The following is a 43,036-nucleotide window of genomic DNA, read 5'->3' on the forward strand; positions in this document are numbered from 1 at the left end:
TTTTCGGGACATTATCCCAAGTTATTGACAGCCCTTTTGACAAAAAAGTTTTCTTCTCTACACTTTTTCCAAAAAGTCTTACAATAAAGCTATGAAAGGAGCTGATTCCCATGTTTTCCCTCCCTATCCAGCTGAACCTCTTAGGCCGCTTGCTCTTGTCTGGCCTCTTAGGCGCCGGCATCGGCTATGAGCGGTCTAGCCAGCGCAAGAGTGCGGGTCTCAAGACCCACGTCATGGTCGCCATCGCCTCGGCCCTCTTTACCATTGTTTCCAAATACGGCTTCAGCGACGGCCTCCACTCCTCCTACGACCCGTCCCGGATCGCCTCACTCGTCGTAACCGGCATTTCCTTTATCGGGGCCGGCACCATCATCGTCCATAAGGAGCAGATCTCCGGCTTAAACACGGCCGCTGGCCTTTGGGCAACGGCAGCCGTGGGCGTGGCCATGGGCAGTGGGCTCGTTTACCTGGGGATCAGCGGAGCGGTCTTGATCCTGCTCATCCAGTATATTTTTCGCGACGACCGCCTGGAGCGCTGGATCAAGAACGTCAGCTTAAACCTGCAGATTGAGGCCAACAACCAGCCCGAGATCCTCTCCCTGATCAAGAGTGAGCTCAACCGCAATCAGGTCCGCAATATTTCTGTTAAAATCATAGATGTAACCGATGAAAAAATCGTTGTTGCCTGCGAGGGTGTCATCGACAGCGCCATTGATGAAAATACCATCATCATGAACCTGCGCAAGTATCCTGACCTCAAGAAGATCACCTACTCCCCCGGCAGCAAGTAGCATACAATGGAGGTTTAGATGGCAAACACAATCGACTACCTGCGTTGGCGCGGGGACTTAACTTTTAAGGAAAGAAAATTCAACAGCTTAGACGCATCCCTTTTTTCATCTTTCGCTTACCTGCCCTTTGACCAGAGCACGATCGGCCACTCCCTGGCCGAGGTCTGCCAGTCCATCTTGAAGCAGAAGGAGATTATGGACGATTCCTATGAAAAAAGTGAGCTCCTCTTAATCCCCAAATCTCCCCGCTACCGGGACATCCAAGTTCTGGACTGGGTCGACAAGATGGAAAGCGACCCTGAGCCCGTCCAGTTCAGCGCTGGTGCCTTCCGCCTAGATGATCGCACCATCCTGGTTGCCTACCGAGGCACCGACCGTAGCATGATCGGCTGGAGCGAGGACATGGTCATGAACTACACGCCCCAGATCACTGGGCAAAAAATCGCTGCTAAGTATTTAAATAAGGTAGGAAAAGCATTTCCTAACGACCAGATTTTGATCACCGGCCACTCCAAGGGCGGCAACTACGCCCACTACGCCCTGGCCTTTGCTGACCCTAGCATCCAAGCCCGGATCATCCGCTCTTACAGCTTTGACGGGCCGGGCTACCGCCACCAGATCTACGGCACCGAGGGCTTTCAGGCTAACCAGCAGAAGATGAAGACCTACATGCCCGAGAGCTCGATCGTCGGCTGCATGCTAGACCACCCTGAGCGAGTCCTGGTCGTTAAGTGCACTTCCCCCGCCACCAGCCAGCACGACCCCCGGGTCTGGAGCGTAGGCCGGGACAGCTATGTCTTGGCCAAGGGCTTAACGGCCACAGCCCGGATCATTCGGCACTCCCTAATCCAGTTCAACCACACCATTCCCGCGGAAAAAAGAGGTGAGATGTGGTCCGCCCTCTTTGATGCCTTTGGCAGCCTGGACATCACCAAGGTCCAGCAGATCAGCGGGATCGCGGGCACCTACCGCTTTGGCCGAGCCTACTTTGCCATGGAGCCGGAAATGCGGGCTATTTTCCGGCAGATTTTTAACAAGATCATTGAAACGGCCAGCCAGAGCTTGTCCTTAACCCTCAGCAACCGGGCCGCTCCTTACCAGGACTTGCCAGAATACAACGACTCTAAGCGCGGCCCCATCTTCTTTGACGCCTATGACATCGTCCAGGAGGGGCAAGAGGATCAGGGGAAAACTGAAAGTACTAAAAATAAAGAAAGCAAAACTAATACCAATGATGCAAATTTAGGCAAAATAAAAGAGTGAAATCTTGCGATTTCGTTCTTTTTTGTTTGTCATGAATTTTCTTTATTTCGGGGCAACATACTACCTGGAAGAGAGCCCCAAAAAAGCCACCGCACGCGCGGTGGCTTTACTGTTAACCTTGATTGTTATCGTGGGCCTTATCCAGGTTGGAGAAGCGGTTATATGGCTTAGAGAACATCAAATTAGCTGTCCCCCGCCGACCGGATCTGTTCTTTTCGATAATAACTTCAACTTCAACGTTTTCTGGGTCTTCCTTGGGTTCGCTGTCGTCTTCGTCCTCATCCCGGTAGTAGTCATCCCGGTACAAAAAGCCAACGATATCGGCGTCCTGTTCGATTGAGCCTGATTCTCTCAGGTCAGACAGGATCGGCCGCTTGTCTTGTCTTTGTTCAACTGACCGGGACAGCTGGGACAGGGAAATGACCGGCACGTGCAATTCCTTAGCCATCTTTTTCAGCTGCCGGGAGATCGCGGAGACTTCTTGCTGACGGGATTCTGTCTTCGGCCCTTCAATCAGCTGCAAGTAGTCGATCACGACTAAGCCCAGGCCATGCTGCTCTTTTTGCAAGGCGAGACATTCTGACCGGATTTCGCTGATCTTGATGCCGGGCGTGTCGTCGATAAAAATCGGTGCCTGACTTAGGACGTTGGCTGCCATTTCCAGCTGCCCCCATTCCTTTTCTTCCAAAACCCCGGTTCTGAGGTGCTGGGAGTCAATTAGCCCCGTCGAGGCCAGCATTCTCTGCACCAGCTGCTCGCCGGACATTTCTAGAGAGAAGACCGCTACCGGCAGCTTCTCGGTCACACCGACGTTTTTAGCGATGTTCATGGCAAAAGAAGTCTTACCAACGCCGGGCCGGGCCGCCAGGATGATCAATTCGTCTTCATGCAGCCCCGTCGTCATTTCGTCCAGGGTCTTAAAGCCGGTCCGGACCCCCGTAACTACGTCCTGGTTTTGGGCATTTTGGGAGATCTGGTCCACGGCCCCCTTGACCAAGTCAGCGATGTTGTGGAAGCCGCTGCTGCCGTTTTCGTTAGAGACATTCATGATCTCGCTTTCGGCATTGGTCAGGATGTCTTCTACGCTGTCTGCGCCTTGGACAGCGCTAGAAATGATCTTTTGGCTGGCATTGATCAAGTTGCGCAGGATCGCCTTTTGGTGGACGATTCTGGCATAGTCTTTAGCGTGAAAAGAAGTCGGCGTCGCTGCCAGGATTTCTGACACATAGGCCATGTCGCCCAATTCTTCCAGCTGATTGCGCCGCTTCAGCTCCTCTTGCAGGGTCACCAGGTCAATGGACTTGTTCTCATCGTACAAAGCCAGCAGCGCGTTATAGATCAGCCGGTTAGCATGTTCATAGAAATCATTGGGCTCTAAGACCGAGTTAACGTCATTAATGACTTCTGGGTCAATAAAAATGGCCCCTAAAACTGCTTTTTCAGCAGCAGAATCATGAGGAATCTGCTGTGCAACAAGATTATCCATTAATCACGACTTCTTTGCTAATTTTCTTGAGTAACGTGTACCCGGACCTTGGCCTCAATGCCCTTGAAGAGCTTAACAGGCACGTTGGTGTAGCCCAAAACCTTGATTGGCTCGCGCAGTTCCAGCTTATGCTTGTCCAGCTTGATGCCGTATTGCTTGTCCAGCCCTTCGATGATCTTCTTGCTAGAGATGGAGCCAAAGAGACGGGAGTCGCTGCCAGCCTTGGACTTGAGTTCAACGACCGTGCCATCAGCTTCCAGTTGCTTCTTGATTTCAGCAGCTGCTGCCTTTTGAGCTTCGTATTCAGCCTTTTCGTTGGCTTCTACCCGCTTCAGGGTGTTCAGGTTGCCCTTGTTGGCTTCCTTAGCCAGACCGCGCTTGATCAGGTAGTTTTGGGCGTAGCCGTCTGGCACGTCCTTAACTTGACCGCGCTTGCCTCTACCCTTTACGTCTTGCATAAAAATAACTTTCATATTCGTACTCCTTTTCCGTGTTAAGTCTATTACTAGTATTTTAGCTGTTTTCCGCTAAATACTCATCGATGGCGCTCAATAATTTTTGGCAGGCTTCATCGACGCTAATGTCCTTCAGCTGGGTAGCCGCATTTGACAGGTGGCCGCCCCCGCCCAGTTTTTCCATGATGACTTGGACGTTGATCTTGCCCATGGAGCGGGCGGAAATGCCAATGCTCTCGTTGCTTCGTCTGGTGATGGCAAATGAGGCTGCCACCCCTTCTAAGTCCAGGGCAGTGTCAGCGGCCTGAGCCGTGATGATCGGATCAATGATCTTGTTTTCTGGTCCCTGCATGATGGCCATCTTTGGCCGCAGCATCTGCAGGCTGGATACCAGGTGGGTTCTGACCAAGAAACTGGAGATGTCCTCTTTCAGGATCTCGCTGACCAAAGATGAGTCGGCCCCGATCGAGCGCAGGTAGCTGGCCGCATCAAAGGTTCTGGTGCCCGTTCTCAAGGAGAATTCCTTGGAGTCGACCGTGATCCCGGCCAGCATGGCCGTGGCTTCTAAGTTGGTCAAGACCCGGTTGTCTTCTTCAGGCTGCTGATATTCAACCATCTCGGTAACCAGTTCGCTGGCTGAAGAAGCGTATGGCTCAACATAGGTCAGCATTGGGTTTTCAGGGAATTCTTCGCCACGCCGGTGGTGATCGATGACCACGATCCGATTTTTCAGCCGGTTGTACAGGTTCTGGTCATAAGTGATCGAGTACTTGGAGTGGTCGACCAGGACCAAGAGGGAATTCGGCGTTGCCTCCACATTTGCCTCTTCTGGACTGATAAAGAGGTCCAGCTTAGGGTTCTTAGCCTGCATCTTTTTCACTAACCGGTCCACGTCATAGTTGCAGTGCTCGGTATCTAGCAAAAAGTGGGCCTTGACCCCGTGCAGGCGGGCGATCTTGACCACCCCAATTCCGGAGCCGACAGAGTCCATATCGGGCCGCTGGTGGCCTTGAACGAAGACTTGGTCAACATCCTTAAAGAGCTCGCCAAGGGCCTGAGAGACCATTCTAGCCCGGACCCGGGTGCGCTTTTCCATTGGGTTGGACTTGCCACCGTAAAAGCGGGCTACTTGCCCTAATTCTCTTAAGACAACTTGGTCCCCGCCTCGGCCAAGAGCCAGATCCAAGTTGGCCTGAGCCTGGTTGGCGATTTTTCTCAAAGACTCCCCGCCGTAGGCAATCCCAACTGACAAAGTCAGCGGCGTATTGTTCCGGCTGGTCTCCAGGCGGATCTTGTCCAAGACAGAGAACTTGTCTTCTTCCATGGCCTCTAGGTCTTGCAGGTGGGCCAATAAGAGGAAGTGGTCTTCGTCGATCCGCTTCAAGAAGGAGTTGAACTTTTTAGCATAATCGTTCAAGGTCGTCTGCAGGTAGGTACTGGTTCTAGCCAGCTCCTGGTCGTGCATGCGCTCGCTCAGCTCATCATAGTTGTCAATAAAAATTTGCCCGATCGCCAGGCGCTCAGCCCGGTACTTGTCGGCAATATCGGCATAGCGGGTGATGTCCAAGAGGTAGATGACCCCGATGGAGTCTTGGACCACCATCTCAAACTGCCGCTCGCCCCACTTGACGACCTTGCTTTGGGAGGTCTTGGCCTCCAAAGCTTCGTCAACCAGCTTGCCCAGCTTTTTATCAACAGACTCAATGGTCTTGCCGATCGCGTCCTGGTCGCCCAGGTACAGCTGCAAGTAAGGGTTGACCCACTGCACGTGTCTTGATTCATCATAAAGCAAGATCCCCAAGGGCATCTTAATCATCGCCTCTTGCTCGCCGCGCTTGATGCGGTAAGAGAGGTTGGCTGCGTAATCGTTGGTGTTTTGCGCCAGAATGTAAATGCCAAAAATTGCCCAGAAGATCTCCAAAATGAAGATGAGGAGCATGGCCACACCGAAAATCGCATTGATAAAGAAGGCAACGACCGTGCTGATCACCGTAAGCAAAAAGACGCTGAGAACGGCAATGAGCAGGCGGGAGTCCTTAACGAATTCCGGCAATTCCAGCTTGCGTAAAAATTTTTTCATACAATTTCTTCCACATTTCAAAGCAGATTAAACTATGTCCATTATAACCTACTCGGCCCAAAAACAGAAAAACAAAAAAGCCAAAGCTAAGCTTTGGCTTTTTGTTTATTGTTTGATCTTAGTCTTCAGCTACGAATGGCAGAAGGCCCATGATACGAGCACGCTTGATAGCGTTAGCAACCTTGCGTTGGTTCTTAGCGCTAGTACCAGTGACACGACGTGGCAAGATTTTACCTCTTTCTGAGATAAAACGTTTCAACAGATCAACATCCTTGTAGTCTACGTAGTCGATGTGGTTAGCTGCGATGAAGTCAACCTTGCGACGACGACGACCACCTCTTCTTTGTTGAGGCATGTCTTCAGATCCTTTCTATCAGTAGTTAATTAAAATGGAAGATCGTCATTGGAGACGTTAACCGGACCTTCAGTATCGCTAAATGGGTTAGCGTTGCTGCCGCCGAATGCGTCTTGCTTGTTATCTTCGTTAAATGCGGCATTACCAGCTGCTGGAGCTTGGTTATTGCCGAAACCGGCATTGCTATTGTTGTTCGGGGCGTAGTTACCATTGTTGGTATTGTTCTTAGCAGCAAAATTATTGTTGCCTCTGGCTGCGAAGTTGTTGCCGCCATTAGCATTATTGTTGCTGTAGCCACCGTTATTATAACCGCCGTTTTGTTGACGGGCTTCACGCTCGCGGCGTGATTCAAGGAGTGAGAAGTTATCGACTACAACTTCGGTAACGTAAACCCTCTTCCCGTCCTTGTCATCATAGCTTCTGGTCTGGATGCGGCCTTCGATGCCCACCAAGCTCCCCTTGCTCGTAAAATTGCTGAAGTTTTCAGCAGCCTTGCGCCAAATGACACAGTTGATGAAATCAGCGTCTCTTTGGCCTGAAGCATTGGAAAACTGCCGATCAACGGCTAAAGTGAACGTAGCAACCGAGATGCCGCTCCCAGTGGTACGTAATTCAGGATCACGTGTTAAACGGCCAACAAGTACAACGTTATTAATCATACTCATTTCCTTTCTATTCCTGTATTACGGAAAACTACAATTACTTGTCTAACTTAACAGTCATTGAGCGCAGAACTGAGTCATCGATCTTGCTCAAACGAGCAAATTCGTTAACGGCAGCAGCGTCAGTAGCAGTAAAGGTCATGATGTAGTAACTACCTTCACGATACTTTTCGATTTCGTATGCGAAACGACGCTTGCCCCAGTCCTTAGCTTCAACCATTTCACCACCATTGTCAGCGATCACCTTAGTGTACTTGTCAATAATGGCCTTCTTTGCTTCGTCATCAACGTCTGGCTTGATGATGTAAGTAATTTCGTACTTGGTTGTCATGGACTATTGCACCTCCTTTTGGACTAAATGGTTCTTGCTAGAATCAAGAACAAGGAGTAATTTGATCTAATTACTCGCAATGCTTAATTTTAGCACAAAAAACAAAAAATTACCAAACTTTTTTACACGTGATCCGGAGAGTTTTTTCCCTCCACTTATTATTACGCCAAAAAGTCCGATAATTTTTTTATTTCCCGTATATTTTTGTATTTCATCCGGGTTTCAAGATCTGTAAAAACTAGTCTTCGCTATTTTTGCTGTTTTCAGTGTTTTCTGCTTCAGTTTCAGAGTTTTCTGTATCAGCTGCATTGTCTTCTTCTTCAGCAGGCACCACTGCTAGACTAGCCACGGAGTTGCCTTCATCAACCTTGATCAAGCGAACCCCCATCGTGGAGCGGCCCGTTTGGGACACGTCGCTGGTCTTGAAGCGGATCATGATCCCGTCAGTCGTGATCAGCATGATGTCGCTCTTGCCGTCGACTACCGCTACGCCGGCCAAAGGACCGTTCTTTTGACCGATCTTGGCGGTTTGGATCCCCTTGCCGCCCCGGCCCTTGACTGGGTATTCCGTAGCTGGCGTCCGCTTGCCGTAGCCCTTTTCAGAGATGGTCAAGACTTCGTCTTCAGCCTTTAAAACGCCTGAGCCGACCACGTAGTCGCCGTCTCTTAAGTTGATGCCGCGAACCCCGGCAGCGCTCCGGCCCATGGACCGGACGTCTTTTTCATTAAAGGTTACGGCATAGCCTTGGTGGGTGGCGATAAAGATGTTTTGACTGCCATCGGTTGCCAAAACGTTGGACAATTCGTCGCCATCCTTCAGGGTCAAGGCAATCAAGCCGTTGGTTCTGATGTTTTCAAACTCGCTCAGCTTGGTCTTCTTGACCGTGCCCAGCTTGGTGATAAAGAAGGCGTAGCCGTCTTCGTCATTGTCGCTCTTTGGCACATTGACCATAGTTTGGATGTGCTCGCCCTTTTCCAGCTGCAAGAGGTTGACGATTGGCAAGCCCTTGGCATTGCGGCCAAATTCTGGGATTTCGTAGGCCTTCTTCATGTAGACCTTGCCCTTGTTGGTGAAGAAGAGCAGGTAGTCGTGGGTGCTGGAGTAAAGAAGGTGCTCGATAAAGTCGCCCTTTTGGACGCCCATCCCCTTGATCCCACGGCCGCCGCGGTTTTGGGTCTTGAAGTCGTCGATCAGCATCCGCTTGATGTAGCCTTGGTGGGTCAAAGTCAGCAGGACCTTTTGCTCTTCGATCAAGTCTTCATCTTCCAAAGTAACGACTTCGCTAGCCGTAATCTGGGTCCGGCGCTTGTCGCCAAAACGCTTTTGGATGTCGAGCAGTTCATCGTAGATGATTTGGTCGATCCGTTCTGGCTTAGCCAAGATGTCCTTGTAGTCCGCAATCTTGACCAAAAGGTCTTGGTATTCAGCCTCAACCTTATCTCTTTCCAAGCCCGTCAGGCGAACCAGCCGCATGTCCAAGATGGCTTGGGCTTGGCGGTCGTCTAACTTGAAGCGGCTGATCAAGCCTGCCTTAGCGATGTCGCTTGATTCAGAATTTCTGATCAAGTTGACGATTTCGTCAATGTGGTCAAGGGCAATCCGCAAGCCTTCCAGGATGTGGGCTCGGGCTTCGGCCTTGTCCAAGTCAAACTTGGTCCGGCGGGTGATGACGTCTTCTTGGTGGGCCAGGTAGTGCTGCAACATTTCCTTCAAGGTCAAGAACTTCGGTGCGCCGTCAACGATGGCCACCATGTTCATGGCGAAGTTGGACTGCATCTGGGTTTCCTTGAAGAGGTTGTTCAAGACCACGCTGGCGCTGGCATCCCGGCGCACGTCGATGGTGATCCGCATCCCGCTTTGGTCAGATTCGTCCCGAATGCCAGTAATCCCGTCGATCACCTTATCGCGGGCCAATTCAGCAATCTTTTGGACCAGTTCTGCCTTGTTGACCAGGTATGGAATTTCGGTAACGACGATTCTTTCCCGGCCGCTCTTTTCGGTTTCAATTTCAGTCTTGGCCCGAACGACAATATTGCCCTTGCCCGTTTCATAGGCATGCAAAACGCCGCTTCGGCCCATCAAGATCCCGCCAGTTGGGAAGTCAGGACCAGGAATAGCCTTCATCAATTCCCTGGTCGTCACATCTGGATCCTTCATCAGCATGTGGATGCCAGAAATAACTTCCGTCAGGTTGTGCGGCGGAATATTGGTGGTCATCCCGACCGCGATCCCGCTAGAACCGTTGACCAAAAGGTTAGGAATCCGGGCTGGCAAAACGGTTGGCTCGTTTTCCGTGTCATCGTAGTTTCTTTGCCAGTCGATGGTGTTCTTGTTGATGTCCCGCAGCATTTCCACTGCGATCCGGCTCATTCTGGCTTCGGTATAACGCATGGCGGCTGGCCGGTCCCCATCGACGGAACCGAAGTTGCCGTGCCCGTCAACCAGCATGTAGCGGTAGGCAAAGTCTTGAGCCATGTGGGCCATGGACAGGTAAATTGAGGAGTCGCCGTGTGGGTGGTATTTACCCATAACGTCCCCGACGATTCTGGCACTCTTTTTATACGGCTTGTCTGGGGTCACGCCCAGTTCGTTCATCCCGTACAAGATCCGGCGCTGAACAGGCTTTAAGCCGTCACGGACGTCCGGCAGAGCCCGGGCGACGATGACGGACATCGCGTAGTCCAAGAAGGAGCTGCGCATGGTTTGCGTCAGATCGACATTTCTAATTCGGCGATCTTGTCCTTGATTATCCATTTACACTCTCCTTTACGCATCCAAGTTTTCAACGTACTTGGCGTTGTCTTCGATGAACTTCCGTCTAGGGCCAACTTCGTTGCCCATCAGCATTTCAAACACAGCATCCGCGTCTTTAGCGTATTCTGGGTCAACCCGGTCCAGGCGCCGGTTTTCTGGGTCCATCGTGGTTTCCCAAAGCTGAGAAGCATCCATTTCCCCCAGCCCCTTGTAGCGCTGCACGATTGGCTTTGGACTTGGCTGCAGGGTTCCCAAGTAGTCATGGAGTTCTTCGTCAGTGTCCAGGTACTTGATGATCTTACCCTGCCGCACTTGGTACAGAGGCGGACGAGCGATGTAAACGTAGCCTTTGTCGATCATTGGCCGCATGTAGCGGTAGAAGAGGGTTAGCAGCAAGGTTCTGATGTGGGCCCCGTCGACATCGGCGTCAGTCATGATGATCAGCTTGTGGTAGCGGGCCTTGTTAACGTCGAAGTCCGCCCCAAAGCCGGTTCCCAAGGCCGTAAACAAGGTTCTGATTTCTTGGTTGGCTAAAATCCGGTCCATTGAAGCCTTTTCCACGTTCAAAATCTTCCCCCGGATTGGCAAAATTGCTTGCGTCAAGCGGCTCCGCCCTTGCTTGGCACTGCCGCCAGCGGAGTCCCCTTCGACGATGAAGAGCTCAGAAATGTTCGGGTCATTGCTGGTGTTGTCGGCCAGTTTCCCTGGCAGGTTGGCGATTTCCAGACCTGACTTCTTTCTGGTAACTTCTCTGGCTCTCTTGGCCGCCACTCTGGCTCTTTCGGCCAATTGCCCCTTTTCCACGATCTTGCGGGCTTCTTGCGGATTTTCCATCAAGAAGGTCGCAAAGGTTTCAGAAAAGGCCCGGTCAACAGCGGTTCTGGCGTCTGAGTTGCCCAGCTTGGTCTTGGTTTGCCCTTCAAATTGCGGATTTGGGTGCTTGACTGAGACAACTGCCGTCATCCCTTCCCGGATGTCTTCCCCAGAAAGGTTGTCGTCGCCATCTTTCAAGATCTTGGCCTTGTGGGCGTAGTCGTTGACTACTCTGGTCAAGGCTGTCTTAAAGCCGGCTTCGTGCATCCCGCCTTCGTAGGTGTGGATGTTGTTGGCAAAAGTCATCAAGGTCGTCTTGTAGCCAGTCGTGTATTGGAGGGCCACTTCCACGTCAATGCCTTCGTACTTGCCTTCAACGTAGATTGGGTCGTTAAAGAGGACTTCTTGACCCTTGTTTAAAAAGGCTACGTATTCCTTGATCCCGCCTTCGAAGTGGTAGACGTCGGTTTCTGCCGTGTCCTTTCTCAGGTCGGTAAAGGTCAATTTCAAGCCCTTGTTCAAAAAGGCCAGTTCCCGAATCCGGTTCTTCAAGATCTTGTCGTCAAAGACCGTTGTTTCGGTAAAGATGTCTGGGTCTGGCCAAAAGTGCACAATCGTGCCGTGTTCAGTCAAAGGAACGGTGCCAACTTCGTGCAATTCTTCCACCACTTGACCATGGTCAAAGGCAATGTGGTACTTCTTGCCGTCCCGCATAACCGTGACGTTCAGCTTAGTAGACAAGGCGTTGACGACTGAGGCCCCAACCCCGTGCAGACCACCGGAAACCTTGTATCCGCCACCGCCAAACTTACCGCCGGCGTGCAAAACGGTATAAACAGTTTCTACGGCTGGCCGGCCCGTCTTCTTTTCGATGTCGACTGGGATCCCCCGGCCGTCGTCTTGAACGGTCACGCTGTTGTCTTCGTTAACAGTGACTTCAATCTTGGTCGCAAAACCGGCCAAGGCTTCGTCGATCCCGTTGTCGATGATTTCCCAAACCAGGTGGTGCAGGCCTTGGGAACTGGTTGAGCCAATGTACATCCCTGGACGCTTACGTACGGCTTCCAGGCCACCAAGAACTTGAATTTGGCTGGCATTATACTTGTCAGCTTCTTGTTCAAACTTCTTGGCATTTGTTAACTTGTTATCTTCGTCTGCCATTTAACCCTTCCTCTTTTTCTAAAATGCGGCCGGCATGGATGTAATAAATCCGCGGCTGTTTGACTATTTCCTGGGAAATACCTTCCAGATCTGTTGTCGTAATAAAGGTTTGCGTCTTGCCATGAATGAAGTTAAGCAAGGCAGCCTGCCGATGCTGGTCGAGTTCGCTCATCACGTCGTCGAGCAAAAGGATTGGTTCATCCCCTGTCAACTCCTTGATCAGCTGAATTTCGGCTAATTTCAAACTTAAGGCAATGGAACGCTGCTGGCCTTGAGAGGCAAAGAGATGGGCATTCTTGCCATCCAGTTGAAACTCCAGGTCGTCCCGGTGCGGCCCCAAGAGGGTCGTCGCCCGGCGCAATTCATCGTCCTCAATTTCCGCAAAGCGCGCAAGCAGCTTGGCCTTGATGGTCTGAGCATCATTGCCAGGCGCAATGGTCTTAGCCGAAGGCCGGTAGATGACGGTTAAGTCCTCTCTAGCCCCGCTAATTGCCTGGTAGGCACTAGCGGCGTAGCGGTTGAGGCCAGCCAGGTAGCGGTAGCGCCGGGAAATGATTTCACTGGCGCTAGTCGCCACTTGCTCAGTTAAAACGCTCAACAGCACCTTATCGCTAGCCTCTCTTTTGGCCAGCTGCTTTAAGTAATTGTTTCTCTGCTGCAGAGATTGCCGGTATTGACTGGCAAAGTAGAGATATTCGGGATTAACCTGCCCAAATTCTAGGTCCATGAAGCGCCGGCGCAAGGCCGGTGCCCCCTTGACCAGTTCCAAGTCTTCTGGTGAAAACAAGATCGCCTGCAAGTGACCCACGTACTTGGACAGCCGCGGCTGCTCAATCCGGTTGACCCAGGCGCTTTTGCCCTTTTTAGAAATTACCAGGCGCAAGTCGATGTCCACCTGCTTTTGGTGGACCCGGCCAGCCAAGCTGGCAAAATCCTGGTCAAAGTTGATCAGCTCCCGGTCGTTATTGGTCCGGTGCGAGCGACTTAAGGCCAAAAAATAAATAGCCTCAAGCAAATTGGTCTTGCCTTGGGCATTTTCACCTAAAAAAATATTGACATGGGGGTCAAAAGTTAAATCCAGCGGCTCCAGATTCCGGAAGCCGCTTTGCACAAACCGCCCCAGGTACATTAAAGTCCCTGAACCAGCTCGTAAGTTTCTCCTGCAACCTGCAGCCGGTCGCCAGGATAGAGCTTCTTGCCTCGGCGGTCTTCGCTTTCGCCATTGAGCACCACGGGATTTTCCCGCAGGTACCACTTGGCTTGACCGCCAGAGGAAACAATACATTCATCTTTGAGAAATTGACCGAGGGTGATGAATTCACCATTAATCGCAAAAGTTTTGATAAGCCTTCACCTTCAACAATAAAAAACTAGTATTCCATCTATAAATTATAGTCGTTTTTCGGGAAAAACTCAATCAAAAAGGCCATTTTTAGGGCCTCTACGGCCCGATTTCCCTTTTTAGTATCATGCCACATATTGGCGGTAAAAACTTATACAAGCCGAAATAAGCCCTTATAGGCGTTTCTTGCATAAAAAAAGCCACTCAGAATGAGTGGCTTTTCCTAATTTTAAAATTAGAAGGTTCTGATTGGGGTAATCAGCTGAATAAAATCAATCTCGTTATCATTTGGCACAACCGTGAATGGGCGCAGGGCTTCGGTGAAGTTGATGACCACAATGTCAGTTACAGAAGCTCTTAAAGCGGCACTCATGTAGTCAGGGTTAAAGGAAATGGTCAAGCTCTTCCCTTCAATGCCCAGGTTTTCTACGGTTTCTTCCACCTTGCCCAGGTCTGGAGAATTACCAGTCAGGTTAACTCGGTTATTTTCAGCATCAATTTCCATTTGCACGGCGTTGGTCCGGTTAACGTGGGTCACCAGGCTGGCCCGGCTCAAGGCACTGAGGAGGTCAGACACGTGGAACTGCACGCTGGTCGATGACGTTGCTGGAAGCAGGCGGTCCACGTTTGGATAAGCCCCTTCAAGCAGGCGGGTGTAAAAGGACAGGTTGTCAAAGTCAAAGCGGACTTGGCTGTCGCCCAAGAAGACCTTCAAGTCTTCGTCTGCATCCGCGATCAGCTGGGCCAGTTCTTGCAGATTTTTACCAGGGATAATCAAGGACAAGTCTTCGCTTGGACCATTGTCAACGCCAACTACCCGTTGAGACAGACGGTGAGAGTCAGTTGCCACAGCCTTGATTTGCTTTTGGCTAAAAGTAAAGCTGACCCCAGTCAAGGTTGGGCGGCTATTATCAGTGGCCACGGCGAAAACAGTCTGGGTAATCAGTTCTCTTAAGGTCTTGGCAGAAATTGCGAAGGATTGGTCATCGCTGATTTCTGGCAGGCGCGGATAAGCGCTTGGGTCTAAGCCATTGATCATGTATTCAGCGTGTTCTGACGTGATCTTGATCTGGTTTCCTTCTTGGACGTCAAAAGTAAAGTCCTTGCCTGGCAGCTTGCGGACGATATCGCTAAAGAGGTGGGCCCTAACAACGATTTCACCAGTTGACGCGATTTGCAGGTCGTCAGCAGCCTTAACCAAGAGTTCAATCGAGATATCGGTGTTGCTCCCAGTCATGACTAAGCCTTCATCAGTCAAGACCATCTTGATCCCTTCCAAAATTGGAATGGTGCTGCGAGATGAGGTGGCTTTTAGAACAGAATTTAAATTGTTAATAAAATAACTGCGGTTGACAGTAAACTTCATCGTTTCCTCCTTGAGCAGGTTTCTTTATTATTCTTATTATTATATTTAAGTAGATGTAGTAGTAGGGCCTGTGAATCCTGTGGAAAAGTCCAAGCAGACTTGCTAAAACAAGATTTCGCCTGTTATCAACATGTGGATAAATCTAAGACCTGTCCACACTTTTTCAACTGGGCCCATTTTCCTATCTTTCCAGCATTTGCCGCAGGTCAGACACGGCAGATTTGATTTCCGTATCAGTTTTGATCTGGCGGGCAATCTTGTCGCAGGCGTGCATGACGGTCGTGTGGTCCTTGCCGCCAAATTCCTGGCCGATCTTAGGCAAGCTGGCATCGGTTAGTTCCCGGGACAGGTACATCGCGATTTGTCGCGGAATGACTATCTGCCGGACGCGCTTTTTCCCCTTAATATCAGCGACCGTGGTCTGGAAGTAGTTGGCTACGACCTCTTGGATCTTGGAGATCTGCAGGCCGCGGCTTTTTTGAACCAGTTTTAAGTCAGCTAGAGCCGAGCGGGCTAAACCGATATTGATGTCCTGCTTTTGAATGGTGGCTTGCGCCTGGACCTTGACCAAGGCCCCTTCCAGCTCCCGGATGTTGGTGTCAACCTGGCTTGCGACATAGTCCAGCGTGCTTTCATCGACGTCGAGGCCTTCAGATTCGGCTTTTTTCCGCAAAATGGCGATCCGAGTTTCCAGGTCTGGCGGCGTAATTTCAACTTGCAAGCCCCAGGCAAAGCGGGAAACCAGCCGCTCTGACAGGTCCGGAATTTCGGTTGGCAGGCGGTCACTGGTCATGACGATCTGCTTTTTATCATTATAGAGGGTTTCAAAAGTATGGAAGAATTCTTCCTGAATCCCCTCTTTCTTAGCGAAGAACTGGATGTCGTCCACCAAGAGCAGGTCGGCTGTCCGGTATTTCTCGCGGAACTTTTCCTGGGTCTTGTTCTTGATGGAATTGATGAAGTCGTTGACAAAAGTCTCACTTTGAATGTAGACGACTTTGGCATCCGGGTTTTCAGCCAGCATCTGGTGGCCGATGGCCTGCATCAAGTGGGTCTTACCCAGCCCCACGCCCCCAAAGATGAACAAGGGGTTGTAAAAAGTGCCGGGGTCATCGGCAACGGCCATGGCGGCCCCAGCGGCCAACTTATTGCCCTCACCTTGAATAAAGTTGTCGAAGGTATACTTCTCGTTTAAGCGCAGGTCTTTGGTAAATTCTCTTGAGCTGGCAGCCGGCGCCGCTTTTGGCGCTGGCGCTTCTCTTTTCTGCGGCTGCACCATTCTTTCACTATTATTTGCGTCTTCATCGACGACGAAGACTGGATAGATGTCGATGCCAGCGTAGGCGTAGGCGGCTTGCAGCAGTCTAGCGGAGATGTTTTGCTCCCAATACCCCTTTGCCACGGGGGTTTGGACGGAGATTACCAATTCATGCGTGCCTTTGTTAAAGGAAACGGGCCTAGTATTTTTAAACCAAGCGTTGTAGGAGACTTCATTAAATTCGGAGCGCATTTCTGCGTTGAAGCTCTCCCAGAATTTTGCTAAATCGAACAAATACATTCCCTCCAAAAAAATTTTTTGCAAAATAATTTTAGCATTATCTGAAGCAGTTTTCCACAAGTGGGAAAAAGAAATCCAGAATCCACAGCTTGTGGACAAACCTAAAATTGAATTATGTTGATACTGGTGATAATTTTATCAAAAATCATCCTTGTGGAGTAAATCTGTGGATAAAGTTGCTTAGAGCGCGTAAGAATCTAGTCCGGTATACTAGAACTTGTCCACAGGTTGTCTAAAAAGTTTTGAACATGGTGTGGACTGTGGATAAGTCGGTTCAAAAGCCTGTTGACAGACTTAGAAAAAATTTTTTTGCTTGGGAAAACTGTCCACAAGTGGGGAGAAAAACTAGGCAGGATTTTGGACCCTTAAAAGGAAAAAGACGTAAACTTTTGCATTTAGGGCTTGGCTTTTTTTCATTTCCGTGATATTCTAGATAAGAAATTGTGCACGTAGCACTAAAAAATGGAGGTGCAAATATATGTCAACTAAGAGAACTTACCAACCTAAGAAGCGTCACCGTTCACGCGTACACGGCTTCATGAAGCGTATGGCTACGAGCAACGGCCGCAAGGTATTGGCTAGACGCCGTGCAAAGGGTAGAAAAGTATTATCTGCTTAAGCCACTGAATCCCAGTGGTTTTTTTAATATCTGAGAGTGGACTGAGCTTTGAGGAAGTCATATCGAGTTAAATCTGAACAGGATTTTCAGAAGGTCTTTGAGCAGGGGACTTCAATCGCCAACCGTGCCTTTGTGATCTACACGCTGCCTAACGAAGAAAACCGGCACTTCCGCGTCGGAATTTCCGTAGGCAAGAAGGTCGGTCATACGGCAGTGGTTCGCAATCGCCTCAAGCGCTACATTAGGGCGGTTTTGACCGAAAACAAGGGGCTAATTGACCCCCACATGGATTTTTTGGTGATTGCCAGACCCTACGCTCGCGATTTTGATTGGGAACAGGCGCGGAAGAACCTGCTTCACGCGCTGACTTTGGCCCATGTCATTGAAGAAGTGCCAAATAAAGAGGAACAATAGTGAAGGACATCTTATCGAAGAAAAGTACTAAGAAGCTTTTGGCTTTGCTAGCACTGACCGCGGTGTTTGCCCTGATGCTTACTGGCTGTGCAAATCAAACAACGCAAAAGCCAACGCCGATTTCGCATAACTCCAGCAATTGGTGGGATGCTTGGGTAGTTTACTACCTATCTCAATTCGTCCTATGGATTGCCAAGGTATGCGGGGGCAGCTATGGCTGGGCCATTGTGATCTTCACGGTCATCATCAGGGTGATCTTGCTGCCGCTGAATGCGATGCAAATCAACTCAACCAAGAAGATGCAAGACGTTCAGCCGGAATTGAAGGCCCTGCAAGAAAAGTATTCTGGCAGCGACCTGGAAACCAAGACCAAGCTGAACGAAGAAACCCAAAAGCTTTATAAAGAAGCTGGGGTTAACCCGTACGCAGGCTGCTTGCCAATGCTGATCCAGCTGCCAGTTATGTGGGCGCTGTACCAAGCCATTTGGCGGACGCCAGAACTGCAAAACGGTAAATTCTTGTGGATGGACCTGGGCAAGCCAGACCCATACTACGTCTTGCCAATTTTAGCAGCGGGCTTTACCTTCTTGTCCTCTTATATCATGACCTTGTCTACGCCGAAGTCTTCTCAGACGACGATGACCAAGGCGATGAGCTACATCATGGCCATCATGGTCGGTGTCTGGGCAGTGGTCTTCCAATCAGCCATCTCCCTTTACTGGGTAATTTCCAACCTCTTCCAGGTTGTTCAAACCTTGATCTTGCAAAATCCGTTTAAGTACAAGCGTGAGCAAGAGGAAAAGGCTGAGGCTGAAAGAGAGCGCGAGCGCAAGATCAGAAAGGCCTACAAGCGCGTCGGCAAGAAGCGCAAGTAATCAATTGAATATTCATCTAAAACTTTTTAGATAAAGTAGTGAAAGTGCTTTATCCATCATTTCATATGGTGGAAATTGCACTTTTTTTATTGAAAAAAATGAGGTACTAGTGATGGTGCAAAGATTAACTGAATTTGATACAATCGCCGCAATCTCAACTCCCTTGGGCGAAGGCGGCATTTCCATCGTCAGAGTTTCCGGTGAAGATGCAGTTGAGATTGCCAATAAAGTTTTTAAGGGCAAGGACTTGACCCAGGTGGCCAGCCATACCATCAACTATGGCCACATTGTGGATCCTGCCAGCGGCCAGGTGATCGACGAAGTCATGGCTTCCGTAATGCTGGCGCCGAAGACTTTTACCAAAGAAGACACGGTGGAAATCAACTGTCACGGCGGGATTGTGGTTACTAACGACATCTTGCAGCTGCTTTTGGCTAACGGGGCTAGAATGGCGGACCCGGGCGAATTTACTAAGCGGGCCTTTGTCAATGGCCGGATCGACTTGACCCAGGCGGAAAGCGTGATGGACATCATCCGGGCCAAGACCGACAAGGCCCGGCAAGTGGCCGTCAAGCAGCTGGAAGGGGGCCTGCTCACCGAAATCCGCGCCCTGCGGCAGGAAATCCTAGACGTTTTGGCCAATGTCGAAGTCAACATCGACTACCCTGAATATGACGAAGAAGAAGTGACCGGGCAAAAGATGCTGGGCTGCGTGCACAGCGTTGGTGAAAAAATTGATAAGCTGCTAGAGACCGCCCAAGAGGGGCAGATCCTCAGAAATGGGCTAAAAACGGCCATTGTGGGCCGGCCCAACGTCGGCAAGTCATCTTTACTTAACTACCTGACCCAAAGCGACAAGGCCATCGTAACGGACGTAGCGGGCACGACCCGGGACACCCTGGAAGAATACGTATCCGTGAAGGGCGTGCCGCTTGAACTGATCGATACGGCCGGCATTCACCATACAGAAGACACGGTGGAAAAGATCGGGGTGGAGCGGTCTAAAAAGGCGATCGAAAAGGCCGACTTGATCTTGCTTTTGCTAGATTCCAGCCAGGAGCTGACCAAAGAAGACCGTGATCTGCTCGCTTATACTGCTGGCAAAAAGCGGATCATCGTCTTGAACAAGACGGACCTTGGGGCTAAGCTGTCGGCAGCGCAAATCGCCGAAGAGACTGGCAGCGACGTGATCACGACCTCCATTTTGCAAAAGGAAAACTTGGATGGGCTAGAAAACTTAATTAAGAAGCTCTTTTTCAAGGGAATTGAAAATTCAAACGACCAAGTGCTGGTCACCAACCAGCGGCAAGCAGGCCTTTTGGCCAAGGCCAAGCAGCAGTTGGCTGACGTGGAAACTGGCCTTGAATCAGGGATGCCGCTGGATCTCGTCCAGATCGACTTTACCGGGGCCTGGGAGACCTTAGGCGAGATCACCGGGGAAAGTGCACCGGATGAATTAATCAACGACCTCTTCAGTCAATTCTGCTTGGGTAAGTAAGGGTTAGAGACAGAGACAAGTAAAGAAGGATTTTTTACATGAAGACTTATGTTTCAAATGAATATGACGTAATCGTGGTTGGTGCCGGCCACGCGGGCAGTGAAGCCGCCCTGGCCAGTGCCCGGATGGGGCAAAAGACGCTTCTGCTCACTATTGGCCTGGACATGGTGGCCTTTATGCCGTGCAACCCCTCAGTTGGGGGGCCAGCCAAGGGGACGGTGGTCCGGGAAATTGACGCTCTTGGCGGGGAAATGGGCAAAAATATCGACAAGACCTACATCCAGATGCGGATGCTGAATACGGGGAAGGGCCCTGCCGTCCGCGCCTTAAGAGCGCAAGCCGACAAGTGGGACTACCACGAAGAAATGAAGAAGACCATCGAAAATACGCCAAACTTGACCCTGCGCCAGGCAATTGTGGACGACCTGATCGTGGAAGATGGCGTCTGCAAGGGCGTCATCACCAACACCGGGGCCAGCTACCATGCTAAGAGCGTGGTCTTGACCACGGGGACGGCTGCTCGCGGGCGGATTTTTATCGGGGAACTCAACTACTCTTCTGGCCCTAATAACACGATTCCGGCGGTCAAATTGTCAGAAAACCTGGAAAGACTGGGCTTTAAGCTCCGCCGCTTCAAGACTGGGACGCCGCCTCGGGTTAACAAGAACACGATCGACTACTCTAAGACTGAAGAAGAACCAGGCGACAAGGAGCCGCGCCACTTCTCCTTTACCAGCAAGGACGAAGACTACTTGACCAACCAGATTTCCTGCTGGATGACCTACACTAACCCTAAGACTCACGCCATCATCAACGCCAACTTGGACAGATCGCCAATGTTCTCAGGCGACATCGTCGGCGTTGGGCCCCGCTACTGCCCATCCATTGAAACCAAGGTTGTGCGTTTTGCGGACAAGGATCGCCACCAGATCTTCCTAGAACCAGAAGGCAAGAATACGGAAGAAATCTACGTTGGGGACTTTTCGACTTCGATGCCAGAAGAAGTGCAGCTGGACATGCTGCACACGGTGGAAGGCCTAGAAAACGTAGAAATGATGCGGCCAGGCTACGCCATTGAATACGATGTGATCGACCCATGGCAGCTCACCCACACCCTGGAAACCAAGACCATCAAGCACCTGTTTACGGCGGGACAGATGAACGGGACGTCTGGCTATGAAGAAGCTGCCGGCCAGGGTCTGATCGCCGGGATTAACGCTGCTTTAAGCGCCCAAGGCAAGCCCGGCTTCACCTTGGGCCGGGACGAAGCCTACATCGGTGTCTTGATCGATGACCTGGTAACCAAGGGGACGGAAGAGCCTTACCGGCTCTTGACCAGCCGGGCTGAATACCGCTTGCTGCTCCGCCACGACAACGCCGACCTCCGCTTGACGGAAAAAGGGCATGATTTGGGCCTGATCGATGACGACCGCTATGCCGCTTTTGAAGAAAAGAAAAAGCTGATCCAGGAAGACCTGGATCAGTTAAAGGAAATCACGGTGCACCCAACCATGGCGGTAAACGAATTTTTGGCAGGGCTGGGCGAAAGTCAGCTAAATGGCGGCGTTAAGGCAGAAGCCTTCTTGCGCCGGCCAAAGGTGACGGTAGAAGACGTGGAAAGACTGACTGGCCACAAGCTGGCAGGCGACCGCTACGTCAAGGAACAGGTGGAAATTGACACCAAGTATGCCGGCTACATTAAGAAACAGGAAATTCAAGTGGCCCGCCTGCGCCGGCAAGAAGCCAAGAAGATCCCGAAGGATCTGGACTATGATCAAATCGAGGGCCTAGCAACGGAAGCCCGCGAAAAGTTTGCCAAGATTCGGCCAGAAACCCTGGCGCAAGCTGAGCGGATCTCTGGGGTTAACCCAGCCGACCTGGCCATTTTGAGCGTCTACGTGCAAAATGGCAAGTTTGCTAGAGTGAAGAAGTAAATTAAAAGGCGAACCCGGTGGGGTTCGCCTTTTTTGCTGTGGGGGATGCATATGGCTTTTTTGAGTAGATAAAAAATGAGAGTAATCTCTCAATTGTTTTTGTGCTTTCTAGTGAGCTTAGTTCCGATAGCGATAAGCAAGACAACTACGGTGTAGCCACCGCCAAGCCAACTGACTAACTTTTTAATGGAATTCAAGTAGTCTACCTTCTTTTTAGAGAATTTAAGCTAACGAAACTTTATAATTAAAAAATATATCACCATCTTGATTTGCTTGCTATTCCAGAATAAAATTAGGGTCAAAAAGGAGAGTACGATGTCAACACTAGATTACTTCTTTACAATAATTGTTATCTTCATTGTCGCTGCAGCCGTAATTATGACCATTGCTACCAGAGCTGGTCACCGGCGGACAGCGCGGAACATCGGTATCGCCGGAGCAGTGATCATTATTATTGCCTTTTGCGGCATGAATTACTTTATTACGTCCATGTAGTCAAGCGGTCAAGTCACTAGGGGCTTGACCACTTTTTTACTTAAAATAATCGACTGTCTTTATACTTTTTAAAAAAATAATAAAAAATTTACCTAAAAAGAAATTCCTGAAGTTAGCTAACAATTCACAATGTCAAATCCAAGCATTTTCTAGCTTTTTTTCACAAAGTCCTCAAGTTTGTGAATTCACTAGCTTTAAAAATGCTTAATTCCCGTCATATCGGGAATTGGTAGCACTTGCAAAAGTGAAAAAAAGTGATTTAATAAAGGAGTGTAAGTAATATTTTTTAAGGAGATTTCACTTATGGCAAAAATTAAGGGCGCTAACGCCGTTTTAGATGTTATGTACAAGTGGGGCATTGACCACCTTTACGGTTTCCCAGGTGGTTCATTTGACTCAACGATGAACGCTATCTACGAAATGCAAGACAAGGTTAAGTTCATCGAAGTTCGTCACGAAGAAGCTGGCGCTTTGGCTGCTTCAGCTGAATACAAGTTGACTGGCAAATTGGGTGTCTGCATGGGTTCAGCTGGCCCTGGTGCAATTCACTTGATGAACGGTTTGTACGACGCAAAGTACGACAAGACTCCAATGGTTGCTTTGGTAGCCAACGTTCCAACTCCTCGTCAAGACATCAACTTCTTCCAAGCCTTTGACGAAATGCCTTGGTTCCGTGATGTTGCAGTTTGGGTACACCAAGCTAAGACTAAGGAAGCTTTGCCAGTATTGATGGACACTGCTATTCGTCAAGCTTACGCTAAGAAGGGTCCAGCTGTTTTGGTAATTCCTAAGGACTTTGGTTGGCAAGAAATCGAAGACAACTACCGCGTATCAGCTTCAAACCACACTGCTGACAACTACGCAGCACCAACTGCTGAATCAATCGAAGCAGCTACTAAGTTGATCAAGGAAGCTAAGAACCCAGTTGTTTACTTCGGTTTGGGTGCTGAAAAGGCTGCTGACGAATTGAAGGAATTCTCAGACAAGTTCAAGATGCCAATGATGTCATCATACCTTGGTAAGGGTATCGTTGAAGACTCATTCAAGGCTTACCTTGGTACTATCGGCCGTATCGGTGCTAAGGCTCCTAACGAAGTTCAAGGCCACACTGACTTGGTAGTTTGGGTTGGTAACAACTCACCATTCTCAGTATTGTGGTTCCCTAAGAACGCTAAGGTTATCCAAATCGACGTTGACCCAGAAAAGCAAGGCAAGCGTCACTCAGTAGACGTTTCAATCTTGGCAGACGCTAAGAAGAGCTTGCGTGCTTTGATCGACGCTGGTGAAGCTCGTGAAGAATCACCACTTTACAAGGCTGCTTTGGCTGACCGTGAAGAATGGGATGCATGGCTTGACAGCTTCAAGGATGACCACTTGAAGGACGAAGGTCGTGTACGTCAAGAACCAATCTGGGACGTAATCAACACTGAAGCTGCAGACGACGCTGTCTTCGCTATTGACGTTGGTAACGTAAACATGGACCACGTACGTCTGCTCAACATGAACGGCAAGCAACGCTGGACTACTTCTGGTCTTCACGCAACTATGGGCTACGGCGCACCTGCTGCTTTGGCAGCCGCAACTGCTTACCCAGACCGTGAAGTATGGCACCTTGCTGGTGACGGTGGCTTCGCAATGATGAGCGAAGAATTGTTGACTATCGCTCGTTACAACATGCACGTTTTGACTGTAGTCTTCACTAACGAAACTTTGGGCTACATCGAAGCTGAACAACGCGACGAATCAAACCAACCACTTTCAGGCGTTATCCTTCCAGACAACGACTGGGCTAAGGTTGCTGAAGGTATGAACATGAAGGCCTTCACTGTTCGCGACAAGGCTGAATTCGAAGCAGCTGTTAAGGAATGGAAGAAGATGGATGGCCCAGCCTTCATCGACGTTAAGTACACTAAGCACATGGCTTACTCAACTGAACTTAACACTCTGGACGACCCAGAATTCGTGAAGTACTACCACGCAGAAGCTCTTCACCCATTCTCATACTTTGCTGAAAAGTTTGGCTTGGAAGTAGACGCAGCTTCAGCTGCTTCTGGCCATGCTGAAGACAAGGCAGAAGCTTTGAGCGTTCAAGCAACTTCAAGTGCTTCAGTTCCAGAAAACGCTCCTGACACTACTTCAGGTGCTTCTCACTAATTTTTGCCTACATAAATAAAAAAAGCGAGACCTAAGGTTTCGCTTTTTTTGTGCTTAAAAGTATAATAAGTATGTTAGACATACTAGGAGGTAGACTCATGCAACAATTTGGTGTGATCGGCTTATCGGTCATGGGCAAGAACTTGGCTCTCAACGTTAGAAATCACGGCTTCTCAGTTTCCGGCTTTAGTATCGACAAGCCAGAAGTCGATGCATTGGCAAAGTACGAAGATGACAAGCTGAAGCCTTGCTACACTTGGGAAGAATTCGTCAACTCTTTGGAAAAGCCGCGCAAGATCTTAGTTCAGATCATGGCCGGCGATCCTGTTGACCAAACCATTCAAAAATTGATCCCGCTTTTGGACAAGGGCGACATTATCATCGACGGTGGCAACTCCAACTACAACGACACCAACCGCCGCTACCACGAATTGGCTAAGCACGGCTTGCATTTCATCGGCATGGGCGTTTCTGGCGGTGAAGAAGGCGCCTTGAACGGCCCAGCCTTGATGCCAGGCGGCGACAAGGAAGCTTACGATGAAGTAGCCCCAATCTTGACGGAAATGGCTGCCAAGACCAAGGATGGCCGGGCTTGCGTTTCCTACATTGGGCCAGAAGGTGCCGGCCACTATGTCAAGATGGTCCACAACGGCATGGAATATGCCATCATGCAAGAAATTTCTGAAGTTTACGACATCATGCGCAAGGCAGCTCATTTTTCTAATGAAAAGATGGCTGACATCTTCGCTGAATGGGACAAGGGCGACTTGAACGCCTACTTGATCGAAATCGCTTCTAAGGTCTTGCGGCAAAAAGACGACCTGACTGATGACGATGTGATCGACCACATCCTGAATGTAGCTTCTTACAAGGGTACTGGCAACTGGATGCTGGAAGATGCCATCAAGTTGGGTGCGCCAATTACGGTGGTAGCTGAAGCCGTATTGGCCCGCTTCATGTCCAAGGCAACTACCCGGGAAGGCAAGGAAGTTGCTTACGAAGGCAACGTGCCAAGCGACCTGGTTGACAACTTGGGCAAGGCTCTTTACCTGGCCCAAATTGTGGCTTACGCTCAAGGCTTCCAGCAAATGACCATGGCGGCCAAGGCCTACAACTGGACCTTGCAATACCCAGCCATCGCCCAAAACTGGGAAGCTGGCTGCATCATCCACGCCAAGACCCTGTACCATATTGAAGATGCCTACGCTGACGGCAAGGAACTGGACAACCTCTTCCAAGACCCATACTTCAAGGGCGTGATGGAAGCCAACCTGCCAGCCTTGAAGCAAGTAGTGGAACTGGTTAGCCAAGCCGGCATTCCTACTCCAAGCTTGAGTGCGTCAGTCAACTACCTGGAATCCATCTTCAATCCAAGCCTGCCAGCTAACATGATCCAGGCACAAAGAGACTACTTCGGTGCCCACACTTACCTGAGAAACGACCGCGAGGGCGTTTACCACACTGAATGGTACGAAGAAAAATAACAAACAGTATTGATAAAAAGAGTGAACCTTTCCAAAGAAGTTTCACTCTTTTTTGCATTTCATCGGAAAAATGGTGCATATTTTAACAAATATTGTTATTTGTCTTGGTCAATTCGGTTTGGATCAGAAACCGGACAAGATCGAAGCCGTAAGGCGGATTTTACATGTTTGCCGAAAAAGTTTATCCTTAATTTATATTCAAAAATAAGGTGGGCAAACATTTTATGGAGAGTGAAGACAGACAAACGCGCAAATCCAACTTGCGCTTATTATTTGAAGCCCTGGTCGTGGGCGTAGTGGCCGGCATCGTTGTTGGCAGCTTTCGCTGGCTGATCGGGCAGACCCTGGCCATGTGGCAAAAGGGCTACCAGGCAGCCCACGGCAATCCAGCCCTCTTGTGGCTGTTGGCCGCGGGAGTTTTAGCCAGCGTGATCGTGGCCGGCTTTTTGGTCAAGCAGCAGCCGCATGCCGGCGGCTCCGGGATTCCAGAAGTTGAACTGCAGCTGCAGGGCAAGCTGCAACTGGCCTGGTGGCCGATCCTTTGGCGCAAGTTTATTGGCGGGGTTCTGTCCATTGGCTCAGGGCTCTTTTTGGGCCGAGAAGGCCCGTCAATTCAACTAGGGTCAACCATCGGCCAGGGCGTGGCCCAGGGCTTCAAGGCCTCCAAAACCGACTCCAGGGTCCTCCTGGCAACCGGGGCGGCCAGCGGCTTATCCGCTGCCTTTGGGGCGCCATTGGGCGGGGCCATGTTTATCGTGGAAGAGGTCTTTCACAACTTTTCGCCCCGGGTCTGGCTTAACGCCTTAGCTGGCGCCATCATGGCCAATTTCGTGGTCTCCAATGTCTTTGGCCAGACTCCAGTCTTGGCGATTGACTACAAGCACAGTTTTCCGATCCTGCAGTACTGGCACCTGCTCTTGCTGGGGGCCTTCCTGGGCTTGATCGGGCGCCTGTACCAGTGGGGGCTGCTCAATTTCAGCCATGTCTATCAAAAGATCCCGGTCCTCCCGCGCTGGCTGCATGGGGTGATCCCGGCCGTGCTTTTGGTGCCGATCATGTACTTTTTCCCTGGCTATGTTGGCGGGGGGAACAACTTGATTCTCAGCTTGAACCAAATGCATGTCACTGGGATCTTGGCCCTAATCTTCCTTTTGCGGATCAGCTTTTCCATTATTTCCTATGATTCTGGTCTGCCAGGGGGAATCTTCTTGCCAATCTTGACCATGGGGGCGCTTCTGGGCGCGGTCTACGGCCAGTTTATGGTGGACCTGGGCTGGCTGGACCAGAAATTGGTCGTCAACCTGGTCATTTTCTCCATGGCAGGACTATTCGCGGCCATTGTCCGTTCGCCGTTTACCGCCATCATGCTGATCGCGGAAATGGTTGGGTCGCTCTTGCACCTCATGCCCTTGGCCGTGGTTTCAGTTGTCGCCTACATCGTCAATGAGCTGCTGGGCGGGGAGCCGATCTATGAAAGCTTGGCGGGCCGGATGCAGACCAAGGAAGACAACGACTATGTCGGGGAAGCCGACCAGCTGACCTTCTCTGTCTTTGAGGGCAGTCAGATGGCTGGCAAAAAGATCAAGGAGATCGCCTGGCCGGACCGGACCCTGGTCAAGGTCATCCACCGGGGGCAAAAGGACATTATCCCGGACGGCAACACCCAGCTGCTGGCGGGCGACTTAGTCGTGCTGGAGCTGGATGAAAACCAGCGCGGCGTCGTCTATGATGAAGTGGCTCGGTTACAGAATAATCAGTAGATAAGTATAAAAAGGCTGCTCAGAGAGCAGCCTTTTTGTGTTCCAGTTGCCTTCTTATTGTTTGCAAAAGTCAAAATCTTCCTGTCTTTTACGAGTATTCACTTAATTAATTTAACTATATTAGTTAATAAAGCCCCAAAAAACGGCGAATAGCCAACTTTTTGGCAAAAAAATGCTTACGAAAGACTCTGCAAACTGATAAAATGATCAATTGTCGTGATTGAAAATGGGAGATAATTTTTGAAAAATACAGAAAATAATGTTGCAATGAAGGCAGTCGTGCCAACGGCTCATCCATGGTTGGCCATGCTGCCCTTGATGATTGGCGCTTTCGTGGGTATGTTCAGTGAAACTTCATTGAACATCGCTTTGCCGCAATTGATGGCGGCCTTAAAGGTCGGGCAGGGGCAGATCCAATGGCTCGTGACCGGCTACATGTTGGTGATCGGGATCGTCTTGCCACTTTCCAGCTTTTTGACCAAGTGGTTCTCCACCCGGCAATTGACGATCTTTGCCTTATTGGCCTTTATGTGCGGGTCTGTCGTGTCTGGCCTTGGGAGCAATTTCGGGATCGTTCTGTTGGGGAGAATGGTGCAAGGGATTGGGACCGGGATCATCCTGCCTTTGATGTTTACGGTAGCGATGATGATCTTCCCAATGCAAAAGCTGGGCTCCGTCAATGGGGTGCTGGCTTTGGTCATCATGTTCGCCCCAGCCATTGGGCCAACTTTGACCGGCTTGATCTTGGCAGCGGCTTCCTGGCGCTTCGTCTTCTTTACTTTCGCCATTATTTTGGCAGTCGGCTTGCTCTTTGCCTTTACTTCTTTGAAGAATGTTGGCCGCCTGACCAAGCCCAAGCTGGATCTGCCATCGATTCTGCTGTCAGTTTTGGCCTTCTCTGGCTTGATCGCTGGGGCCAGCTTTGCCTCTGAATTTGGCTGGCTGTCAGTCCCAGTCCTGGCGGCCCTGCTGGTTGGCCTTGTCTGCCTCTTCTTCTACAGCCGCCGGCAACTGGCCATGAAGACGCCGATTCTTAACCTGCGCGTCTTCCGCCATCAAAACTTTGCCTTGGGCGGGATCTTGATGATGCTTGACTTTGCCGTGATCCTCTCTGCCATGTACATTTTGCCGCAATATTTGCAAAATAGTCTGGGCGTCAAAGTAGCCTTGACGGGGCTGATCATGCTGCCAGGTGGCTTGGTCAATGCCTTGACCAGTGCCTTTGCTGGCAGAATGTACGACACGCTGGGAGCCAAGTGGCCAACTAGAATCGGCTTCATGATTGCCTTGGTCGGCGCCATGATGCTGGCGGTTGGCAGCAGCCAAAGCGCCATTTGGTACGTGATCACCGCCCATATCATTTTGATGATCGGGACCCCTTTGGCCATGTCACCGGCCCAAACTTCAGCCCTGAACTCCTTGGAAGGGGCTGAATCAGCTGATGGATCAACCATCTTGAACACCATGCAGCAAATCATTGGTGCCTTAGCGACGGCTCTGTCCACCAGTTTCCTGACTCTGGGCAAGGAGGTGACTGCAGGTTCAGTGACCGCCAAATTTACCGGCGGCGTTCACTTTAGCCTGTACTTCACCATCGCCTTGATCCTGTTAGGCTTGCTGGTTTCATTTAAGGTGACGGATGATGGCCGTCCTGATTAGATATTAATCAGCGTTTTGTTAAATTAATTAAGAAACGTATTTCCTTGTAAGCGTTCAGCTTGCTTTTTGATTGAAGATATAGAGTAAAAAACGTTAACCACTACGCAAAAAAGGCCCCGAGCACATGCTCGAGGCCTTTTACTATCTAATTCAATTAAACGTTCAAGATCAAGAAGTAGATCACGAAGACCACAGCCAGGATCCACATCATTGGGGTGACTTCCTTGGTCCGCTTAGCCGCAGTCATGGAGAGCGGGTAAGTAATCAAGCCCAAAGCCATCCCGTCAGCAATGGAGTAGGTCAAGCCCATGCCGATCACGATCAAGAAGGCAGGAACGGCGATTTCCAGCTTGCCCCAAGAAATCTTGGCCAGGTTGGCAGCCATCAAAACGCCGACGATGATCAAGGCTGGAGCCGTAACCGTAGTCGTAACCACGCTCAAAAGTGGGCTGAAGAACATGGACAAAAGGAAGAAAATCCCAACCCAAACGGCAGTCAAACCTGACCGGCCGCCGGCGGCGATACCTGATGATGATTCAACGTAAGCACCAACTGGTGAAGTACCGATGATGGAACCAGCCATCATGGCCGTTGAGTCAGCAGCCATGGCCTTACCGATTCTTGGCATCTTCCCGTCCTTGTCAACCAGGCCAGCTTGGTGAGCCAGACCAATCAAGGTACCGGTGGTGTCGAAGAAGGCAACCAAGAGGAAGGTCAAGACAACCGTCCACATTTGCACCGTGTTGATGTCGCCCAAGTGGAAGATGGCTTGGCCAAAGCTTGGCTTCAGGCTTGGCGCCATGGAAATCACAGCAGTTGGCATCTTGCTTTGGCCGACGATCACGCTGAAGATTGATGATAAAACGATCCCGATGAAGATGGCACCTGGCACGTTCCGGATCATCAAGATGACCGTTACCAGCAAGCCGAAGATGGTTACCCAGGCAGCTGGGTTTCTGAAGGAACCGATGGTTACTAAAGTAGAAGGGCTGTTGACAACGATCTTACCGTTTTGCAGGCCCAAGAAGGCGATGAAGATCCCAATCCCAGCTGAGATGGCGAACTTCAAGTCGTTAGGGATGCTGTCAATGATTAATTCCCGCAACTTGAAAACCGTAATCAAGATGAAGATGATTGAGGCTACGAAAACAGCAGCCAGAGCCGTTTGCCACTTCACCTTCATGCCGATGCAGACAGTGTAAGCGAAGAAGGCGTTCAAGCCCAAGGATGGGGCAGTTGCGATTGGATAGTTGGCAAAAATCCCCATGATCAAACAGCCAAGAGCACTGGCTAAAGCCGTTGCCGTGAAGACCGCACCCTTGTCCATGCCGCTGGCGCCCAAGACGCTAGGGTTAACGAACAAGATATAGCACATTGCAAAGAAGGTGGTCAACCCAGCGATGAATTCGCGCTTAGGGTTGGTCCCTAATTTTTCAAGGTCAAAAAATTTACTAATAGAATCCATTTTTCCTCCAGTAGAAAATCGTTCGGAATTTACTCTGATAAGAGTGAACATTTATACTTTATCACGGAAAAGCTTGCCTGTAAATACGAATTATTGTTGAAAAGCGTATTTAATAGTTAATAAGTGAAAGAATATTTAAAGAAAAAGCGCTTGAAACTAATGATTCAAGCGCTTGCAATATTTTCTAGAAAAATTCGACTTTTTGGGCTGAATTTGTAATATTCCAAATTTTAGGCATTCAAAACCTTGTCGAGGAAAGACTTGGTTTCTGGTTCTTGTGGGTGATCAAAGATTTCTTCCGGGGTGCCCAGTTCCTTGATCACACCGCCGTAGAAGAAGGCCACCTTGTCAGAAACCTGCTTGGCAAAGCCCATTTCGTGGGTGACCACGATCATGGTCATTCCTTCCTTGGCCAGCTCCTTCATGACGTTCAAAACGTCCCCAACCATTTCTGGGTCCAGGGCACTGGTTGGCTCGTCAAAAAGCATGACGTCTGGCTTCATGGCTAGGGCCCGGGCAATGGCCACCCGCTGCTGCTGGCCCCCGGACAGGGTGGTTGGGCGTACGTCTGCCTTGTCGTCCATGTTGACCATTTGCAGGTACTTGTGGGCTTCCTTAATAGCCGTTTCCTTGTCCATCTTGCCCAGTTTAACTGGGGCAAGGGTGATATTTTCCAAAACAGTCATATTCGGGAAGAGGTTAAAGTGTTGGAAAACCATTCCGATCTTTTCCCGGATCTTGTTAATGTCATTTTTGGGATCAGCTAAGTCCTTGCCGTCAACGAAGATGTGGCCCTTTTGGAATTCTTCCAGCTTGTTGATGCAGCGCAGGAAGGTACTCTTGCCGGAACCAGAGGGCCCAATGATGCAGACCACTTCGCTAGGCATCACGGTCAAGTTGGCGCCCTTGATAACTTCATGAACGCCGTCGTAGCTCTTGTGCAGGTCAGAAACCTTTACTTTGTATTGTTCTTCCATGAAAAAACTCCTTAGTGTTGCATCTTCTTTTGGATGTAGTTGGAAATCCAAGTCAAGATGGTGATGATGATCAGGTACATCACGGCGATGATCAGCCACATCTTGAAGCCTTGGAAGTTTTGGGCGATCAGGGTGGACCCAGTTTGAGTCAGGTCCATAACCCCGATCGCAGACAGGATAGAGGTGTCTTTCAGAGTGATGATAAATTGGTTGACCAAGGATGGGATCATCAGCTTAAAGCCTTGAGGGGCAACAACCTTCCACAGGGCCTTGTAGTATGGCAGACCCAGTGAACGCGCTGCTTCCCATTGGCCCACGTCCACGCTTTCAAAACCGCCGCGGACGATGGCCCCGATGTAGGCCCCTTCATCCAGCATCAAGGTCAAGATGCCGGCCGTGAAGAGGGGCAGCTTGTGGCCAATAATGGTTGGCATCCCGATATAGATGAAGAAGGCCAGAACCATCATTGGGATCCCCCGGAAGATGTAGATGATGACATTGGCCACGCCGTGCCAGAACTTGTGCTCAGCGATCCCCATGATCCCCAAGATAATCCCGAAGATTAAGGCAAAAATAATCCCGACAATGGCCAGTTCAATGGTCATCCACAGCCCTTGGCCTAAAGCAGAGGCGTTGCTCTTGATCAGGCCCAAAATGGACGTGTCAGTTACCACTTGGCTCTTCACTGCCTTGCTGGAAGTGTACTTATCAATGATCTTTTGCAGGCGGCCCGTCTTCTTCAGCCAAGTCAAACCGTGGTTGAACTTCTTGAGCAGGGTTTGGTTCTTGCCCTTTTTAACGGCAAAAGCTAAAGGCGCGTTAGCCACTTGCTTGCCGACAATCTTGAGGCCGATGCCGTTAGCAATCCCGTACTTCAGTGAAGCCGCTTGGTCAAAAGCAGCGTCCGCGTTGCCGGCCTTAACGTCGGCCCAGGAGGTGTTGGAGCTAGTGTAGTACTTCAGCTTAAAGCCGTACTTTTTCTTGATGCTTTCAGCGTAAGTGGCCCCCATGGTCCCGGTCTTAACGTTAACCGTCTTGCCCTTTAAGTCAGACAGCTTGGTAATCTTGCTGTTTTGGGCAACGGCCATGGCCACCCCGTCAGTGTAGTAGGTTTGACTGAAGTCGATGGTCTTCTTTCTTTCGCTGGTTACGCTCATGCCGGCGATCATTCCGTCGAGCTGGCCAGATTGGAGGGCTTGCACGTCGGCGTTGAAGGACATGATCTTCAGGTCATACTTGAAGCCTTCGTGCTTGGCGATGGCCTTGAGGATGTCCATGTCGATCCCAGGGTTCTTGCCGTTGTAGGTACCATCCTTGTCCTGAATTTCAAAGGGCTTGAAAGTTTGGTCGGTACCAATAACGTAGGTCTTTTCTGCTGCTTGCGCCTTGCTGGTTGGGACCGCGATTAAAAAGCTGAGGACTAGCGCGATCAGCGGCAGCCAGAAGTGCTTGCGAAGCTTGGTTAAGTTCATTTAGTTAATTCACCCTTTTTCTTTATTTAATGTTTGTCTAAAAACAGAATTGTTAACATTGTATCACGTTTTTAGGAAACGCTAATTTTTTCAGTAAAAAGTAATTGAAAAAAGCAACCGGTACCAGCTAATTTTATAAGGATATTGAGGCAAAAAGTTAAAAAATGATAGTTTAATCCTGAAAATAGCTTACTAAAAAAGAAAAAGACTTAAAATAAAAAAGCCCTTAAAAAGGGCTTTTAATTGCTGGTTTAGGATGAAAATTCGATCGATTCAGTCGCAATTTCACCGGCGTGCCAATTCTTTGGCAGCTTGCCAACTTCTTTAAGTTTCTTGGTGATCTGGGCCAAGACTGCCGTCCGGTCGCTTTCGCTGGCCATAAAGTCATAGTGGTCGCCGTCGATCATCATCTTAGGCGAGTAGTCGTAGTCTTGGTACCACTTGTCATAGTAGCGGAGCATCCGCTTGTAGTAGTCTTCAAGAGTGGGGTCAAAGCTGAGCTGCTCGTAGGACCGGCCGCGCTTTTGGATCCGCTTGATCATGGTTTCATAGGAAACATTGATGTGGACCAGGAGGTCGGGGTGACGCTTAGGCATCCGTTCCAGTTCCTTCATCATGCTTTCCAAGAGCTCGTCGTAGGTCTGCACTTCCAGGTCATTGGCCCGGCCGATATCGGCATTCATATGGAAGAAAAGGGAGTCTTCATAGATTGACCGGTCTAAGACATTGTTGTCATCGCTGAGGGCTTTTTTAATACTATGGAAACGGGTATTTAAGAAAAAGAGCTGCAGCAGGTAGGTGTACTTCAGGGGATCCTTGTAAAAAAGCGGCAAGACAGGGTTGTCATCAACGCTTTCGTAGAAAGGCTTGGTCCCCAAATACTTAGAGAGAATTGCGGTTAAGCTGGATTTGCCGGCTCCAACGGGCCCACTTAATACAATAACGGTCATCACGTTCCTTCTATCATCATTATAAGTTGCCGATTTCGCGCAATTTGGTATCGATGATGTCCAAGACCAAGTCTTGGTCGTCGATATTGTCGACAAAGTCGTACTTATCGCCATCGATCATCATCTTTGGCGAAACGTCATATTGTTCATACCATGGTTCATAATAGCGCAAAAGGTTTTCGTAGTATTCCTTTAGGCTTGGGTCGGTGTCAAGTTGCTCGTATTCCCGGCCGCGCTTGCCGATCCGCTTGAGCATGGTCTCTAAGGAGACATGAATGTAGATCAAGAGGTCAGGCTTTTTCCGAGGGGTACCAGGAACGTCTTCCATCATGTTGTCCATCAAATCGTGGTAGATTTGGTATTCAGTCGGGTCAGCCACGCCGGAGTCGACGTTCATGTTGAAAAAGAGGAGGTCTTCGTAGATGGACCGGTCCAAGACGTCATTGTGATTGGCGGCAGCTTCGTTGATTTCGGCTAGTCGTCTATTAAGGAAGTAAGTGTTTAACAAGAAGGTGTACCGCTTCATATCTTTGTAGTATAAAGGCAGAACCGGGTTGTCGTTGACTTCTTCGTAATACGCTGTTGAGCCAAGGTGCTTGGCTAAGATACTGGTTAAACTGGATTTACCGGCTCCAATTGGGCCACTCAAGACAATAACGGTGATCACGCTCTTTCTATAAAATCATACTAGATCTAAGTTGCCTTTCTAGTTTATTGCAAGATCTAGTGGTTTAGCAAGACTTTTGCAAAAATATTTTTGAGCATTTTTTCTATAATAGCTCAGGTGAAATAGTATATAGGATTTTGATGCCAAAAACTTGCAGTAAGCCTTCAATAGCATAATTCTGTCTAAAGAGTATATGACTAAGAAAAGAACCCTATACGCGGATAGAATAAAAAAAGAATCCTATACGCGTGTAGAATTACTTAAGGTCACTTACGACTTTTTGAAAAAATAAAGAGAACCCCCTTTACTTGTAAGGACTTCCGGCGTGATAATTACATCATAAAAGTTGACGTGCTTTTGAAATGGAAATACGCAGGATGGAGATATCAATATGCATAAGTACATTATCAGCAATCAGGCCTACCAAGTCTTGGGGCGGCTCTTGATCATCTGGGTAATTGCCTTGCTACTGTTGCCACTGACTCATCAAGCAAAACTATTCTATGGCTTTGAGGGAATTGGCGACATCCCACTAATGTTTTGGGTAGCGGCTTGGGGCCAGCGGCACTCTTTGAACATTGTGTGGAGTACTCTACTAGCGATTTTCTGTGACGTCTTAATTACGGCAATCTTCGTTTTTTATGGCTTCTGGCTAGGCTTAAAGATGTAAATGTTAAAAATAGCGTGTACAAGATCTTACTTGTACACGCTATTTCTTTTTACTTTTAAATTTTCTAGTCCAAAAGACTAGCTGCGTCTTGGTCTAAGACCACCGTTACATGTGGATGCTTTTGCAAAACGCTGGCGGGAACAGCTTCGGTAATCGGTCCTTCAAGCATGTCCTTGACAGCTTTGGCCTTATTCTTGCCCTTAGCGATCAAAAGGATTTCCTTAGCCGTCATAATGTTGCTGATGCCCATGCAGATGGCGCTCTTTGGCACTTCGTCAATGCTGTCAAAGAAGCGGGAGTTGGCTTGAATGGTGCTTTCAGTCAAGTCCACTTCGTGGGTGACGCTGTCAAAAGGCGTCCCTGGTTCGTTAAAGGCAATGTGGCCGTTTTGCCCGATCCCCAAAACTTGCAGGTCAATAGGGTTGTCCTTGATCAGCTGGTTGTAGCGGTCGCATTCTGCTTGAACGTCCTTAGCTAGGCCATCTGGTACGTAAGAAGCCTTAAATGGCTTGAACTTGAAGAGGTGTTCTTGCATGAAGTAGTGATAGCTTTGCACGTTGTCAGGAGCCAGGCCAACGTATTCGTCCAAGTTGATGCTGGTCATGTCCGTAAAATCAAGGTCGCTGGCCACGATTTCTTGATAGAGCTCAACAGGGGATGAGCCGGTAGCCAGCCCCAGGGTCTTGGCACCGCCTGCTACTGCCTCAGCCAGAAGCTTGAAGGCTTGCTTGCCCAATTCACTAGCGTTTTCTGCAACGATAACTTTCATGATGATCATAGCTCCTTTTTTAATTTACTCATATTGGTATAGTCCATTTTAGATTAGAAAAGCTTTTTTGTCAAGGTATAGACCAATAAATCTTGGTAAATTGTGAGTGTCTTTTTTAAAAAATTGTCTTCCTTGTACTATGCTTAAAAAGAAGAAAATACGGAGGGAAAAACATGAAATACATAACTATCAAAGGAGAAAAACTAAGCCAGCTGGGTCTGGGCACCTGGAATATGGGGGAAAAAGCCGCCAAGCGGGCCACGGAACTCGCGGCCCTGCGCTATGGCTTATCCCACGGCGTCAATGTGATTGACACCGCGGAAATGTATGGGGAAGGGCAGGCCGAAAGCCTGGTTGGTGAAGCCATCAAGGATTTGGACCGGAGCCAGCTCTTCCTCATTTCCAAGTTCTACCCCTGGCACGCCAGTCCTCAAGACCAGAAAAAGAGCCTGGCCGCCAGCTTAAAGCGGCTGGGGACAGACTATCTGGACTTGTATCTTTTGCACTGGAAGAGCGGCTATCCTTTAGCAGAAACCGTTAAGGGCCTGCAGGACCTGCAAGCTGCTGGTCTGATCCGTCACTGGGGCGTTTCCAACTTTGACACGGCTGATATGCAAGAACTGGTGGCAATCGCCGGGGAAGGGGCGGTTTTCGCCAATGAAGACCTCTACAATATCGACAAGCGGGGCGTTGAATATGACCTGCTGCCTTGGCAAAAGCAGCACGGCATTGCTTTTATTGGTTATTCGCCCTTTAACTCAGGCAACGGGCAATCTATCCCTGTTAAAGCCAGCTTAAAGCAGATCGCTGACGAGCGGGGCGTGTCCGTCCACCAAGTCATGCTGGCCTGGACCATGCGGACCGGGCAGGTCTTGACCATTCCCAAAGCTGGTTCAGTTGACCACATGCGGGCCAACCTGGCGGCTGCTGACCTGATCTTGACCGCCGGCGAACTGGCCGCCTTGGACCGGGATTACCTGCCACCGAAGAGCAAGCAGCCTTTGGAGAGCATTTAAGTTTCAGCTGATTTCCACGAAGGTCTTGTAGTAGTCGTAGACCTTGCCGCCTTTGGAAATCGAACTTACCCAGCTAAGTTGAAAACTACACAATCAAGACCCAAAAAGCCTTGCTCCACAACTGGAGTAAGGCTTTTCGTTTGCTTTAGTTTTTGACCAGACCTTGCTTGTCGCGCTTGATCAGGCTCAAGACGCAGGCAAAAATCAAGAGCGTGAAGACAAAGAGGACGATGAAGGCCGCTTGTGAGCCCATGACCACCTGCTTGCTCTGCCCTTGGTAAGGGCTGCCGGCGATGGCGATAATCACGGACATGGCAGCCGTCCCGATTGAACCAGAGTACTGCTGCAGCATGTTGAAGAGGGCGTTGCCGTCGGCAATGTGCATGACTTCCAGCTGCTGGAGTCCAATAGTCATGGAGTTGTTGTACATCATGCTGAAGCCAGTCATGAACATGACGTGGAAGATCACGATCAAGGCAATGGAAAGCTTCTGGGCGAAAATGATGTAAAGCAGGATGCCGGCCATGGCCAGGCAGCTGCCGATCAAGAAGAGCTTCTTAAAGCCTTGGCTGTCCAAGAGCCGCCCCATGACCGGCCCGAAGAAGGCTGACAAAAGGCTCCCCAAGAGCAGCAGCATCCCGCTGGTCAAGGCACTGGTCTTTAAGCCCAGCTGGGCCAGGTTAGGAATGACGAAAGTCAGGCTGATCTGGATAAATTGCAAGAAGGTGTAAATAGCTAAGCCCAGGTTAAAGCTGGTATTTTTAAAAACGGTAGTGTTGATAATGTGGTCCTTGCCTTCTTGCTTGGCCAGCTTGAAGAAGATGACAAAGGAAATAACCGTAACCAAAAGCCCGCCCCAAACCAGAGGGTTGGCCAGGCCGCTGCTCAGGTTGTTGACGGCCAGGGTCAGGGCGATGAGCCCGACCACGATGGCTAGGTATTCTGGCAAGTTGAAGCTTTCCCGATTTGGATGGTTGTCGCCCATGAAGCGGACGGCAATTAGGCAGAAGATCAAGCTGATGGGCAGAACAAAGATGAAGTTAAAGCGCCAGTTCAAAGCGGACAGGCAGATCCCGCCGTAAGTTGGCCCGAGTGACGGTGCCAGGGCAATGATCATCCCTGCCGTCCCGACAAAGGACCCTTGCTTGGCCCGCGGAACCTCCAGCATGATGATTGAGAAGAGCAGGGGCATGGCAATCCCCGTCCCGATCCCTTGAATAATCCGGCCCAGCAGCATGATTGGCAAGGTGGTCGACACCATGCAGATCACCCCGCCAATGACTGAAGCCGTGCTGGCCACGATGATCAGGCTCTTGAACTTGAAGCTGCGCTGCAGGTAGGCGGCCAGAACTATCGTCAGGGTCACCGCCAAGAGGTAGGCGGTGGTGATCCATTGCACGTTGTTCAAGGACTGGTTAAAGACCTTCATCAGGGTCGGGAAGGTGACGTTCATTGACGTTTCAACCAAGACCCCGCTGCAGGCCACACCCGCCGTCCCGACGATCGACCAGATCACGGAAGGGGTGACTGTTTCGTGAGCATCCATTAAATTAAAACCTCCAATAAAAAAACTCCAATTCAGCGAATCCGGACCCGGAAAGGGTCTTTGGATTCAGCTAGAATTGGAGTCAGACTCAAATATTCTAGTGAACCAAGCTCCACAAAGCTTGCTTCAAAAACTTGTCATGAATCTACTTTAACATTTTTTCAGAAAAAATGTCAGTAAAAAACTATTTGGACTTGATGTAGTTTTGCCCGTCAGCTGCAGGACCAACCGTCTTCCCGAAGAAGATAACCAAAACGATGATGGTCAAAACGTAAGGCGCAATTTGCAGGTAAACGGATGGCAGGCTGGAGATGCCAGGGATTTGGTTGCCGATGATACTCAAGCTTTGAGCAAAGCCAAAGAAGAGGGATGAGAGCATCGCCCCAATTGGGTTGTAGCGACCAAAGATCATGGCTGCCAAGGCCATGAAACCTTGACCAGCGATGGTGGAAACGGAGAAGTTGCTGGAAATTGCTTCCGCAAAGATGGCCCCGCCGATCCCGCCAAGGAAACCAGAGATCAAAACGCCGGCGTAGCGCATCTTGTAAACGTTGATCCCCAAAGTGTCAGCAGCTTGAGGGTTTTCACCACTAGAACGCAGACGCAGGCCAAAGCGGGTCTTGTACAGGACCCACCACAAGAAGATGGCCAAAACGATGGATACCCAAGCTGGCGCTGAGGTGTTCTTGAAGAAGATTGGCCCCAGAACTGGAATCTTGGCCAAGCCAGGGAAGGAGAAGTAGCCAAAGTTTTGGGTAATGTTTTCGGTTTGACCCTTGTTGTAAAGAGCCTTAACCAAGAAGACGGCTAGTGGTGGTGCCATCAGGTTCAAAACCGTACCAGAGATAACGTGGTCGGCCCGGAAGTTGATGGTGGCCACAGCGTGGAGGAGGGAGAAGATCAGCCCAATGATCCCGCCGAGCAAAGCTCCCAGCCAAGGGGTAGCTGCCCCGAAGGTTGAGGCACAGCTTAAGTTGAAGACAACAGCGGTGAAGGCACCCATGGTCATGATGCCTTCCAGGCCGACGTTAACGATCCCTGAGTTTTCACTAAAGGTACCGCCCAGAGCTGCGAATATCAGGGGAGCAGAATAAACCAGAGTGGATGAAACGATCAGGGCTAAAATAGTCACAAAATTCATTATGCTTGCCCTCCTTCTTGTGAGTTAGCTTTTCGACTGTCAGTTTCGGCAGTGGCCAGGTAGGTTGCGGTCTTGTCAGTCTTCTTTTCCTTGAACAAGAGACCAACGGCCCAGCTGATGGCTACGAAGAAGATGATGGCAGCGATAACGATTGACACGATTTCGTAAGGAATACCGGCTAAAGTTTGCATCCCCAAGCCACCAATCTTCAGGATTGAGAACAAGATGGAAGCAAGCAGGATACCGATAGCGCTCATGCCGCCCAGCAGGGCAACGGACATCCCATCCCAGCCGATATCCAGCGTGGTCGTTTGGGTGAAGTAGTTTTGGTAAGTACCAAGACCTTGGATGACCCCGCCCAGACCACAGAAGGCACCAGACAAGAGCATAGAAACGATGATGTTCTTCTTGTCGCTCATGCCGGCGTAACGGCTGGCAAAAGGATTCAAACCAACGGCCTTAATTTCAAAGCCGACAGTAGTCTTCTTCATTACAAACCAGAAGATCACCAAACCGATCAAGGCTAAGAAGATACCACCGCTGATCCGGGAGTCGCCAAAGGCAGCACTTAAGGAAGGAATCCGCAAGCTGGCGTTGGCTGGGATGCTCTTGGTGGTGTCAGTGTCAATTCGCAAGTTCTTGCTCATGACGTCTTGGTGGAGGTACTGGCACAGGTACAAAACCGTGTAGTTCAGCATGATGGTTGAGATAACTTCGTTAGTCCCGAAGTAGGCTCTCAGCCAGCCGGCAATCCCGGCAACCAAGGCACCAGCAATGATGCCGGCGATGATTTCGATTGGCAAGAGGATGTAAACTGGCAGATTCTTCCAGGCTAAACCAATCCAGATGGCGGTTAACCAGCCAGCTTGGGCTTGACCCGGCAGACCGATGTTGAAGAAACCAGCTGCTGAAGAAATTTGGAAGCCAATGGCGATCAAGATCAGGGGAGTTGCGTTACGGATGGTTTCCCCAATCCCGTTCATAGAGCCCAAGGCACTTTCAAACATGGAGCTGTAAGCTTGAAGCGGATCATAGCTCCAGATCAGCATGATAATGGCACCGACCAAAAAGCCGGCAATAACAGAAACGATAGGCACTAAAAGCCGCTTGGCTTTAGGGCTAACCTTAATCATTTACGGCAGCCTCCTTCTTAAGATTTTTACCAGTCATGAGCAGACCAAGTTCAGTTTCGTTGGTCTGTTCAGGGTTAACTTCACCAGATTCGGCCCCGTCGTGCAAAACGATGATCCGGTCTGACAGTTGCAAGATTTCGTCCAATTCGTAGGAAATCAGCAAGACAGCCTTGCCGGCATCGCGCTGCTTCAAGAGTTGAGAGTGGATGTATTCGATAGCCCCAACGTCCAAACCACGGGTTGGCTGGAAGGCGATGATCAGGTCAGCGTCTCTATCAAGTTCGCGGGCGATGATGGCTTTTTGCTGGTTACCACCAGACAGGTCGCTGGCAGGCAATTGTTCACTGGTCGTTCTAACGTCGAACTTCTTGATCAGTTCGCGGGCGTGTTCTCGAATGGCCTTTTCATTCATGATCCCGTGCTTGGAATATGGTTCCTTGTAGTAGGTTTGAATGGCCATGTTTTCGGAAATTGGCAATTGCAGGATCAAGCCATACTTTTGCCGGTCGGCAGGGATGTGGCCAACGCCAGCTTCAGTGATCTTGCGGACTGGCTTGTTGGTCAGGTCTTGGCCCTTGATGTTGACTGAGCCGCTTTCGACATGGCGCAGGCCAGTGATGGCTTCAACCAATTCGTCTTGACCGTTGCCGTCAATCCCGGCCAAACCCAGGATTTCGCCGCGGCGGATGTTGAAGGACAAGCCCTTAACCGCTTCCGTGCCCCGGTCTTCGTTGACGTGGAGGTCCTTAACCGACAAGACAGTGTCGCCTAAGTGTTGTTCTTCCTTATCAAGCTTGAAGTTAACGTGGTGGCCAACCATCATTTCAGCCAATTGTTCGTCATCAGCGTCAGCGACGTTGACGGTTTGGATGGACTTCCCAGCCCGGATAACCGTTACGCGGTCGGCACTTTCCTTGATTTCCTTCAACTTGTGGGTGATCAAGATGATGGACTTGCCTTCCTTAGCCAGGTTCTTCATGATTTTGATAAATTCAGTGATTTCCTGCGGCGTCAAGACGGCAGTTGGTTCGTCGAAGATCAAGATGTCGGCGCCCCGGTAGAGGACCTTCAAGATTTCGACTCTTTGCTGCTGAGCAACGGTGATGTCAGAAATCTTGGCGTCAGGGTCGATAGCCAGACCGTATTGCTTGGACAAGGCAACGATCTTTTCCCGGGCAGTCTTGAAGTCCAGGGCTAAGCCCTTGGTGGTTTCGTGACCCAAGATGATGTTTTCCAAAACCGTGAAGGCTTGGGCCAGCATAAAGTGCTGGTGGACCATCCCGATCCCTAAACTGGTAGCCACGTTAGGACCAGAAATGTCGACTTTCTTCCCGCGAACGTAGATTTCACCGGAAGTTGGCTCAAGCAGACCAGAAAGAATACTCATTAAAGTAGACTTACCAGCACCGTTTTCGCCAAGAAGCGCCAGGATTTCGCCCTTGCGGAGCGTGAGGTTGATATCGTTGTTGGCCTTAAAGCCGTTAAAGTCCTTAACGATATGGCGCATCTCAATGATGTTTGTGATCTCTTTTTCCATAGAACAATGCTTTCTATATTTTACAAAAAACACTCCGTATTTATGCGGAGTGTTTCAAATTGACTACTATATATTGTGCTACTTACTTGGAGTAGTTGCAACTTTAATTTTGCCTGAAATGATGTTCTTACGTGCTGCTTGAACAACCTTCCAGGTCTTAGCGTTCAGGTTACCCTTGGTTACAGAAACACCGTTGTGAGCTAAGCCGTAGGAAATTACCTTACCGCCAGGGAACTTACCATCGTAGGCCTTGTCTGCGATGTCCTTAACTGCGAAGCGCAGGCCCTTCAATACTGAGGTCAGCGTGAAGTTGGCCTTCTTACCGTCTTTTGAAGTGTAGTTACCAAGGTTTGATTGGTCAACGTCAACACCGATTACCCAAA

Annotated in this window: 37 protein-coding genes; 14 read left to right on the forward strand and 23 right to left on the reverse strand. The window is 49.9% G+C overall.

Annotation, left to right across the window (positions count from 1 at the left end; all coding sequences use genetic code 11):
- Nucleotides 1-110: 110 nt before the first annotated feature.
- Both FC20_RS04000 and FC20_RS04005 read left to right on the forward strand, forming a co-directional pair.
- Nucleotides 111-791 carry an MgtC/SapB family protein gene (locus FC20_RS04000; protein ID WP_009557446.1) on the forward strand — a complete coding sequence of 227 codons (681 nt, stop codon included), beginning with the start codon at nt 111-113 and terminating at the stop codon, nt 789-791.
- An 18-nt stretch (nt 792-809) separates the two neighbouring features.
- Nucleotides 810-2,054, forward strand: a complete 1,245-nt coding sequence (locus FC20_RS04005) for a DUF2974 domain-containing protein (protein WP_008459550.1) — start codon at nt 810-812, stop codon at nt 2,052-2,054.
- Nucleotides 2,055-2,166: 112 nt separating this feature from the next.
- Here FC20_RS04005 and dnaB read toward each other — a convergent pair whose 3' ends face one another.
- The 12 genes from dnaB to dnaA all read right to left on the reverse strand — a co-directional run bounded on the left by dnaB (nt 2,167) and on the right by dnaA (nt 16,412).
- A complete protein-coding gene (gene dnaB, locus FC20_RS04010) occupies nt 2,167-3,540 on the reverse strand; it encodes a replicative DNA helicase (RefSeq protein WP_009557442.1) in 1,374 nt (457 codons plus the stop codon).
- A gap of 17 nt (nt 3,541-3,557) precedes the next feature.
- On the reverse strand, nt 3,558-4,013 hold the full coding sequence (rplI, locus tag FC20_RS04015; protein WP_008459551.1) for a 50S ribosomal protein L9: 456 nt from the start codon (nt 4,011-4,013) through the stop codon (nt 3,558-3,560).
- Between the two features lie 40 nt (nt 4,014-4,053).
- Nucleotides 4,054-6,075, reverse strand: a complete 2,022-nt coding sequence (locus FC20_RS04020) for a DHH family phosphoesterase (RefSeq protein ID WP_008459553.1) — start codon at nt 6,073-6,075, stop codon at nt 4,054-4,056.
- 118 nt (nt 6,076-6,193) lie between these two features.
- On the reverse strand, nt 6,194-6,430 hold the full coding sequence (rpsR, locus tag FC20_RS10035; protein ID WP_003612635.1) for a 30S ribosomal protein S18: 237 nt from the start codon (nt 6,428-6,430) through the stop codon (nt 6,194-6,196).
- Nucleotides 6,431-6,459: 29 nt separating this feature from the next.
- Nucleotides 6,460-7,089 carry a single-stranded DNA-binding protein gene (ssb, locus tag FC20_RS04030; RefSeq protein ID WP_008459559.1) on the reverse strand — a complete coding sequence of 210 codons (630 nt, stop codon included), beginning with the start codon at nt 7,087-7,089 and terminating at the stop codon, nt 6,460-6,462.
- Nucleotides 7,090-7,129: 40 nt separating this feature from the next.
- Nucleotides 7,130-7,423 (reverse strand): 30S ribosomal protein S6, encoded by a 294-nt coding sequence (rpsF, locus tag FC20_RS04035; protein WP_008459560.1) that lies wholly within the window; start codon nt 7,421-7,423, stop codon nt 7,130-7,132.
- 238 nt (nt 7,424-7,661) lie between these two features.
- Complete coding sequence (gyrA, locus tag FC20_RS04040; protein WP_008459563.1) at nt 7,662-10,178, reverse strand: DNA gyrase subunit A; 2,517 nt, start codon at nt 10,176-10,178, stop codon at nt 7,662-7,664.
- A gap of 12 nt (nt 10,179-10,190) precedes the next feature.
- Nucleotides 10,191-12,152 carry a DNA topoisomerase (ATP-hydrolyzing) subunit B gene (gyrB, locus tag FC20_RS04045; protein ID WP_008459565.1) on the reverse strand — a complete coding sequence of 654 codons (1,962 nt, stop codon included), beginning with the start codon at nt 12,150-12,152 and terminating at the stop codon, nt 10,191-10,193.
- Nucleotides 12,136-13,281: a DNA replication/repair protein RecF gene (gene recF, locus FC20_RS04050; RefSeq protein WP_008459568.1), complete on the reverse strand. Its 1,146-nt coding sequence runs from the start codon at nt 13,279-13,281 to the stop codon at nt 12,136-12,138. The genes gyrB and recF overlap by 17 nt, the downstream gene beginning before the upstream one ends.
- Nucleotides 13,281-13,496 carry a S4 domain-containing protein YaaA gene (gene yaaA / locus FC20_RS10040; RefSeq protein ID WP_081586474.1) on the reverse strand — a complete coding sequence of 72 codons (216 nt, stop codon included), beginning with the start codon at nt 13,494-13,496 and terminating at the stop codon, nt 13,281-13,283. Before yaaA ends, recF begins: the two co-directional genes overlap by 1 nt.
- Before the next feature lie 233 nt (nt 13,497-13,729).
- Complete coding sequence (gene dnaN / locus FC20_RS04055; protein ID WP_008459573.1) at nt 13,730-14,860, reverse strand: DNA polymerase III subunit beta; 1,131 nt, start codon at nt 14,858-14,860, stop codon at nt 13,730-13,732.
- A 181-nt stretch (nt 14,861-15,041) separates the two neighbouring features.
- Nucleotides 15,042-16,412, reverse strand: coding sequence for a chromosomal replication initiator protein DnaA (dnaA, locus tag FC20_RS04060; protein WP_008459575.1), 1,371 nt, complete (start codon nt 16,410-16,412; stop codon nt 15,042-15,044).
- A 484-nt stretch (nt 16,413-16,896) separates the two neighbouring features.
- Here dnaA and rpmH point away from each other — a divergent pair, with 484 nt between their 5' ends.
- The 10 genes from rpmH to FC20_RS04105 all read left to right on the forward strand — a co-directional run bounded on the left by rpmH (nt 16,897) and on the right by FC20_RS04105 (nt 29,310).
- Nucleotides 16,897-17,037, forward strand: coding sequence for a 50S ribosomal protein L34 (gene rpmH / locus FC20_RS10045; RefSeq protein ID WP_008459582.1), 141 nt, complete (start codon nt 16,897-16,899; stop codon nt 17,035-17,037).
- Between the two features lie 48 nt (nt 17,038-17,085).
- A complete protein-coding gene (rnpA, locus tag FC20_RS04065) occupies nt 17,086-17,451 on the forward strand; it encodes a ribonuclease P protein component (protein ID WP_008459583.1) in 366 nt (121 codons plus the stop codon).
- Nucleotides 17,451-18,326 (forward strand): YidC/Oxa1 family membrane protein insertase, encoded by an 876-nt coding sequence (locus FC20_RS04070; RefSeq protein WP_008459584.1) that lies wholly within the window; start codon nt 17,451-17,453, stop codon nt 18,324-18,326. The genes rnpA and FC20_RS04070 overlap by 1 nt, the downstream gene beginning before the upstream one ends.
- 112 nt (nt 18,327-18,438) lie before the next feature.
- On the forward strand, nt 18,439-19,824 hold the full coding sequence (gene mnmE / locus FC20_RS04075) for a tRNA uridine-5-carboxymethylaminomethyl(34) synthesis GTPase MnmE (RefSeq protein WP_039943012.1): 1,386 nt from the start codon (nt 18,439-18,441) through the stop codon (nt 19,822-19,824).
- A 38-nt stretch (nt 19,825-19,862) separates the two neighbouring features.
- Nucleotides 19,863-21,758 carry a tRNA uridine-5-carboxymethylaminomethyl(34) synthesis enzyme MnmG gene (mnmG, locus tag FC20_RS04080; RefSeq protein WP_008459586.1) on the forward strand — a complete coding sequence of 632 codons (1,896 nt, stop codon included), beginning with the start codon at nt 19,863-19,865 and terminating at the stop codon, nt 21,756-21,758.
- A 315-nt stretch (nt 21,759-22,073) separates the two neighbouring features.
- Nucleotides 22,074-22,253, forward strand: coding sequence for a hypothetical protein (locus FC20_RS04085; RefSeq protein ID WP_008459587.1), 180 nt, complete (start codon nt 22,074-22,076; stop codon nt 22,251-22,253).
- A 303-nt stretch (nt 22,254-22,556) separates the two neighbouring features.
- Entirely contained in the window at nt 22,557-24,407 is a 1,851-nt protein-coding gene (gene spxB / locus FC20_RS04090) for a pyruvate oxidase (protein WP_008459588.1), read from the forward strand.
- A 98-nt stretch (nt 24,408-24,505) separates the two neighbouring features.
- Nucleotides 24,506-25,891 carry an NADP-dependent phosphogluconate dehydrogenase gene (gene gndA / locus FC20_RS04095; protein WP_008459589.1) on the forward strand — a complete coding sequence of 462 codons (1,386 nt, stop codon included), beginning with the start codon at nt 24,506-24,508 and terminating at the stop codon, nt 25,889-25,891.
- 224 nt (nt 25,892-26,115) lie between these two features.
- Nucleotides 26,116-27,651 (forward strand): ClC family H(+)/Cl(-) exchange transporter, encoded by a 1,536-nt coding sequence (locus FC20_RS04100; RefSeq protein WP_056945321.1) that lies wholly within the window; start codon nt 26,116-26,118, stop codon nt 27,649-27,651.
- A gap of 240 nt (nt 27,652-27,891) precedes the next feature.
- Complete coding sequence (locus tag FC20_RS04105; protein WP_008459594.1) at nt 27,892-29,310, forward strand: DHA2 family efflux MFS transporter permease subunit; 1,419 nt, start codon at nt 27,892-27,894, stop codon at nt 29,308-29,310.
- 154 nt (nt 29,311-29,464) lie between these two features.
- Here FC20_RS04105 and FC20_RS04110 read toward each other — a convergent pair whose 3' ends face one another.
- The 5 genes from FC20_RS04110 to FC20_RS04130 all read right to left on the reverse strand — a co-directional run bounded on the left by FC20_RS04110 (nt 29,465) and on the right by FC20_RS04130 (nt 34,841).
- On the reverse strand, nt 29,465-30,775 hold the full coding sequence (locus tag FC20_RS04110) for an NCS2 family permease (protein WP_008459595.1): 1,311 nt from the start codon (nt 30,773-30,775) through the stop codon (nt 29,465-29,467).
- 230 nt (nt 30,776-31,005) lie between these two features.
- On the reverse strand, nt 31,006-31,752 hold the full coding sequence (locus FC20_RS04115; RefSeq protein ID WP_008459597.1) for an amino acid ABC transporter ATP-binding protein: 747 nt from the start codon (nt 31,750-31,752) through the stop codon (nt 31,006-31,008).
- A gap of 11 nt (nt 31,753-31,763) precedes the next feature.
- Nucleotides 31,764-33,224 carry an ABC transporter substrate-binding protein/permease gene (locus tag FC20_RS04120; RefSeq protein ID WP_008459599.1) on the reverse strand — a complete coding sequence of 487 codons (1,461 nt, stop codon included), beginning with the start codon at nt 33,222-33,224 and terminating at the stop codon, nt 31,764-31,766.
- A 251-nt stretch (nt 33,225-33,475) separates the two neighbouring features.
- Complete coding sequence (locus tag FC20_RS04125) at nt 33,476-34,174, reverse strand: deoxynucleoside kinase (protein ID WP_008459601.1); 699 nt, start codon at nt 34,172-34,174, stop codon at nt 33,476-33,478.
- Between the two features lie 19 nt (nt 34,175-34,193).
- On the reverse strand, nt 34,194-34,841 hold the full coding sequence (locus tag FC20_RS04130; protein ID WP_008459603.1) for a deoxynucleoside kinase: 648 nt from the start codon (nt 34,839-34,841) through the stop codon (nt 34,194-34,196).
- A gap of 391 nt (nt 34,842-35,232) precedes the next feature.
- Between FC20_RS04130 and FC20_RS04135 the strand changes: the two genes are divergently transcribed.
- The gene (locus FC20_RS04135) at nt 35,233-35,511 is read left to right on the forward strand and encodes a hypothetical protein (protein ID WP_008459605.1); all 279 of its coding nucleotides are present in this window, start codon (nt 35,233-35,235) and stop codon (nt 35,509-35,511) included.
- Between the two features lie 64 nt (nt 35,512-35,575).
- Here FC20_RS04135 and nagB read toward each other — a convergent pair whose 3' ends face one another.
- Nucleotides 35,576-36,280 carry a glucosamine-6-phosphate deaminase gene (nagB, locus tag FC20_RS04140; protein ID WP_008459607.1) on the reverse strand — a complete coding sequence of 235 codons (705 nt, stop codon included), beginning with the start codon at nt 36,278-36,280 and terminating at the stop codon, nt 35,576-35,578.
- A 173-nt stretch (nt 36,281-36,453) separates the two neighbouring features.
- On the opposite strand from nagB, the gene FC20_RS04145 reads away from it, so the two are divergent.
- On the forward strand, nt 36,454-37,296 hold the full coding sequence (locus FC20_RS04145) for an aldo/keto reductase (protein WP_008459609.1): 843 nt from the start codon (nt 36,454-36,456) through the stop codon (nt 37,294-37,296).
- Between the two features lie 145 nt (nt 37,297-37,441).
- Here FC20_RS04145 and FC20_RS04150 read toward each other — a convergent pair whose 3' ends face one another.
- The 5 genes from FC20_RS04150 to FC20_RS04170 form a co-directional block, all read right to left on the reverse strand.
- The gene (locus FC20_RS04150) at nt 37,442-38,842 is read right to left on the reverse strand and encodes an MFS transporter (RefSeq protein WP_008459611.1); all 1,401 of its coding nucleotides are present in this window, start codon (nt 38,840-38,842) and stop codon (nt 37,442-37,444) included.
- Nucleotides 38,843-39,026: 184 nt separating this feature from the next.
- A complete protein-coding gene (locus FC20_RS04155; RefSeq protein WP_008459613.1) occupies nt 39,027-39,983 on the reverse strand; it encodes an ABC transporter permease in 957 nt (318 codons plus the stop codon).
- On the reverse strand, nt 39,983-41,116 hold the full coding sequence (locus FC20_RS04160) for an ABC transporter permease (RefSeq protein WP_008459615.1): 1,134 nt from the start codon (nt 41,114-41,116) through the stop codon (nt 39,983-39,985). The genes FC20_RS04155 and FC20_RS04160 overlap by 1 nt, the downstream gene beginning before the upstream one ends.
- Nucleotides 41,109-42,653: an ABC transporter ATP-binding protein gene (locus FC20_RS04165; protein WP_008459617.1), complete on the reverse strand. Its 1,545-nt coding sequence runs from the start codon at nt 42,651-42,653 to the stop codon at nt 41,109-41,111. The genes FC20_RS04160 and FC20_RS04165 overlap by 8 nt, the downstream gene beginning before the upstream one ends.
- Before the next feature lie 78 nt (nt 42,654-42,731).
- On the reverse strand, nt 42,732-43,036 hold a 305-nt coding region (locus FC20_RS04170), incomplete at its 5' end, for a BMP family ABC transporter substrate-binding protein (protein ID WP_156402950.1).

The sequence above is a fragment of the Lactobacillus equicursoris DSM 19284 = JCM 14600 = CIP 110162 genome (genome assembly GCF_001434815.1).
Classification (GTDB): domain Bacteria; phylum Bacillota; class Bacilli; order Lactobacillales; family Lactobacillaceae; genus Lactobacillus; species Lactobacillus equicursoris.

Coding starts and splice junctions, on each gene's coding strand:
- FC20_RS04000 (WP_009557446.1), top strand. CDS start 111: ATGTTTTCCCTCCCTATCCAGCTGAACCTCTTAGGCCGCTTGCTCTTG.
- FC20_RS04005 (WP_008459550.1), top strand. CDS start 810: ATGGCAAACACAATCGACTACCTGCGTTGGCGCGGGGACTTAACTTTT.
- dnaB (WP_009557442.1), bottom strand. CDS start 3,540: ATGGATAATCTTGTTGCACAGCAGATTCCTCATGATTCTGCTGCTGAA.
- rplI (WP_008459551.1), bottom strand. CDS start 4,013: ATGAAAGTTATTTTTATGCAAGACGTAAAGGGTAGAGGCAAGCGCGGT.
- FC20_RS04020 (WP_008459553.1), bottom strand. CDS start 6,075: ATGAAAAAATTTTTACGCAAGCTGGAATTGCCGGAATTCGTTAAGGAC.
- rpsR (WP_003612635.1), bottom strand. CDS start 6,430: ATGCCTCAACAAAGAAGAGGTGGTCGTCGTCGTCGCAAGGTTGACTTC.
- ssb (WP_008459559.1), bottom strand. CDS start 7,089: ATGATTAATAACGTTGTACTTGTTGGCCGTTTAACACGTGATCCTGAA.
- rpsF (WP_008459560.1), bottom strand. CDS start 7,423: ATGACAACCAAGTACGAAATTACTTACATCATCAAGCCAGACGTTGAT.
- gyrA (WP_008459563.1), bottom strand. CDS start 10,178: ATGGATAATCAAGGACAAGATCGCCGAATTAGAAATGTCGATCTGACG.
- gyrB (WP_008459565.1), bottom strand. CDS start 12,152: ATGGCAGACGAAGATAACAAGTTAACAAATGCCAAGAAGTTTGAACAA.
- recF (WP_008459568.1), bottom strand. CDS start 13,281: ATGTACCTGGGGCGGTTTGTGCAAAGCGGCTTCCGGAATCTGGAGCCG.
- dnaN (WP_008459573.1), bottom strand. CDS start 14,860: ATGAAGTTTACTGTCAACCGCAGTTATTTTATTAACAATTTAAATTCT.
- rpmH (WP_008459582.1), top strand. CDS start 16,897: ATGTCAACTAAGAGAACTTACCAACCTAAGAAGCGTCACCGTTCACGC.
- mnmE (WP_039943012.1), top strand. CDS start 18,439: ATGGTGCAAAGATTAACTGAATTTGATACAATCGCCGCAATCTCAACT.
- mnmG (WP_008459586.1), top strand. CDS start 19,863: ATGAAGACTTATGTTTCAAATGAATATGACGTAATCGTGGTTGGTGCC.
- FC20_RS04085 (WP_008459587.1), top strand. CDS start 22,074: ATGTCAACACTAGATTACTTCTTTACAATAATTGTTATCTTCATTGTC.
- spxB (WP_008459588.1), top strand. CDS start 22,557: ATGGCAAAAATTAAGGGCGCTAACGCCGTTTTAGATGTTATGTACAAG.
- gndA (WP_008459589.1), top strand. CDS start 24,506: ATGCAACAATTTGGTGTGATCGGCTTATCGGTCATGGGCAAGAACTTG.
- FC20_RS04100 (WP_056945321.1), top strand. CDS start 26,116: ATGGAGAGTGAAGACAGACAAACGCGCAAATCCAACTTGCGCTTATTA.
- FC20_RS04110 (WP_008459595.1), bottom strand. CDS start 30,775: ATGGATTCTATTAGTAAATTTTTTGACCTTGAAAAATTAGGGACCAAC.
- FC20_RS04115 (WP_008459597.1), bottom strand. CDS start 31,752: ATGGAAGAACAATACAAAGTAAAGGTTTCTGACCTGCACAAGAGCTAC.
- FC20_RS04120 (WP_008459599.1), bottom strand. CDS start 33,224: ATGAACTTAACCAAGCTTCGCAAGCACTTCTGGCTGCCGCTGATCGCG.
- FC20_RS04125 (WP_008459601.1), bottom strand. CDS start 34,174: ATGACCGTTATTGTATTAAGTGGGCCCGTTGGAGCCGGCAAATCCAGC.
- FC20_RS04135 (WP_008459605.1), top strand. CDS start 35,233: ATGCATAAGTACATTATCAGCAATCAGGCCTACCAAGTCTTGGGGCGG.
- nagB (WP_008459607.1), bottom strand. CDS start 36,280: ATGAAAGTTATCGTTGCAGAAAACGCTAGTGAATTGGGCAAGCAAGCC.
- FC20_RS04145 (WP_008459609.1), top strand. CDS start 36,454: ATGAAATACATAACTATCAAAGGAGAAAAACTAAGCCAGCTGGGTCTG.
- FC20_RS04150 (WP_008459611.1), bottom strand. CDS start 38,842: ATGGATGCTCACGAAACAGTCACCCCTTCCGTGATCTGGTCGATCGTC.
- FC20_RS04155 (WP_008459613.1), bottom strand. CDS start 39,983: ATGAATTTTGTGACTATTTTAGCCCTGATCGTTTCATCCACTCTGGTT.
- FC20_RS04160 (WP_008459615.1), bottom strand. CDS start 41,116: ATGATTAAGGTTAGCCCTAAAGCCAAGCGGCTTTTAGTGCCTATCGTT.
- FC20_RS04165 (WP_008459617.1), bottom strand. CDS start 42,653: ATGGAAAAAGAGATCACAAACATCATTGAGATGCGCCATATCGTTAAG.